Source organism: Lysobacter sp. ESA13C (assembly GCF_019970005.1).
GTDB classification, from domain to species: Bacteria; Pseudomonadota; Gammaproteobacteria; order Xanthomonadales; family Xanthomonadaceae; genus Lysobacter; species Lysobacter antibioticus_B.
In genome coordinates, this window is sequence record NZ_JAHXYK010000003.1 from 458,396 (window position 1) to 516,066 (window position 57,671).

The window sequence follows — 57,671 nt, forward strand, 5'->3', positions numbered from 1 at the left end:
GTGAAGCCCAGGCCGCCGTATTCCTTCGGGATGTTGAGGCCGAAGAACTTGTTCTTCTTGATGTAGCCCCACAGCTCCGGCGACAGATCGGCATCGATGTGGGTGATCTGCCAATCGTTGGTCATCTTGCACAGTTCTTCGACCGGGCCGTCGAGGAAGGCTTGTTCCTCGGCGCTCAGCACCGGCTTGGGCTGGGACAGCAGTTGCTGCCAGTCGGGCTTGCCCGAGAACAGTTCGCCTTCGAACCCGACCGTGCCGGCCTCGAGCGCGGTGCGCTCGGTTTCCGACAGCGGCGGCAGGATCTTGGTGTAGAAGCCGAGCAGCGGCTTGGTGATCAGCGGCAGGCGGATCGCCGGCACCAGCAGCGGCACCGCGATCAGCGCGACCAGGGCCGCGGCGACGATGGTCGCGACGGGGTTGGCGCCCAGCAGGTAACAGCCCACCAGCACCGTCGCGGTCAGCGCGGCCCAGACCGGCAGGCGCAGGCGGTGATAGGCGGCGATGGCGCCGACCAGAAGGAAGGCAAGGAAGGGGATCGCGATACTCATGGCGGCGCTCCGGAGGATGCGGCTAAGACTCAAGCTGAGATTCAAGCTAATGGGGCATGTGTGATGTCAGTGCGGATAGCGATGCTCCCTGGCCGGCAAGCCGATCGGCATTCAAACGCTGGCATCAAACACTTAACATACGGCCGAGTATGGAATCGCCGTTTCGAGCTGTCAACCGAGCAGCCGGGATTCGGGATTGGGGATACGGGATTCGATGTGCGGTCGGGCGAGGCGGCGGTTTTCTGAACGGGTGCGCAGGCTTTTGCTTTACCAATCCCCAATCACAAATCCCCAATCCCGTCGCTTTTGCTGCACTGCGTACTGTTCCCGACCGTGGCGTATGGTTAAACTTGTCATCCATGAACCAGCCTGCCTCGAACAAGCCCGAGCCGAAGCTCGACACCCCGCCCGCCGTCTCGGCCGCCGACGCCAAGCCGGAGGCCAAGCCTGAGCGCAGCGGCCGCCTCAGCGCCGACGACTGGGCCCAGGCCGCCCTCGACTTGATTGCCGAACAAGGCGTCGCTGCGGTAGCGGTCGAACCGCTCGCGCGCCGTCTCGGCGTCACCAAGGGCAGCTTCTACTGGCACTTCCCGTCGCGCGATGCGTTGCTCGTCGCCGCGCTGGAGCGCTGGGAAAAAGTCGAGCAGGAAACCGTGTTCGGCCAGCTCGAGCCGATTCCCGATCCGCGCCAGCGCCTGCGTTCGCTGTTCCACCTCGTCGCCCACGAGGTCAAGTCGCACATCATCTATTCCGAGTTGCTCAAGGCGCTGGACCATCCCGCCGTGCAGCCGGTGATCGGGCGCGTTTCCGAACGCCGCCTGGATTACCTCACCGCCTCCTTCCGCCAGGCCGGCCTCAGCCGCACCGATGCCCAGCATCGTGCGCGCCTGCTCTATGCCGCCTATGTCGGCTTCCTGCAACTGAACCTGCAGTTGCACCAGACCCGCATGCAACACGACGAATTCGAGGCCTATGTCGAGCACATGATGGCCACGCTGATTCCTTCGTCATGAACCTTGTTTCCACTTGATTCGCTTTTTTTCCCGTTCCCCCGGCTGGAGAGCAATGCCGTGAATGCCAATTTGAAAGACGCCGCCCCCGCGACTGCCGTGCCGGGGAGCGCGGGCAGTCTGCTGGTCGCACTCAACGAATGGGTCGCGCAAGTCGCCGCGCTGACCCGTCCCGACAAGATTCACTGGTGCGATGGCAGCGATGCCGAATACGACGCTCTGGTCGCCCGGATGCTGGCCGACGGCACCCTCGAAACGCTGAATCAGGACACGCACCCGGGCAGCTATCTGCACCGCTCGCATCCCGACGACGTGGCCCGGGTCGAACACCTGACCTTCGTCTGCACCGACGAGCGCGAAGACGCCGGTCCGAACAACCACTGGATGGCGCCGGCGCAGGCGCACGCCCAGATGGACGCCCTGTTCGACGGTTGCATGCGCGGCCGCACCCTGTACGTGATTCCGTACTGCATGGGCCCGATCGATTCGCCGCTGGCGCGTTGCGGCGTGGAAATCACCGACTCGCCGTACGTGGTCGCCAACATGCGCGTGATGACGCGCATGGGCGCGCAGGCGCTGGCCCGCATCGAGCGCGAAGGCAGCTTCGTGCGCGGCTTGCACTCGATCGGCGAGCTCGATCCCGAACGCCGTTTCATCATGCATTTCCCCGACGAACTGGCGATCAAGTCGTTCGGTTCGGGCTACGGCGGTAATGCCTTGCTCGGCAAGAAGTGCCACGCGCTGCGCATCGCCTCGCACCAGGCGCGCAACGAAGGCTGGCTCGCCGAGCACATGCTGATCGTCGGCATCGAGAACCCGCTCGGCGAGACCCATTACGTCGCCGCCGCGTTCCCGTCGGCCTGCGGCAAGACCAACCTGGCCATGCTGATTCCGCCGGAAGGCTATCGCCACGCCGGCTGGAAGGTGTGGACGGTCGGCGACGACATCTGCTGGATGCGTCCGGGCGCCGATGGCCGCCTGTACGCGATCAATCCCGAAGCCGGTTATTTCGGCGTCGCGCCCGGCACTTCGGCCAAGTCGAACCCGAATGCGCTCAAGTCGATCCAGAGCAACACCATCTTCACCAACGTCGGCGTGACCGCCGACGGCCAGCCGTGGTGGGAAGGCCTCGACAACGGACAGACGCCGGTCATCGATTGGCGCGGCAACCCGTATGACGCCGCCAAGGGCCCGGCCGCGCATCCGAACGCACGCTTCACCGTGTCGGCCAAGCAGTGCCCGAGCTACTCGCCGGAAGCGGAAAACCCGGCCGGCGTGCCGATCTCGGCGATCGTGTTCGGCGGCCGCCGCGCGTCGCTGGTGCCGCTGGTGTTCGAGGCCCGCGACTGGACCCACGGCGTGCTGGTCGGCGCCGCGATGGGCTCGGAAACCACCGCCGCCGCGACCGGCGCGGTCGGTGTGATGCGCCGCGACCCGATGGCGATGAAGCCGTTCTGCGGCTACAACTTCGCCGACTACTTCAACCACTGGCTGTCGTTCGACCGCGACGGCGCGCAGCTGCCGAAGGTGTTCCACGTCAACTGGTTCCGCAAGGGCGACGACGGCAAGTTCCTGTGGCCGGGCTTCGGCGACAACCTGCGCGTGATCGAGTGGATGATCGGCCGGGTCAAGGGCGAGGCCGGCGCCACCGAAACGCCGATCGGCCACCTGCCGGATGCGCAGGACCTCAACCTCGCCGGCGTCAGCCTCAGCGACGAGGCCTACGCCAAGCTGTTCGGCTTCGACCATGCCGGTTGGAGCGCCGAGTTCGACAGCATCGGCGACTACCTGCGCGAGTATGGCCCGCGCATGCCGCAGGCCCTGCACGACGAGCAGCAGCGGATCGCTGCAGTGCTGAAGGGCTGAGGCCGTAGCTTAGGAACGAGTGGAGAGGAACGAGTAACGAGTGGGCCGCAGTCGAGCCTGCTCGGGGCTCGTTCCTCTTTCGTTTCCGGCTCGGTGGGCGCATCGCTGGGCCAAGCACGGGCTGGCCACGGCGCCTGTCGTTGCTCGTTCCTGGTACCTCGGTCTCCCCCATTTCCGGCTTCCCGGCCGAGGACTTCCGCCGGGGCAGGGGAGGGAGCTGCCCGGCGACGCCCCTCGTTCCTCGTTCCTGATCTCTCGTTCCTGCCTTTAAACCCTGAGCCCCGACCCCGCATCGGACTCAGTATGCTGACCGCCGTGAACGACCACATGCCAGACACCGCAGCCTCGATCGAAGTCGACGACGACCGTGCCCTGGTTGCCGCCGCGGCGGCCGGCGGCGTCGCCGCCTTCGAAGCGCTCTACCGCCGCCACGCCGGCCGGGTCCAGGGTGTGATCGCCCGCCTCGTCGGTTACCACGGCGCCCGCGCCGAGGACCTGACCCAGGAAGCCTTCGTCCGCGCCTGGCAGGCCCTGCCGAACTTCCGCTTCGAATCGGCGTTCGGCACCTGGCTGCACCGGCTGGCGGTCAATACCGCCCTGATGGAGCTGCGCGGACGGCGCAGCCGGCCGTTCGAGGACAGCGACGAGGACGCTTTCGAGCTGATCGGCAGCGTCGACTCAGCCGGTCATGTGATGGCCTTGTCGATGGATCTGGAACGCGCCGTCGCTACGCTGCCGCCCCGCGCCCGTGCCGTGTTGGTGCTGTACGACGTCGAAGGCTGGAAGCATGAGGAGATCGCCGCCGAGCTCGGCATGGCGGTCGGCAGTTCCAAAGCACAGTTGCATCGCGCCCGCAGTCTGCTGCGGTCGCGACTTGGAGAGCAGGCATGAGCGACCACAACCGAACCCCAGAAGCGAACACCCCGGAAGGTGAGCTGCCCGACGCCTTGCGCTGGCAGTTGCGTGCGCTGCGCCGGGATGCCCCGCCGACGCGCGATCTGTGGCCCGGCATCGCCGCGCGCCTCGGCGAGCAGGCCCCGCCGGCCGCCGCGCAGACGCCGGCTGTTGCCGCCGAAGCGCAAGCCACCGCGCCGGTGACCGCCCTGCGACCGCGTGAAACCACCCGCAACCGTTGGATGGCGCCGTTCGCGTTGGCCGCCAGCGTCGCCGCATTGGCGATCGGCATCGCCGGGCAGTACCGCGCCCAGCCCGAAACGTCGGTGCCGGTCGCCGCTCAGGCCAAGGCACCTGCGAGCCTGGTCCAGCGCGAAGCCGACGGCATGACCCGCCAGTACCAGGCCGCGATCCGCGAGATCGCCCCGGCCACCGAACAAGCGAAAGTGATGCAGCCGGCCTTCGACGAGCTCGACCGCAACGCCGCGCTGATTCTCGATGCGCTCGCCCACGACCCCGATTCGCGACTGTTGCTCGAACAACTGCGCCGTACTTACGCCCGCCGCCTCGCGCTCGCACAGCGCGTGGTCTACACCTGATCCACGGAGGACGCCACGATGACCACCGCCAACCCCCGCAACCGCAGCGCTCTCCGCAATCGCCGCCATATCGCTCCCGTGCTCGGCCTGTTGGCATTGGCCCTGGTCGCGGCGATGCCGGCCTGCGCCGCGACGCCGATCAACGAGACCCGTCCGCTCGACCCGATGGGCAGCATCGACATCGACAACGTCAAAGGCCTGATCCAGGTCCGCGCCTGGGACCGACCCGAGGTCAGGATCGAGGGCAGCCTCGGCGAAGGCGTCGAGAAGCTCGAGATCGAAGGCGACCGCGAGCATCTGTCGATCAAGGTCCGCTACCCCAACCGCGGCAGCGGCATGGGCTTCCTGGTCGGCGGCGACAAGAGCGAGCCGACCGAGCTGCGCCTGACCGTGCCGCTGCAGGCCAAGCTGGAGATCGATGCGGTCTCGGCCACCGTCGACGTCAACGGCGTCGCGCCGCGCGACCTCAGCATCGACAGCGTCAGCGGCGATGTGATCGTCGCCGCGGCCCCGCGCGAGGCCGAAATCGAAAGCGTCAGCGGCGACCTGCGCCTGACCCTCAACAGCGCGAAAGTCTCGGCCCAGACCGTCAGCGGCGACCTCAGTCTGCGCGGCCGGCTCAACGGCGAGGTCGACATCGAGACCGTGTCCGGCAAGGTCGACGTGACCACCCGCGAATCGCGTCTGGCCAAGCTGTCGGGCAACTCGGTGTCGGGCGACCTGCGCGTGACCGGGGCCCTGGCCGACGGCGGCGAGATCTCGCTGGAAACGGTCAGCGGCGACGTCCGCCTGTCGCTGCCGCGCGCGCTGTCGGCGACCGTGCGCGGACAGAGCTTCAGCGGCGACCTGAGCGCGCCCGATGCGCAGATCGTCCGGCCCAAGCACGGCCCGGGTTCGAGCTTCGAGCACCGCTACGGCAACGGCAGCGGTTCGATCAAGATCGAGACCTTCTCCGGCGACGCGACGCTGGAGCTGAACTGAGCGCTGTGCACGCGCCGGGATTGCCGGAATCGCCTATTTCTCCGGCTCGCAGGCCGTAACCGCGGCCACTCTGTGCGGCGCAACGCCGCCGGTGTATGTTCCTCGCCTAGGCGCGTCAGCCGCGCCATCGATGCAGTGCCGATCGCGCCCCTGGGACGCGGTCGCAGTTCCGTCCGGCGAGGGAAGCGGTCTTGAACGAACAGGTCAATCAACTCGTCCAGGCCGCCGGCCTGGCCTCGCGCGCGGGCCGTTGGCAGGAAGCCGAAGCGCTCTGGAGCCAGGTGCGCAGCCTCGCGCCGCAGCACCCGCAGGCCCTCTACAGCCTCGGCATCCACGCCCTGCAGCGCGGCGACACCCGCGGCGCGGTCGAACTGCTGCAGGCCGCGCATCGCGCCGCGCCGAACGATCCGATGATCCTGCTCTCGATCGGCATGGTCGAACGCGAACGCGGCGACGCCACCGCCGAGTGGGAGGCGATCAGCGCCGCGCTCGTCGCCGATCCGTATTTCCTGGCCGGCCTGCTGGCCAAGGCCGCCTTCCTCGAACGCACCGGCAAGTCGCGGGCGGCGGCGCAGGCCTATCGCAACGCCTTGACGGTCGCGCCGCCGGAGCCGCATTGGCCGGACATGCTGAAGACCCAGTTGCTCCACGCCAAGAGCAAGGTCCAGCAGTATTCCGACGAGTTCAGCGAGTTTCTCGCCCATCGCGTCGGCGTTCCGCGCGCCGCGCTGGAGGCCGGCGTGCATGGTCGCTGGGACGAGGCCGCCTCGATCATGGTCGGGCGCAGCAAGCCGTATCACTCCGATTGCAACCAACTGTGCATACCGCGGCTGCCGGCGATTCCGTTCTACGACCGCGCCCAGTTCCCCTGGGTGCCCGAACTGGAAGCGCGCACCTACGACATCCAACGCGAGATGCGCGAGGTGCTGCGCAACGAGCAGGCCGAGTTCACGCCCTATATCGAGTACCAGCCCGGCGACCCGGTCAACCAGTGGCAGGAGCTCAACCACTCGCGGCGCTGGAGCACCTACAAACTGTGGAGCTACGCGCAGCCGGTGCACGAGCACCTGGCGCTGTGCCCGCAGACCCGCGCCGCGCTGGAAGCGGTGGAAATGGCCCAGATTGCCGACGTCTGCCCGAACGCGATGTTTTCGGCGTTGGCGCCGCACACCCACATCCCGCCGCACCACGGCGAGACCAATGCGCGCTTGGTCGTGCATCTGCCGCTGATCGTGCCCGAGCGTTGCCGCTACCGGGTCGGTTTCGAGCGGCGCGAGTGGAAGGTCGGCGAAGTGCTGATCTTCGACGACTCGATCGAGCACGAGGCGCACAACGACAGCGACGAGCTGCGCGTGGTGTTGATCTTCGACGTGTGGAACCCGCTGTTGTCGCTGGCCGAACGCGACATGGTCGACGCGATGATGCGGGCGCACCGGGATTTCCTGGCGGGCTGACGAGTGATCGCGATGGGGCGGGGCGCCGGGTTGGTGCTTGGCCCGGCTGGGTGCTGTTCCAGTTTCAGATTCGTTGCTAGCCCAGCCTAGCTCTAGCCTTGACCGTGGCCTCGGTATTTGCCGCAGCCGTTGCTGTTGCTGTTGCCGTAATGATTTTGCTGTTGCTGTGCGCCGATTCGCACTAGCGAAGGCAATCGAAGACCCGGAGGGCGGCGCGCAGGGATGCGCGCCGTTTTTCATCGGGACAGGGATGTCCCGTATGAAAAATCCCCGCGTTGGCATCGAACGTGCGGGCCTGTGATTCAAAGCAAAAGCATTTTTCTTTGGTGACTTTCTTTTGTTGCTTTAGACAAAAGAAAGTTACCCGCCGCTTTAGTGGCGGAAGCTCTTAGCGTTTGATCTTGTTTGTATGAAAGCTATAAGCAAGTGCAGAGCTTCCGCCCGCTACGCGGCCGGGTTACTTTCTTTTGCTAAGCCCAAAAGAAAGGTAACCAAAGAAAAGGGCTCTCCTTGCAAGGGCACAGGCCACGAGTGCAATGCGCGCGCCGGGATTTTTCGATAGGACATCCTTGTCCTATCGAAAAACGGCGCACGTCCTGTGCGCCGCCCTCCGGGTCTCCGGGTGTTCTCGCGAGTTTGGTACTGCGCCAAGCTCATCGGGCAACGGCAACGGCAACGGCAACGGCAGGGGCAACGGCAGGGGCAAGGGGCAAGGGGCAAGGAGCGAATCCCCGTCACTTTCCGACCACCCACAAAAAAAGGCGGGCCGAAGCCCGCCTCAATTCGACTCGGATGATGCTTTTTATTAGAAGCGCATCGTCAGGCCCAGGGTGTAGTAGCGACCCAGGGTGTCGTAGTACTGCGGGAACGTGTTGCCGCTGTTGAAGCCGGTGCTGCCGATGTTGCTGCCCACGACCGGCGGCTTCTTGTCGGCGACGTTGTTCACGGTGAAGTTGATGCGAGCGTTCCACGGCAGTTCATAGGCCATGGTCAGGTCGAAGTAGTCGTACGAATCGATCGAGGTGTAGTCCGGGAACCACTCGATCGGACCCGGTTCGACGTCGACCGAGCTCAGGTGACGCCAGTTGAAGCCGAGCTCGAAGTCCTTGATCGACCACACCGCGCGGAAGTTCGACTTGTAGTCGTACACGATGCCGGCGATGACGTTGCACGAGACGCCGTAGACGCCGACGCAGTCGTGCTTGCCGACCTGCGGGTCGCCCTGGTAGTCGTAGGTGTCGGTCTTGGTCAGATCGAGCGCGAAGTCCAGGCGGCCCCAATCGTTGCTCAGCGGGATGCCGTAGCGAACGCCCAGGTCCCAACCGTCGGTGGTGATGCGGCCCTTGTTCGAGCGGTTGAGGAACGGACCGCGCGCTTCGCCGTTGAGCGAACCGTCGGCCACTTCGCGCGCGCCGATCATCAGCTGGCACATCGGGTGGGTGATGCTGAGGGTCGGGTTGAACTGACGGTCGTAGCAGCCGAACAGCGCATCGCCGAGCACCGGACGGGTGATCGCGTCCTTGATGTCGATCTTCCAGTAATCCAGGGTGATCGACAGCTCTTCCATCGGCTGCCAGACCAGACCCAGGGTCTGGGTATCGGCCTTTTCCGGGCCCAGGATCGGGTTGCCGCCGACGAAGGCGTTGGCCTGACCCGCGCTCGGACCGTCGACGCCGCCCTGGCTGTCGAGGATCGCCTGAGGCACGCCGGTCGCGACGCACAGTGCAGCCACCGAGCCGGTCACGCCGCCGTTGAGCGCCAGCTGCGAAGCTTCGCAGGGATCGACCGCGGTGTTGTCCAGACCGGTGACGACCGGCTGGAACAGCTCGTTGATGTTCGGGGCGCGGGTCGCGCGCTGGAACATGCCGCGGAAGCGCAGCGTTTCGATCGGAGCCCATTCCAGGCCGTACTTGTAGCTGCCGTAGTCGGTGTCGGTCTGGCCCGACTTGAACTCGGTGTGGCGGTAGCCGGCTTCGAAGTTCAAGGCGTGCGCGCCGGTCTTGCCGCTGATCAGCGGCACGATCGTTTCGAAGTAGGCTTCACGCAACTTCAGGCTGCCCTCGACGTCGGGATTGGCGCCGCCCGAACCCTGCACTTCTTCCGGATCGCGCGAAGCCGCGTCGGCGCGGTTCAACGCCGTCATCTTGCGGCCTTCCAGACCGAACGCCATACCGATCGGGTAATCGGCCCACGGGCTCTTGAAGTTGTCGCCCAGGTCGCCGTTGACCGAACCGGACCAGACTTCCTGTTCGACGCGCTGGGTGGCGAAGGTCAGCACTTCGAGGAACTTCTTCGAGTTGGTGCCGATGGTGCCTTCCACGCCCCACAGGTTCAGCGGGATGCAGCCGTTGGTCGGGTCGACGCAGTTGATGCCGTCGGTCGACAACAGGGCCTGCTGCGTGCGGGCCTTGGACAGGAAGCCGGCCGACACGGTCAGCTGATCGGCTTCGCCGTGCGACCAGTAGGCGTCATAGCGCCAACGGTCGTTGATCTCGCCGCGCAGGCCCAGGGTGGCCTGGAAGACCTTGTTCTGGAAGTCGGTCGAGCGGGTGCCGAGCTCGGTCGTACGACGGTTCAAGGTGGTGTTGACGGTGGTCGGGCTGCCGACCACGCAGTTGGCCGCCGGCACGCCGAACTGGGTGCAGATCTGCTGACGGGCCGGTTCCGGAATCAGCGGGTTGCCGATGCCCAGATCGAAACGGCCGCCGAACAGGCCGCCCGGAGCGATCTGCGAGAACACGTTCGAACGCGTGTAGAGCAGCTGGGTGTAGGCCTCGGCGTGCTCGTTGATCTCGTAGCGGCCCAGTGCGGTGGCCTGCCAACGATCCAGCGCGGTCTGGTTGAAGTTGTAGGGGTTGTAGTTGAACGGCGTGACGATGCGGTCGAAACGGCCGGTGGCCGGATTGATCTGGCCGAGCGGACCGACGCGGGTCGGGATCGAGGTGCCCGAACCGCCGGCTTCGCCGTTGGTCGAGTCGAGGTTGAACTCGGAGAAGCCGCGCGAACCCTGCAGCAGCGGGTCGTTGTCGGTCTTGCCCAGGCTCAGCACGAAGTTGCCGCGGCCGTCGTCCAGGTTCATGCCCAGGGTGACGGTGGTGTTGCGGCGGTCGCCGTCCTGCTTGCTCGACTGGCCGTAGCTGGTGTTGACCTCGACGCCTTCGAAGTTGCGCTTGAGGACGAAGTTGACCACGCCCGAGACGGCGTCGGCGCCGTACACGGCCGATGCACCGCCGGTGACCAGGTCGACGCTGTCGATCAGCGCAACCGGGATGACGTTGGTGTCGACCACGCCGAACAGGTTGAACGGAACGACGCGGCGGCCGTCCATCAGCACCACGGTGCGGTTGTCGCCGAGGCCGCGCAGGTTGATCGTGGCGCCGCCGTTGGCGCCGTTGTTGGTGCCGGGGCCGATGGCCGGCACGGCGCCGGGCAGGACCTTGAGGAAGTCTTCGGCGGTGACCGGCTGGTTGCGGTCGATCTCTTCGCGATCGACGGTCATGACCGGGCTGTTGGTGGTCAGGCCGGGAATGGAAATGCGGCTACCGGTGACCTGGATGCGATCCAGGGTGGTGGCGTCTTCAGCGGGCGCTGCGGCGGGTGCCGCGGCGTCCTGGGCGGAGGCAAGGCCGGTGCCGGCCAGGCTGGTCGCGCCCACGCACAACGCGAATACGATCGCGTCGCGCAGTTTGGTGGTCTTCAGGGTCATCTCTCTCTCCAAGTCTGTCCTGAACGAACGGGTCCCAAGCAAAGGGGCTAGCCAAACGGCGCATACGTAAAGGCCTAAATTGGCAAAGCCGGCCCGATAGTAGACGCCTTGGCCGAGTAATTAAAGTGTTGTTAAGTGCTTTTTTGTCGCAAAAGCCCCTGCGACCCGGTTTTCGGGGGCGCAAAAGAAAACGGCCTCCCGAAGGAGGCCGTTCTCGTGTTGCGGCAACGCGTGGTGCTTAGAAGCGCTGCTGGTACTTCATGTACACGAAGCGACCGATGTCGAACTGGCCCTGGTAGGACACGTTCGCGCTCGGCTGGCTGTACACGGTCGGGCCGACGTGATCGAACACGTTGTTGGCGCCGAGCGCGACAGTCGCATTCCACGGGGTCGCGAAGCGGACTTCGAGGTCGTGGAAGGTGTTGGAACCGAGCTTGTTGGTCGGACGGGTCTGAGCCGGATTGGCGGCGCGGAAGGTCGGGTTGTCGCACTCGCTCGGGAAGAGCGTGGCCGACAAGCAGGTTTCCTTCATCGACGAGTAGTAACGCGCACCCCAGGTCGCGCTGACCGGGCCCTTCTCCCAGCTCAGGCTGGCGTTGGAGCGGACACGGAACGTTCCGACGAAGCCCGGCGACGTTGCGTAGCCGACCAGCTGCTGCGGCAGGGTCGTCGGGTTGGTGTCGGTCTTGATCTCGTCCTGAGTGGTGTAGGTCGTCTGCCAGTTCAGGTTGAAGTTGCCGTACTGCGTGGGCAGGCGGTAGTTCAACTCGAAGTCGTAGCCTTCGGTCTCGCGATAGCCGGCATTGATGCTGGTGAAGTTCAGGCTGTTGACATAGCCCAGGACCGGATCGCGGGTGAAGCCGGCGCAACGCGAGGCGTCGCCCTGCAGGTAGCAGTCGTTGAGCATCTGCGTCGGCGTGTCGGCGACGATGGTGTCTTCGATCTTGATCGTCCACCAGTCGAGGCTGACGTTCAGGCCTTCGACGAAGCCCGGGCTCCAGACCAGACCCAGCGTCTTCGATTCCGAGGTTTCCGGAATCAGGTTCGGGTTCGCACCGGAGAAGAACGCCACCGGCGTCTGCGCGTTGGTGCCGGTCGCCGGGACGAAGCCCTGCTGCAGCTGACGGAAGGTCGCTGCGTTGACGATATCGGCCGAGCAACGTGCGTTGCCGCGAGCGGCGCCGAAGGTCGTGTCGCAGGGATCGGTGAAGAACGAGAAGGTCTGCGAACCGCCACCGTACAGATCGTTGATGGTCGGAGCGCGGAAGCCTTCAGCCCAGGTGCCGCGGACCAGCAACGAGTCGATCGGCTTCCACTTGAAACCGAACTTGTTGTTGACCGTGTCGCCGAAGGTGTCGTAGTCCGAATAACGGCTGGCGACGCTGAAGCTCAGCTCCTTGGCGCCCGGCAGATCGGCGAGCAGCGGGATGGCGAGTTCGACGAAGAACTCATCGACCTTGTACGAACCTTGGGTCGGACCGCCGGCGAGGGTGGTCGAGTTGCCGGTCACGGCCTGCGCGTCGGGGATGAAGCGACCCTGTTCCTTGCGGTGTTCATAGCCGACCGCGAAGCCCAGGTCGCCGCCCGGCAGGGCGAACAACGAGCCGGCGAGGTTGGCGCTGTACACGCTGGTTTCGGTCTCGCCGCTCGAGTTCAAGCGCTGGAACAGGAAGTCCTGCAGTGCCTGGTTGCCGGTGAGGCCGCCGTCGCCGGTACGGCCGAACGGGATGAACGGATTCCACGGTACGCACTGGGTCAGCGGGATCGGGCTGGCGGCCGAGCCGCACTGGACGACGCCGTTGGCATTGAGGAACGACGGGCCCACCGCTTGCTTGGTGCGCTCGATGTTCAGGTTACCGTAGTTTTCCTGGGTGACCTTGTTGTTGTTGTACAGGTAGCCCACGTCCCAATCGAAGGTGCGCTCGCCGATATCGAAGTTGCCTTCGAGGCCGGCGGCGAAGCGCCAGGTGGTCGAGGTGGGCTTGTCGGTACGCGGGATTTCCCAGGTACGGCGCCAGAAGTTGACGTCCTGCGGAGTGGCGAAGCCGTGCTTGGTGCCGACCGGGTTGTAGTAGCTGTCGCGCGACATGCGGAAGCCGCCCGGGATCGGACCGGCCGAAGCGCTCTGGAACGGATAGCCGGCGACCTGACGCTCTGCATCGCGCGACGAGTACAGGATGTCGCTGCGGAAGCGCAGCTTGTCGTTGATGTCGAACACGCCGTTGACGAACAGCGAGCGGCTTTCCAACGGCGTACGCAGGTGCGTCTGCAGGTTGGTGTTGCTCTTGTCGATCGGCGAACCGTTCGGATCGGCAGCGGTGCCGCCGGTGTTCGAGTTCTGGGCGTGGTAGTTGGCGATGTTGCGGTAATCGGCGCCGGCGTTCAGCACGCGGTTGCCGCCGAGCGCGGTCGGCAGGTTGATCACGCCCCACTGGCTGACCGTGGTCCAGCCACGGGTCGGGTGCATGCCGCCCTGCGGATAAGCCGAGAATTCGCGGTCGCCCGAGAACACGGCTTCTTCCTTGCGGTATTCGACGGCGGCGGTCAGCGAACCGCGGTCACCGGTGAAACCGAGGACGAAATCGGCGCGCGTGGTTGCGCCGTCGCCCTGGCTGTACTGGCCGTAGTAGGCGTTGGCGGTGGCGCCTTCGAAGTTGGTGCGGGTGATGATGTTGACCACGCCGGCGATGGCGTCGGAGCCGTAGATCGACGAGGCGCCGTCCTTCAGCACTTCGATACGTTCGACCGCGGCGGTCGGGATCAGCGAGACGTCCTGGAGACCGCTGGTGCTGATGCCCAGGCGCTTGCCGTTGACGAGGATCAGGGTGCGGGTGGCACCGAGGTTACGCATGCTGATGAACTGGCCGCCGACGTTTTCGCCGGCCGACAGCGGCATAGCGCGGCTGATCGCCGGTGCGCCGACTGCAGAGATGTTCTGCAGGATTTCGGCGACCGACTGGAAGCCTTGCTTTTCGATATCCGCGCGGGTGATCGACAGAACCGGCTGTGCGGTTTCGAGATCGACCTGACGGATGCGCGAACCGGTGACCTCGATGCGGTCGAGGGTGGTCGCTTCCTTCTGGGCGGGGGCGCTCGCTTCCTGCGCGCCGGCGGCACCTGCGAGGGCCGTCGAACCCACTGCGAGCGCGAAGGTAATCGCGTCGCGGAGCTTGGTGGTTTTAAAAGTCATTCTCTCTCTCCGAATCGGTCTGGTGTACCCGTGTATCCCGCCGGAGGAGTCAAATCAGACGCCAAGGCCGGCAAGGTTCGCCGATCCTAACCGCGCCTTCGGAAAAATTAAAGTGTCGTTAAGCGTCTATTTGTGACGTATGCGGCGTGGGGGCTGTGAGCCAGTCTCCACCGTACTTTCGCGTACATTTTCTGGGAGCGACCATCACGTTCGGCTAATGTGCCTATTCAGCTAGCTGACGGGGTCGAGTGAAGCGGGCATGGCTAGGCGGCAGGCGCGAGGAGATATCCGCTGCGCCGTGGGTGGAGCGAAGTACGCTCGTCGTCGAAAACTCGTCCCTGGACGATCACTTCGCCGCCGCGAGCAGGCAGAACGGCTGGCGACGCCAGGCCGATGCGCATTTCTTCGCCGCCGCGGCCGTCATGGCCGAGGTCGCTCAGGAGATGTTTTGAAGGAGGCGTGCCGCCTCGGATCGACAGAACCGGTCGGGTCGGGACCCGATCAGAGATCCTGCTCGTAGCGGACGTAGGGCACGGTGCCTTCGTCCTTCTCGCCGTTGCCCGGGGCGAACGGGTTCTTGCCGCGCGTGACGACGTTTTCAGCGCCGACGGTGAGCTGGCCGCTCCACGGGGTGCGCCAGGTCAGGCCGACGCCGAGACCTTCCCACTGGCCGGGGCCGGGGGTGTCGACGACGCGGCCGATGATATTGGCGCCGAAATTGCCGATGCCGGCACCGAGGGTGAGGCTCTTGCTGCTCCAGCGATCGGCCAGGCCGGGCATCTCGCCGGCCGGGATCAGGCGCGCACGCGCCCAGGTGCCGCCGATCGAGACCAGGGCGTCGCCGCTACCGACGTTCTTCTGGCCGTAGACGGTGAGGGTGTTCTGGTCGACGCGGCTCGTGCGGCTGTTCGGGCTCAACCAGGCCGGCATGGTGTCGCGGCCGGTACCGACGGCGACGCCGACGCGGCCGCCGGGGCGGCTGATGCTGGCGCCGGCGGAGACCTGACGGCTGTCGTTGCGAGCGTCGTCCTCGTCGAGGGAGGCGAGCAGGCAGTGATTGGCGAGGTTGCCGACCACGCCGGCCAGGCCGGTCTTGCGATCGCAGACCAGGCCGAGGCCGTCGCCGCCATCGAGGCCGAGCGCCGCATCGAAGGTGTTGTTGCCGGATTTCCAGCGTATGCCGGCCGCCTGGTTGCTGGCGGGCTCCAACTGCAACAGGTATTCGAGCTTGCCGTTGTTCTGGTTCCAGACCGGCAGATAGGTGGTGTCCGCACGCTTGCCCGGCAGTGCCTGCGCATGCGCGCCCGCAGCCACGCCGAAGGCGAGCGACAGGACAAGCGGCAATTGGCGCAGGTGCTTGAGCATGGATTCTTTAGGAGTGCGGACCGTCGTTATGACCGGGTGAAGCCGGCCAAGTTCCCCATTTCTTGCCGGCCGACTATAGCCGGTTTATGTTTATTTAACAATCGGGACGATGTCTCAAATCCGACCGATTCGCCCTCACTGTAGCCGGTCCGGAGCCTCTATTTCATGGGCTGCGGCGGCAAACAGGCCGGCAATTTGGTTGCGGTCGAAACCATAGCGCTGGCCGCAGAACTCGCAGCGGATCTCGGCCTCGCCGTCGGCCGCGGCGGCCTCGGCTTCCTCCTGGCCGAGCGAGACCAGCATGGCCTCGACCCGCTCGCGCGAGCACGAGCAGGCGAAGCCCAGCGGCTTGCCGCCGAGCAACTGGATGCCGTCCTCGTGGAACAGCCGGGTCAGCAGGGTGTCGGTCGGCAGCTCGAGCAATTCCCCGGCGCTCAGGGTGTCGAACAGGGCGCCGACCCGGACCCAGCCGTCGTCGTCGCCCTCGTCGCCGGGCAGCTTCTGCAGCATCAGGCCGGCGGCCTGCCGTTCGTCGGCGGCCAGCAGCAAACGGGTCGGCAACTGCTCGGACTGGCGGAAATAGCCCTCGAAAGCGCCGGCGAGCGAGTCGGATTCGAGCCCGACCAGGCCTTGGTAACGGACCGGTTCGCGGCCGTGCAGGCCCGGGTTCTCGATGGTGATGGCGAGCATCGCGTCCGGCCCCATGCCGCGCAGGTCGCGCGATACCGTGCCGGCGTCCTCGTCGAGCTGGGCGATGCCGCGCAGGGTGCCTGCGGCCGTGCATTCGGCGAACAGGGTGCGCAGCGCGCCGTTGCCGCGCAACTGCACCGAAAGCCGGCCGTCGACCTTGGCATGGCCGGTGAACAATGCCGCCGCTGCGGCCGCCTCGCCGAGCAACTCGGCCGCGGCGGCCGGGTAATCCGAGCGTTCGCGGATCTGCTGCCAGGTATCGTGCAGGTGGACGCGCACGCCGCGGACGCCGGCGCCTTCGATCAGAAAGCGGGTCAGGCGGTCGCGGTCGTCGGTGTGGGCGGCGGGGCGGGCTTCGGTCATCGTCGTACTCTCGGTCGCGCGGATCGTGCGGTTATGCGAATGCGGGACGCGGCATCGCGGATAATGCGCGGGTTCCTGTGAAGGGGGGAGGTAAAGCATGCCGATGCGTTCGGAGCGAATTTCAGCCGTGCTGGCATATGGGCGCTCGCGCGGCCACCGGGCAAGAGTGGGGACGGAGGCGATGCGGTGCAAGGCTTGACCGAGCGTATGTCCGCACCTCCCGGAGGCGAGCCGGCCGTGTCGGCGCCGCGCCCGCGGCGTCTGCGGCGTTGGCTGCGCTGGCTGGTCGCGTTGCCGTTCCTGTTCGTGCTGGCCTCGGTGCTGCAGGTCGCGACCCTGCGCTTCGTCGATCCGCCGTTCTCGGCCTTCATGATGATCCGCCAGCTCGAAGCCTGGGGCTCGGGCGATTTCGGGTTTCGTCTCGCCCACGATTGGCGCGACCTCGAGGAGATGTCCTCGAACGTGCCGGTCGCGCTGGTGGCGTCGGAAGACCAGAATTTCGCCGAGCATTTCGGCTTCGACCTCAAGGCGATCGAGAAGGCGCGCAAGAACAATGCGCGCGGCCGCAAGGTCCGCGGCGGCAGCACTATCAGCCAGCAGACCGCGAAGAACCTGTTCCTGTGGAGCGGCCGCAGCTGGATCCGCAAGGGCGTGGAGGCCTGGTACACCTTGCTGATCGAGTCGATGTGGTCCAAGCACCGGATCATCGAGATGTACGCCAACTTCGCCGAGTTCGGCGACGGCGTATACGGCGCCCAAGCGGCGGCGCGCACCTATTACCGCAAGGACGCGCGCCAGCTCGGCGCGGCCGAAGCCGCGCGCATGGCCGCGGTGCTGCCGAACCCGAAGCGCTACAGCATTTCCCGGCCCGGCCCCTACGTGCAGCGCCGCGCCGGCGCGATCCAGCGGCAGATGCGTTCGATCGGCGGCAACGGCTATCTGAAGCAAATCGAGTGAGTCCGGATCGAATGCGTGCGGATTGAATGAGCAGGGTCGAGCCGGCCGCCGCCCGGCGGATCGGCCCGAGGTCGCGGCGTCTGCGCCGCCGCCGATCGGCGATCACATCGGCGCGGCCGGCGTCGCCGCTACTATGTCGGGCATGAATCGCGATCTAGTCACCGTCGTCCTGGCCGCCTTCGACGAGGCGCCCAGCCTGCCGTTGCTGCAGCCACGCATCGCCGCGGCCCTGGATGCGCTGGCCGCGCAGGGCGTCGACGGGCGGGTGCTGTATATCGACGACGGCAGCCGCGACCGCACCTGGGAGATCCTGCAGGGCATCGCCGCGGCCGATCCGCGGGTCGCGCTGCTGCGGTTGTCGCGCAATTTCGGCAAGGAAGCGGCCTTGACCGCGGGCCTGGACCGGGTCGAGCAGGGCGCCGCCCTGATCCTCGATGCCGACGGCCAGGACCCGCCGGAACTGATCCCGCAGTTCGTCGCCAAGTGGCGCGAAGGTTACGACGACGTCTACGGCACGCGCCTGGAGCGCGAGGGCGAGGGTTGGTTCAAGCGCGCCACCGCGCATGCCTTCTATCGCGTGATCGGGCGGCTCTCGCGCACGCCGATCCCCGCCGACACCGGCGACTTCCGCCTGCTGTCGCCGCGCGCGCTCGACGCGCTGCGGCAACTGCGCGAGCGCCACCGCTTCATGAAGGGCCTGTTCGGCTGGGTCGGCTACAACCGCATCGCCTTGCCGTATCACCGCGAAGCGCGCGTGGCCGGGGCCAGCAAGTTCAACCTGTGGCGGCTATGGAACCTGGCGCTGGAAGGCATCACCAGTTTCTCGACCGCGCCGCTGCGCCTGGCGACCTACCTGGGCCTGGCGACCGCGCTGGTGGCCTTCGCGTTCGGCGCCAAGGTGGTGTTGAAGGCGCTGCTGTTCGGCGACCAGGTCCAGGGCTGGCCGACGATGATGGCGGTGATCCTGTTCCTGGGCGGCGTGCAGCTGATCGCGCTGGGCCTGATCGGCGAATACCTGGGCCGGCTGTACGAAGAATCGAAACAGCGGCCGCTTTACCTCATCGACACCTGGCAGCCCGCGCCAGGAGTATCCTCGGACCAGACACGGTTTCCCCAGTTCGCGGAAGGAGACAGTCATGCGCACCGTAAGACAGTTGTTGGAGGCGAAAGCGCCTGAGATTCATGCGATCGGCCCCGACGCGCCGGTCATCGACGCGATCCGGCTGATGGCCGAAAAACGCATCGGCGCGGTGCTGGTGATGGACGGCGCGCGATTGGCCGGGATCCTGTCCGAGCGCGACTACGCCCGCAAGATCGTATTGCAGGGCCGGTCCTCGGCCGATACGCCGGTGCGCGCGATCATGACCGCCGAGGTCGTGGTGGTCGGGCTGGGCGACAGCGCCGACCATTGCATGCAACTGGTGACCGACCAGCGCATCCGCCACCTGCCGGTGGTCGACGGCGGCCGTGTCGTCGGCGTGGTATCGATCGGCGACCTGGTCAAGGCGGTGATCGAGGACCAGCAGGTCGAGCTGGATCAGCTGCAGCGTTACATCGCGAGTTAAGAACCGCGCCAGTCAAGAGCGGCGCCAGCTGAGGGGGCGGCAGGCGATGCCGCCGCGCCGCGATTCGCTGTCGGCGCCCGCCGGCGCACGCACGGCCGCGGCGGCGACGATCCATTCGCAGGAAACCTGCGCGCGATGGGATGATGTCCGTCCCGCGTCATTCCTGTGAAGGATCACCATGAGTCGATACCGTTTCGCCGCCATGCGCCTGCCCGTCGTCGTCCCCTTTGTCGTGGCCCTGATCGTCGCGGCTATGGCCGGATGCACCGCGTCGTCCAACCCGCCTGTCGAGGCGGACAAAGCATCTGCCAAGACGCCCGACAAGGCGGCCGCTGCGAAGCCGGCGAGCCCGCCGCAGCGCCCGGCGCAGGCGAGCGTCGCCGACGACGGCAAGCGCATCGACGTGGCGAGCGCGGTGCTCGATTTCCCGATCGAGGCGGCCGATGTGTTCGACGGCCGAGTGCTGCGGATCGATCGGGTCGCTATCCTGGGGCAGGAAGATCGCGGCGAGCGGTTCGACCTGTTGTTGCGCATCGAAGGGCCGAGCGATCCGAAGGCCGAGGGTGGGCGTTGCCGCGACGGGCGCGAGATCGTACTGCGGGAGATCTCCTTCGACGGTAACGACAACATGATCACCGGCTCGCAGGACTACCAGTCCTGCCTGAAGCGGATCCGCCCGGTCGCCGAACGCCGCTTTCCCGACGGGCGCGTCGAATACGACCTCAAGCATACCTATCCCGCCGGCGATACCTGGGACGTGTACCTGAAGTACGACCTCGCCCATCCGGGCGCCGGCGTGACGATGTAGGCGCCCAGCGAGATTCATCCCGATGTTGCGGATCCGTCCTGTGTAGGAGCGACGTGAGTCGCGACCGCGGGGCTCCGAATCGCCGTGGTCCTTTCGATGCTGTCGCTGTCGTGTCGCCGTTGCCGTTGCCGTTGTCTTGGCCTTGGCTGTTGCTGTGCGCCGATTCGCACTGGCGAAGGTAATGGAAGACCCGGAGGGCGGCCCGCATGGATGCGGGCCGTTTTTCATCGGGACAAGGATGTCCCGTATGAAAAATCCCTGCGGATGCACCGCTCGTGCGGGCCCTTGACTCAAAGAAAAGCATTTTTCTTTGGTTACCTTTCTTTTGTTGCTTATGACAAAAGAAAGTAACCCGCCGCTTTAGTGGCGGAAGCTCTTGGCGTTTGATCTTGATCTTGCTGATCGAGAAGCCACAAGAAAGAGCAGAGCTTCCGTCCGCTGACGCGGCCGGGTTACTTTCTTTTGCTAAGCCCAAAAGAAAGCTAACCAAAGAAAAGGGCTCTCCTTGCAAGGGCACAGGCCACGAGTGCGATGCTCGCGCCGGGATTTTCCGATAAGACGTCCCTGTCTTATCGGAAAACGCCGCACGTCCTGTGCGGCGCCCTCCGGGTCTCCATTTGACCGGCAAAACGGCAAGGCAAATCAAAATCACGGCAACGGCAACGGCAACGGCAACGGCAACGGCTAAAACCACAGCTAAAACCACAGCTAAAACCACAGCTAAAACCAAAGCCACGCGGTACCGGATGTTTGCGTCATGGTTTAAGCATCAAACAGCGACCGCTCAATTCACCACATGCCCCGCACAGCCCGCATCCTTGCCCGGGCCGAGTTCGATCGTGGCCAGCAATGCCGCCGGCGGCGCGATGCTGCCCAGCGCCACTGCGACGGCGCCGCGCAGGCCAAGGCGTTTGAAATCCGGACGGGCGTTGGGGTGCTTGAAGCTGCCGGTGACGGTCAGCGGCGTGCGCAATGCGAACAGGCTGCGGTCTTTCGGGCGCGGACGGATCAGCAGGTCGAGTTTTTCCTCGCCCAGGTCGATCGTGCCGCTGCCGACCAGGATGGTGTCGCTGGTGTCGAAGGCCAGCGCGCGCGCGGTCATGACGCCGTCGGCGACGGTGAAATCGCCGAAGGCGCAGCGGATCGGGATCTTGCGGTCCTGGGTCAGCTTGAACTTGAGGATCTCGGCCAGGTCGAGCCCGGCGAATTCCATCAGCAGGTTGCTGATCTGGCCTTGGCCCATGCCGACGGCGACGTTGCCGTCGCTGCTGGCGAGCATCGTCGCGATCGAATTGCCGTTGCCGGCCAGGGCGATGCGCCCGCCGACCTTGCCGACGGCGTCTTCGGCGAGTTTGACCTTGGGCAGCAGCTTGGCAAGGGTCAGCTTGCGCGCGGTGATGTCGGCGCGGGTGCGGATCGGGGTGCGGCGCGCGTCCATCGTGATGATCGAGCGGATGTCGCCGTCGGCGACGCCGAAGTTCAGCGGGTCGAGTTTGAGCAGGCCGTTCTCGAGCAGCAGATGCGCCTGCATGTCGTCGAGCGGCCAACCCGGCGCCTCGATGCGCGCGGCCTTGAGCTTTACGTCCGCATCCATCGCCCGCAACTTGTCGAGCCGATACGGCGTAGAGGGCAACAGCTTCGGGCTCGCGTCCAGGCGCGCATGTTCGGCGGCGAGTTCGGGGTTGGTGCTTTCGCCGCGCCCGGTCTGCGGGGGCGCTCCGACGAAGCCGGCGAGATCGTCGAGATCCAGGCGCTTGGATACCAGGTCGGCGCGCAGATAGGGGCGCGGGCCGCCGGTATCGACACTGGCGCTACCGGCCAGATCGCTGTCGCCGACCTTGCCGGTGAAGCGGTCGTAATTCCAGCGCACGCCATCGCGGCTCAGGCGGCCGTCGAGCGCATAAGGCGGCGTCGGCGGAATCGCGATGCCGATCAGAGGATACAGATCGGCGAGGTTCTTGCCGGCAAGGGCGAGTTGCAGATCGAAGTCGCGCAGATGGAAGGGGTCGACCAGTTCGCCGCGCGCATGCGCACGGGTGGCGCCGGCGGCGGCGCGCAGGTTCAGTCGATACGGGCGCTGCGTATCGCGCAGCGCCAGCGGCGATTCGGCGCGGCCTTCGAGGGTGAAGCGGTTGTTCTTCCAGCGTCCGCTGCCTTCGACCTCGACTGGCGGCGCGGCATCCTCGCGCTGGGCCGCACGGCTGGCGACGGCCAGGTCGATGTCGGTCTTGCCGGCGGCGTCGAGGAATTGCAGACGCCCGTCGTCGATCCAGACGCGTCGGAACACCGGCAATTCGCCGTTGCCGGCGCGATCGAACACCCAGTTGCCGCCGTGCTTGGGATCGGTCTGCAGATTCACTCGCGGCCGGATCAGGCGGATGTCGGGGATGCGGATGTCGCCCTTGAGCAAGGGCCAGAATTCCACCGCGATTTCCAGACGCTGCGCCGAAGCCATCAGCGGCTGCTTGGCCCACTCGGCATTGGCGAAGCTCAGGCCGTCGGCGCGGATGACCGGCACGCGTCCTAGATCGACATCGAGATTGCCGGCGATCTCGAAACGTCGGCCGGTGCGCACTTCGACCTGGCGTTCGATCGTGCCCTTGAACCAGTTCCAGTCCCACAGCAGGAGCAGCACAACGATGGCGAGCGCGAGCACGCCGAGCAGCGCGCGCCAGGGATGGCGGCGCAGACGGGTCTGCCACGACTGCTCGGCAGGCGCGGGCGCAGACGGGGGAGGCGGAGAGTCGCTCATGGCATGAAGCGCTTGGGCCGATCGTGCCGGCGATACCTACGCCATCGGCCCGCGCGGCGGGACCTGGTCGCTACGATGGCCTCACCATTGCGGCAGGGCGGTAAAGCGAAGGTGAATACGCCGTGGACGCGACGTGCGGTGTTCAGGCCGGCGAGGGGACGACCTGGGCGAACACCGAGATGTAATGGCAGACGCTGCCGGCGACCACGAACAAATGCCAGATCGCATGTGAATAGCGCAGCGAGGGACGGTGATAGAACACCGTGCCGAGCGTGTAGCAAAGGCCGCCGGCCAGCAGCCAGCTCAGGGTCCAGACGTCGAGCGCGTTGAGCAGGGGCTTGATCGCGACCAGCACCAGCCAGCCCATCGCGATGTAGATCATCGTCGACAGCAGCTTGAAGCGGCCGGTATAGAACAGCTTGAACACGATGCCGGCGAAGGCCAGGCCCCAGATCGCCGCGAACAGGCCCCAGCCCCAGGGGCCGCGTAGGCCGATCAGGGTGAACGGCGTGTAGGTGCCGGCGATCAGCAGATAGATCGCGCAATGGTCGAAGACCTTGAGCCGCCCCTTGAGCACGGGATGCTGGATCGCGTGGTACAGGGTCGAGGCCAGATACAGCAGCAACAGGCTGATCCCGAACACGATCGCGCTGCCGAGTTGCCAGGCGTCGCCGTAGATCGCGGTCAGGGTGATCATGACCGCGCCGCCGGCCAATGCGGCGGTGGCGCCGAGACCGTGGGTCAGTGCGTTGGCGATCTCTTCGCGGATCGAGTGGTCGCCGTGAGCGGGGGCATGGGCGATAGGCATGGTCCCAGCATCCTAGCGCGGTCTGGGGCCAATGCTCGCAGTCAGGATGAAAGGACAGGGACGGTAAGGTGCCCGCGGTCCGGTTTCGCGACCCGGATCACGGGCGCAGGCAGGCCGGAGCGTCTGGCCTGCCGGAAGCACGGCCCTCGCGCAGAGGACGTGGCGGGTCGATCCGGCCCGGAGCGGCGAGCCCCGGGCCGGATCGGACCGGAGACGCAGGTCAGGCGGCCGGGACCGCGGCCATGTGGCTCATCGACGGCATACCGACGATCAACAGGACGATGCCGACGATGTAGATGATCAGCGGAATCTTGTTCTGGGCGAAGTTCATGATCGCGAATACCACGGCCACGAACGGAATCAGCAGCGAACCCAGTCCCCACCAGATGTTCTTGCGAAACGCGTTGACGACGATCCACAGACCGCCGATCAGGCACAACACGATACCCAAGTAATACATACGTCCCCCTCCAGGTTGGATGCCGGCTCGACTGCCCGACGGGCCGATGCTAGTCGATGCTGCCGCGCAGCATCGGCGAAACGCGCGGCCTCGTCGCAAACACGCGGGGGACACCGGACCGCAGAGTGTGGCGGGCGGCGGCGACACGCCGTATCAGGGGGCGTAGACCACGTTGTCGGACAAGTACATCTGCGCGATGTTGATCGCAAAAAGCACGGACCCGGCGGCGTACAGCAGCAGCGGGGTCTTGCTCTTATGCCAATGGAGGATGCCGAAGACGAGCAGGACGGGCGAAACCAACAACGAACCCAGTCCCCACCAGATGTTTTCCTGGAAGGCCAACACCAACAGCCATAGACCGCCGATCGCGAGCAGGGCCAGGCTGAGAATCAGAAGCGCCAACATCATGTCGAACTCTCCTTGTGACCGGCGTCCTGCCGGCGCGGCCATGCTAGCGAATTTCGAGTGCGCAGGGAGCGCCCGGGAAGGTCGCAGCGCCCGAGCGACGGCCGCTTTCGCAGTGCCATGGCGCGCGGACTGGAGCGTCGGGACTGTCGGGCCGTGGCGACGGATCGTTCGGGTTCGATCAATCGAGCGTGTTCAAACGGCGGACCCGGCGCAGTCGTCGCAGAATCTTGTGCGGCCGGTCGAAGCGGTATTCCTCGACTTCGACCGTCAGCCCGCCGTCTTCGCCGAGCGCCTCGCGCATCGCATAGAGGCGGCCGTTGCCTTCGAAGGCGAGCCAGCGCTCGCCGTCGCGCACGACCTTGATTTGCGAGACCGAAGGGATGATTTCGTTCAAGGTCGCCAGGTCGAGCTGCCCGCGTGCAAGCAGTTCCTCGCGCCGCGCTCGCAAAGCCTGCGCCCGCGCATGGGTGGCTTGCAGCGCCGATTCGCGGTCGATGCGGTGGATCGGCTGCAGGGCGCGCAACGGCACCATCGCCTGGGCCTTGCCGCTGCGCAAGCGGTGGATGTCCATCACCACCTTGGCCATGTAGGCGTCTTTATAGTCGAGCGCGGCGACTTCGCTGCGCTTGCCCAACAAGTACAGCCACCATCGCCGCAGCGCCGACATCAGTCCAGCGCCACCGCGTGCGCGTGTTCGCGCGTGGCGAGGAATTCCACGCCCGGTGCGCGCTCCTGGGCCAGTTGCAGATTGACCCGGGTCGGCGCCAGATAGACCAGTTGCCCGGCCGCGTCGAGCGACAGGTTGAGCGCGTTCTTGTCGCGGAATTCCTCGAGCTTCTTGGCGTCGTTGCAGCGGATCCAGCGCGCGGTCGCCACGCCGACCTGCTCGAAGCTCGCATCCACGCCGTACTCGTCCTTGAGGCGGTAGGCGACGACGTCGAACTGCAGCACGCCGACCGCGCCGAGGATCAGGTCGTTGCTCATCAGCGGCCGGAAGAACTGGGTCGCGCCTTCTTCCGACAACTGCGCCAGGCCCTTCTGCAACTGCTTGAGCTTGAGCGGGTCGCGCAGGCGCGCGCGACGGAACAGTTCCGGGGCGAAGTTCGGGATGCCGGTGAAGGCGAGCGCCTCGCCTTCGCTGAAGCTGTCGCCGATCGAGATGGTGCCGTGGTTGTGGATGCCGATCACGTCGCCCGGGAACGCGCTTTCAGCGATCTCGCGGTCGCTGGCCATGAAGGTCAGGGCGTTGGCGAGCTTCACTTCCTTGCCGGTACGGGCATGGAAGGCCTTCATGCCGGCGCTGAACTTGCCCGAGCAGATGCGCATGAAGGCGACCCGGTCGCGGTGCTGCGGGTCCATGTTGGCCTGGATCTTGAACACGAAGCCGCTGAGCTTGTTTTCGGCGGGCTGCACTTCGCGGGTAGTGGTCTCGCGCGGCTTCGGCGACGGGGCGTGCTCGATGAAGAAATCCAGCAGCAGCTGCACGCCGAAGTTGTTGACCGCCGAGCCGAAGAACACCGGGGTCTGTTCGCCGGCCAGGTACTTGGCCTTGTCGAACGGATGCGAGGCGCCTTCGACCAGTTCCAGTTCCTCGCGCAGCTCGGCCAGCATCGCCGCGCCGATGCGCGCTTCGAACGCCGGATCGTCGATGGAGGCGTAGATGGTCGAGTCCTGGCGGGTGAAGTTGCGGCCCTGCTCGTACAGATGCACTTCGCCGCTGATCAGGTGGACCACGCCCTTGAGGCGCTGGCCCATGCCGATCGGCCAGGTGATCGGCGCGCACTGGATGCCGAGCACCGATTCGACCTCGTCGAGCAGATCGATGGGGTTCTTGCCTTCGCGGTCGAGCTTGTTGATGAAGCTCATGATCGGCGTGTCGCGCAGGCGGCAGACTTCCATGAGCTTGATCGTGCGTTCCTCGACGCCCTTGGCGACGTCGATGACCATCAGCGCCGAGTCGACCGCGGTCAGCACGCGGTAGGTGTCCTCGCCGAAGTCGGCGTGGCCGGGGGTGTCGAGCAGGTTGACGATGCGGCCCTCGTAGGGGAACTGCATCACCGAGGACGTGACCGAGATGCCGCGCTCCTTTTCCAGGGCCATCCAGTCCGAGGTGGCATGGCGCGCGGCCTTGCGGCCCTTGACCGAGCCGGCCATCTGGATGGCGCCGCCGAACAGCAACAGCTTTTCGGTCAACGTGGTCTTGCCGGCGTCGGGGTGCGAAATGATCGCGAACGTGCGGCGGCGGAGGGCTTCTTGGGAGACTTCGGACATGGGAACGGCGCGCCCGGGGCGCGTCGGGAGGCAAGAGGAAGGGCGGAAGTATACCCGGGCGGCGCGCCGGAGCCGGGCAGGGCGTCGACGATGGCCGGATCGCCGAGGGTGGGGCTCTCGGGGCAGGAGCGGCGCGAGCCGCGACCGCGGGGCTACGACGGTTTGCGTGGCGGCGGGCCTGGATCGCGGCTCGCCGCCGTTGCTACGGGAGGCAACCGAGCGGATGCCGGGGGTAAGAGCAGGGCTGCGGAGAGTTGCGTCGCGGCGAGGGGGGACGCGGTCGCGGCTTACGCCGCTCCTACATCGACCATCGCAGGCGGACAGCCTCAGCGCGTGCCGCCGCTCAGCCGCAGCGGGCCTTGCGGGCCGCTCATGCGGAAGGGGATCGATTCGAGCTTCATGCCGCGATTGATCTGTACGGCGAAATGCAGGTGCGGGCCGGTGCTGAAGCCGGTGTTGCCGGACAGGCCGATCTGCTGGCCGGCGCGCACGCGCTGGCCGGTGCGGACCAGCACGCCGCCGTCGGCCTTGAGGTGGGCGTACAGGGCCATGCTGCCGTCGTCGTGGAGAATGCGGACGAAGTTGGCGCGGTCGCTGAACTTTTCCAGATTGAGCCCGGCCTTGTCGAAATCGGACTCGACCTGCATCACCGAGCCGTCGCGCGCGGCCAGCACCGGGGTGCCGATGTCGGCGGCGAAATCGACGGCGTAGCGGTGTTCGGGTTCGGTGTGGCTGAAATGGCCGCCATAGCCCTGGTCGATGCGGAATTGCTGCTGTTGCAACGGCAGCAGGTAATCGACGTTCTGCGCGCGCGCTGCCGGGTCGCCCGGCGTGCTGCGCAGGCTCAATTCGAAGTCGCCGCCGCGGGTCGGGTCCTGGGCGCTGAGCACCGCCACCACGGCGCTGCCGCGCGCGGCCACGGTTGCGTAGGCGGGTAACGAGGGCGAGCCGGCGATGTTATTGCTGTGGGTGAAGTCGAGGCGGACTTCGATCGGCCCGGACAGGCTGTTGTCGGCCCAGGCCAGGTAGCGGTCGCCGTCCTGCTGCACGCGCAGGCGCGCGATCGCGCCGGGTTCGGCGCGGAACGGGATCACCTGGACTTCCGACGGCGGCGCCGCCCCCGGCGGACGATCGCCGTAATGGCTGACGCCGCTGCGGTCGGTCCAGCGGTAAAGCTTGGCCGCCTGCACCGCCGGTACGGCGAGCAGGCTGGCGCAAAGGCAGGTGGCGAGCAGGGCGGAAAGGCGCGGCATGGTCGGGTTCGAAGGACGGCGTCGGTGCGGCGTGGAATAGGTAGCTAGAGTGTCAGTTCAGGCAGCCGGACTGCAGTTGCAGAGAGCGGGCGACGTCGCCGAGGTCGAACGCGGTCACCGAACGGTCGTCGTGCACCGCATACAAGGCCCCGGTCGGGAACGCGATCGTGCCGGCGGCGTGCAGGGCGATGCCGTCGGTGTGGGCGGTGACCTCGCCGCTGAAGCTGCCTTGCGGCACCAGGGTGACGCGGTCGAACACATGGAAGATCGTACGCGGCATCAGCTGGTCCACGGCGATCCAGTATCCGGCGCCGTTCGGGCAGCTCCACAAGGCCACGCCTTCGGCCTGGGCGTCGAAGCTGCGGTCGGGCAGGCGACGGCCCGTGTAACGGCCGGCCAGGGTGTATTCGCGCAGGGTCGAGAGATGGCGGTCGTCTTCGTCGGCGATCAGCAGGCGGTCGTTGGCCGGGTCGCCGGCGATCGATTCGACCACGCGCAGGGCGGCGTCCTCGGTGGTGTCGCCGAAGGAACCGACGTACTCGCTGCGCATCGCATCGCCATCGTCGAAGTGGATCTTGTAGCGGCGCACGCGCTGATCGAGCTCGGTCAAGGCCGGCACCCGGTCGAACTTGTCGCCGTACATGAAGCTGTCGGTGATGTAGGCCTCGAGCTCGCCCGGGGCGATCTCGTTGAGCCACACGCCGTAGGGGCTGCGCAACTCGGCGTCGCCGAAGCTGCCGAGCGGGGCGAAGTCGGGCAGGCGCAACACCTGGACGCGGTGGTTGTCGCGCTCGACCACGAACAGGTGATCGCCGAACACGGTCAGCCCGTTCGGGCGCTTGAACTGGCCGAGCGCCTGGCCCTTCGCGCCGACCGTGCGCAGGCGTTGGCCGCTGTCGGCGTCGTAGACCGCCAGGCGATGAGTCGACTTGGCGCTGGCGATCAGCCAGGTGGCGCCGTTCTCGGTCGGCCAGGTCGCCAGCGAATCGAGTTCGTCCTCCGGGCTTTCGGCCGAAACGAAGCGTTCGGGGACGATCCGCACCCCGGCCGGGCCGGCGCTGGTGGTGCGGGTTTCCGATTCCAGGACGGGGCGGGTGGCGCAGGCCGACAGCAGGACGGTGGTCAGGACGGCGGCAACGAGGCGGCTATTCATCATTCCAAGTGTATGCGCGGGCGGTGGCAACGGGGCGGCGACCGTGAAGGTCGAGTGAGGCTACATGATAAATCGCTATATGCGGATGAAGCGATTGACACGCCTTCCGCCGGTCGGCAGACTGAGGCCATCCATCGAGACCGGCTGAGGGACAGGCCCTTAGAAGCCGGGGCAACCCAACGCAGCGCAAGCTGCGTGAAGGTGCCAATTCCTGCGGCCCGCCTCATGGCGTTGGTCGGAAGATGGTTGCGAAGTGCGCTTCCGGCGCACTTGCGACTTGCAAGCTCGGTGGGCCCGTTCACTTCGGATGACCGCCATGAGCTTCGCCAACAGCCCCGCCGCCACGTTCGAACGCAGCGACAGCTTCGTTTCCTATGCGTCGCCCGCAATCGTTTCCCCCGACGTGTTCGAGCGCACCGGCCGTGCCGCCGCCACCCGAGGCGAGATCGCCGTCGAACTGGATCTGCGCCATTCCGGCCGCCGCAGCCTGACCTTGCGCTACGAAACCCAGGGCGACCGCAGCCTGCCGGCCTTGTTCGTCGCCGGCGGCATTTCCGCCCATCGCCACCTCGCGCCGAGCCGCGAGTTCGGCGAGCAGGGCTGGTGGCAGAGCCAGGTCGGCCATGGCCGTTCGCTGGACCCGTCCCAGCATTACCTGATCTCGTTCGACTGGATCGGTGCCGACGGCACCCTCGACGTGGCGCTGGATCCGGCCGACCAGGCCGACGCCATCGCCGCGTTGCTCGACGCGCTGCGCATCGAGCGCCTGCAGGCTTTCATCGGTTATTCCTACGGCGCCATGGTCGGCCTGCAGTTCGCCTCGCGGCATGCTTCGCGCCTGGGCGAACTGGTCTCGATCAGCGGCACTCACCGCGCCCATCCCTATGCCGCCGCCTGGCGTGCGCTGCAACGCCGTGCGGTCGCGCTGGGCGCGCTGCAGTGCGACGAAAGCCAGGGCCTGGCGCTGGCGCGCGAACTGGCGGTGCTGAGCTATCGCACCCCGGAAGAATTCGCCGAGCGTTTCGGCAATGCCGAAGTCCGCGACGGCCGCGTCCGCGTCGCCGCCGAGGACTACCTCGACCATTGCGGCAACAAGTACGTCGCGCGCACTCCGACTACCGCCTTCCTGCGCCTGTCCGAATCGATCGACCTGCAGCAGATCGATCCCTCGACGATCCGGGTGCCGGTCACTGTGGTTGCGGTCAGCGAGGATCGTTTGATCCCGCTCAGCGAGTCCTACGACCTGATCGAACGTCTGCGCGGCGAAACCCGCCTGCGCGTATTGCGCTCCATCTACGGGCACGACGCGTGCCTGAAAGAAGAATCCGACATCAACACCATCCTGCGCGAAGCGCTGGCCGACTGTACGCAGGTGGCCGCATGAGCATTCAGAACAACGGAGCGGCACCAGTGACCACGACCCCCAGCACGACCCCCACCCGCAGCACCTGCACCGCCGCCGTGCGCGCCGGCATCGACCGCGACACCGCCTACGGTGCGGTGACGCCGCCGATCGTGCTGTCGTCGAACTTCAGCTTCGCCGGCTTCAACGACAAGCGCCAATACGACTACACCCGTAGCGGCAACCCCACCCGCGACCTGCTCGGCGAAGCGCTGGCCGAACTGGAAGGCGGCGCCGGCGGCGTCATCACCTCGACCGGCATGTCCGCGATCACCCTGGTGCTGCACGCCTTCCTCAAGCCCGGCGACCGCATCGTGGTGCCGCACGACGGCTACGGCGGCAGCTGGCGCCTGTTCAATGCGCTGGCGGCGAAGGGCGCGTTCGAGCTGATCACCGCCGACCTGACCGACCCGCGTTCGCTGACCGAAGCGCTGGCGACCAAGCCGGCCGTGGTCTGGATCGAAACCCCGTCGAACCCGCTGCTGCGCATCACCGACCTGCGCTTCGTGATCGAGGCCGCGCACGCCCAGGGCGCGCTGACCGTGGTCGATAACACCTTCCTGTCGCCGGCGCTGCAGCGCCCGATCGCGTTCGGCGCCGACCTGGTCGTGCATTCGACCACCAAGTACATCAACGGCCACAGCGACGTCGTCGGCGGTGCCGTGGTCGCCAAGAACGCCGAGCATCACCAGCAGCTGACCTGGTGGGCCAATGCGCTCGGCCTGACCGGCTCGCCGTTCGACGCCTTCCTGACCCTGCGCGGCCTGCGCACCCTCGATGCGCGCCTGCGCGTGCACCAGGAAAACACCCTGGCCATCGCGACCCTGCTCGACAACCATCCGGCCGTCCGCGTGGTGCATTACCCAGGCCTGGAATCGCATCCGGGGCATGCACTCGCCGCGCGCCAGCAGAAGGGCTTCGGCGCGATGCTCAGCGTCGAGATCGAAGGCGGCGAAGATGCAGTGCGGGCTTTCGTCGAAGGGCTGACCTGTTTCACTCTGGCCGAATCGCTGGGCGGCGTCGAAAGCCTGATCGCGCATCCGGCGACCATGACCCATGCCGCGATGTCGCTGGAAGCGCGCACCGCCGCCGGCATCAGCGACGGCCTGCTGCGGCTGTCGATCGGCATCGAGCACGTCGACGACCTGGTCGCCGATCTCGAAGCCGCGCTCGAACGTGCCGCCGCTGCGGTGGCCACGGCGGCGCGCGTCAAACGATGAGCGTCGCGGCCAGCGCCCTGCACGGGCAGGTTTCGCAGGCGCGGCCGCGCTCGACTGCCGCCGCGGCCCACGCCGCGCCGGCGCGGGTCGCCTTGCTCGGCACCGGCACGGTCGGCGGCGCGGTGATCGCGCGGCTGGCCTCGTGGCGCGGCACCGCGCTCGGCGAGCGCCTGTCGCTGGTGCATGTCGCCAACTCGCGCCGCGCCGCGGTCGGCCTCGACGGCATCGCGCCCGAGCGGGCGGTCGCCGCCCTGGCCGATTCGGCGCAGGCCAGTTCGCTGAGCGATATCGCCTTGGCGCTCGAAGGCGAGGGCGCGCGGGTGGTGATCGATGCGACCGCCAGCGAGGCCGTCGCCGAGCAGCATGCGCAGTGGCTGGCGCAAGGCATCCATGTGGTCACCGCTTGCAAGATCGGCCAGGGCACGTCCTTGACGCGTTGGCGCGCGATCCGCGAAGCCTGTGCGCAGGGCGGCAGCGGCTACGGCGACAGCGCCACCGTCGGCGCCGGGTTGCCGCTGCTGCGCAGCCTGCGCGAGTTGCAGGCTGGCGGCGACCGCATCCATGCCATCGCCGGCGTACTGTCGGGCTCGCTGGCCTGGCTGTTCAATCATTACGACGGCATGCGCCCGTTCTCGGCGCTGGTGCGCCAGGCGCGCGATGCCGGCTACACCGAGCCCGACCCGCGCGACGACCTGTCCGGCGAAGACGTGCGGCGCAAGCTGCTGATTCTCGCCCGCGCCGCCGGCGTGGCGTTGGACGCCGGCGACGTCGAAGTGTCCTCGCTGGTGCCGCCGGAGCTGGCGATTCTGTCGCGCGACGGCGTCGACGCGGCGCTGCCGGCGCTCGATGCGCCCTTGCGCGAGCGCTATGCCGAGGCCTACAAGAACGGCGAGAAGCTGCGCTTCATCGCCCGCCTCGAACGCGGCGAGGATGGCCGCGTTTCGGCGAGGGTCGGCTTGGAATCTTTGCCGGGCGACCATCCGCTGGCCGGTGGTGCGGGCACCGACAACAAGGTCGCCATCTGGTCGGATCGCTACAAGGTGCAGCCGCTGGTGATCCAGGGCCCGGGCGCGGGCGCGGAAGTGACTGCCGCCGGTTTGCTGGACGATGTGTTGCGTCTGGTGGGGTGAGTGGGGTGCCGTAGCCTGCCGCTTGCACGGGTAGGAGGGGCGTCCGACTGGATTCCCTTCGATCACAAGCCGCGAAGACGTCGTCGCGGATTTGTGTCGGTGCCGTCCGAGACCTCTGTAGGAGCGACGTGAGTCGCGACCGCGGGACGCGCAGAGAGCGCAATGCCGATGACGCCCATCGAAGCGACAAGCTTTCGCAGGGGTAGGAGCGGCGCGAGCCGCGACCGCAGTGTTTCGGTCTTGCGGCGCATCCATCAAGCAATACCAAGATTAAACGCCAAGAGCTTCCGCCACTAAAGCGGCGGGTTACTTTCTTTTGTCATAAGCAACAAAAGAAAGGTAACCAAAGAAAAATGCTTTTTTTTGAGTCAAGGGCCCGCGCGCTCGATGCCGACGCAGGGATTTTTCATACGGGACATCCCTGTCCCGATGAAAAACGGCGCGCGTCCCTGCGCGCCGCCCTTCGGGTCTTCTATGGCCTTCGCTAGTGCGATGCTGCGCACAGCAACAGCAACAGCAACAGCAACAGCAACAGCGCGACGGCTTGCTTGAGGCTTTTGGGTAGGAGCGGCGCGAGCCGCGACCGCGAATCCGCGGCTGCCGGCGCCGTGATCGTGGTTGCGCGGACGCGGCTTGTGACCGAAGGAAATCCAGTCGGGCGCCGCTCCTGCCCCTAGAGCGAGATTCGCCGTTGCCGTTGCCGGGATTTTGATTTGCTTTGCCGCTTTGCCGGTCAACTGGAGACCCGGAGGGCGGCGCACAGGATGTGCGCCGTTTTTCGATAGGACAAGGGTGTCCTATCGAAAAATCCCGGCGACAGCATCGCACTCGTGGCCTGTGCCCTTGCAAGGAGAGCCCTTTTCTTTGGTTACCTTTCTTTTGGGCTTAGCAAAAGAAAGTAACCCGGCCGCGTCAGCGGACGGAAGCTCTACTCTTGAAGTTGCTACATCGCTCTGCGGTAAGACACGCAGCAATCGCCGCGACGCGGTCGCGACTCGCGTCGCTCCTACCCTCGCGACAGTCTGCGGCCTCGATGAATAAGGGCAGCGGCGCAGCCTCTGCACATCCCGCGGTCGCGGCTCACGCCGCTCCTACAAGGGGGCGGTGGACTGCGCCCCCCAAAAACGAAATCGGAGCGCCGATCGGGGGGATGATCGGCGCTCCGTTGCATATCACCGCGACGTATCGCTCGCCGCGGCTTTGCAAAACTGTACCGAGGACGCGCCAAGCGGCGTGCCTTCGTAGAACGTGTCGCGTAGAACGGTTGCGGCATCCACCTGCGGTGGGAAGCGCGATTCGATGTCCTCATCCGCAAGCCCTCTCCCGCGAGGGGAGAGGGCATTGTCGGGTGCGGATTACCTCATGCCGTCTTACTTCAGGCCGCCTTACTTCAGACCGTCGCTGACCGCGGTGGCCAGGCTGCCCTGGGCGTCGTCGCCGCTGAACTCCCAGAAGAATGCGCCGCCGAGGTTCTGCGCCTTCACGTAGGTCATCTTCTGGCCGATCACGGCCGGGGTGTCGTAGCTCCAGAACGTGGTGCCGTTGTACTTCCAGCTCGCAGTGGCGTTGGCGTCGGTGTGGACGGTGCCGGCGAGGTTCTTGAGGACCTTGTAGTCCTCGATGCCGGCTTCGTAGGTGCCCGGTGCCGCGGTGCCGCTCTGGTACAGGCCGTTATTGACGTTGGGCACGTTGGTCCAGCCGCGGCCGTAGAAGCCGATGCCGAGGTTGAGCTTCGAGGCCGGCACGCCGCGCGACAGGAAGGCTTCGATGGCGTCGTTGGAGTTGTAGAACTTCTGGTCGCCGGTCGAAGGATCGTTCGGCGAGGCGAACAGGGCCGAGTGATGGTTGGTCTTCGGATCCCACGCGCCGTGGAAGTCGTAGGTCATCACGTTGATGAAGTCGAGGTACTGGTGATACGCGGCCGGGTCGGTGACGCGGATCTTGTCGATGCCGGCGCCCACGGCGACGGTCAGCAACAGGCCCGGACGCACCGCATCGAGCTGCTTGCGGAACTCGGCCATCAGAGCGTTGAAGTTGGCCTTGTCCTCCGGCGCGCCGCAGGAAATGCCGCAGGCGACCGGGTATTCCCAATCGATGTCGATGCCGTCGAACACGCCGGCCGCCGCACCCGGGCCGCCCGCGCTGTCGGTGACCGGTAGGTTGCCCTTGATGTAGGCGTCGACGCACGAAGCCACGAAGGCCTGGCGGTTCTCCGGACGCGCCGCGCTGGAGAAGCCGCGCGACCAGGTCCAGCCGCCGAGCGAAATCAGCACCTTGAGATTCGGGTGCTTGGCCTTGAGCTGCTTGAGCTGGTTCCAGTTGCCGCGCAGCTTCTGGTCCCAGGTGTCGCCGACACCGCTGACGCTTTCGCCGGCCGGGAAGGACTTGGTGTAGTCGGCGAAGGCGTCGCCGCCGACGCCGGTGTTCGGATCGGAAGGCACGGTCAGGCCGACTTCGCAGCGGTTGTTGCGGACGTTGCCGAAGGCGTAGTTGATGTGGGTCATCTTCGCCGCCGAACCGCTGGTGTCGATGTTCTTGACCCGGTAGCCGCGGCCGTAGATGCCCCACTGGACGAAGTAGCCGATCACCTTCTTGCTGCCGCCCGGACCGGTCGGCTTGGTGGTGGCGCTGAACGATGCGCTCTGCGCCGAGGCGTTGCTGGCGTTGTCGCGCGCACGCACGGTGAAGCTGTAGCTGGTGCTGGCCGCCAGGCCGCTGCTGACATAGCTGTTGCCGCTCGGCGAGCCGACCAGGCTGCCGTTGCGGTAAACGTCGTAGCCGGCCACGCCGCTGCCGCCGGCGTTGTCGGTCGATGCGTTCCAGGCCAGCGAGATGCTGCTGGAGGTCTGCGACGGCGAGGACAGCCCGCTCGGCACGCTCGGCGGCGTGGTGTCGGTGGGGCCGGCGCCGACGGTGATGCTGACCGCGGACGAAGTAGTGGTCGCGTTCTGGTTGTCCTTGGCCACTGCAGTGAAGCTGTGGTTGCCGGCGGTCGCGTTGTTCCAGCTCACGCCGTAGGGCGAGCTGGTATCGACGCCGAGCGAAGCGGTGCCGCGGAAGAACTCGACGCTGGCGATGCTGCCGTCGCTGTCGGCGGCGTTGGCGCTGACGGCGATGTTGGCGCCGGCGTTGTAGTTGGCGCCGTTGCTCGGCGCGGTCAGCGAAACGGTCGGCGACTGATTGCCGGGGCCGGTGCCGCAGACGCCCAGGTCGACGTACCAGCCGCAGCTCGGACAATGCGTCGGCGGCGTGTTCCAGATCTGCGTGGCGGCTTGATAGAGATGGTTCTGGTACGTCAGCTTGTCGCCGGCGTTGTAGATCGTGGATGGGTTCCAGGCAGGAACCCCGGTGCAGGACGCGCCCTGCGCATACGCCGTCGATAGCGACGACGCGGCGAACATGGCGGACAGCAACAGCAGGTTGGCGGACCGTGCGTGTCTCATGATGCTTCCTCTCTCCCGTGCATAGTCAAGACAGTGCCGGCCATGACCGGCCAGCGGCAGTTCCCCGCCGTGTTTGAAAAAAGGCCGTGGCCTTCCGTCCTGCATGGGAGGCTCGTGCCTCCTCGAGTGATCGGCGCTCGCGCCGTCGTGTGCTGTGCTGCGGTCCTGCGGCGTACTGCCGCCGTGGCGGCGCGACCGGTGCGATAGGCCGGTCGTACGCGGTGTCGCTGTGCGGCTGCGCCGCGATCCCTCGGCATCCTCCCTGCGATGACGCTGCGTTGGGTACGCCCGGACGGGCGCCTGCTCGCTGGTGGGCAAACTGGGCTCGTGTGACAACGTTGTCAACTCGTCATTCAAGCCTTTGCGCTCTGGTTCACAGAACGCCATGACAACGTTCGCCGAATGCAAAGGAATTTGCTGCGTCGCAGCGCGAAACGAAACTTGTTGATCTTGAAAAACAGTGACATAGAGGGATGTCTCAAAGACATTACTGCCCATCGCAGGTCATTGTCGGCGACAGTCGCGCGCTATGGCGCAGTGCAGCATCGGGAGTGCGCGAGATTGCGGCGGTGCCGCGGGCGTCGATGAGGGGCGGTGCCGGCGACGCGTGTTCGCGACTTGTCAATGTCGCGCCGATGGCGGTCGCAGCTTGTCGGGTAGGAGCGGCGCAAGCCGCGACCGCGTTGTTTCGGGTTTGCTGCGTTTCTCTCAAGCAAGACCAAGATCAAACGCCAAAAGCTTCCGCCGCTGAAGCGGCGGGTTACTTTCTTTTGTCATAAGCAACAAAAGAAAAGTAACCAAAGAAAAATGCTTTTCTTTGAATCACAGGCCCGCACGTTCGATGCCGACGCAGGGCTCTACATACGGGACGTCCCTGTCCCGATGAAAAACGGCCTGCATCCATGCAGGCCGCCCTCCGGGTCTTCGATTGCCTTCGCTAGTGCGAAGCTGCGCACAGCAACAGCAACAGCAACAGCAACAGCAACAGCGACGGCGACGGCGACGGTAATCGTACGGCTGCGACGGCTTGGGGGTAGGAGCGGGGTCCGATTGGATTTACTTCGGTCACAAGCTGCGACCACGAGGCGCGCCGAGCGCTTCGAGGCGGCGGCGATTGAAGCGCTCGGGCGCTTCGACTTGCGGCGAACGGTCGAGTTCGTCGAATTCGATCAAGGTCGAGTGTGCGATGTTTCGGCTTGAGTTCGGCCGAGGCGAGATCGCGATTGATCGCGGATAGCCGAAGCCTTCGGGTTTCAGGCCGAACGAGGGGCGCCGCCGGTTCGGCAGCGCCCGACGACAGCGCGAGCAGCGCCGGCAATGCGGCGAGGATGGGCTTGCGCACCGGCGCTTCTCCTTGAAGGGGAAAATCCAAGCCGCGTCCTCGCGGCGGTGATCGGCCAAGCCGACGCCCGGGCGACAGCATCGAGATCTGTTACAAATCGCCGCGCCGCTTGCCCCTATAGTCCGAGGCTTCCGGCGCACGGCCGGCCACCAGGGGACGAGCATGGATCTGCGAGTGTTGGGCGCTGTGGCGATATGCGGTTTGATGGGGGCGGTGCCGGCCTTGGCGACGCCGCCGGTGATCGTCGAAGCGCCGAGCTGCCCCCATCGAAAGCTGGATACGGTCGAGATCGAAGCCGGCAGCCGGGTCAGCGAGGGCACGATCGACCGTATGCCGACGCCGGTGAGTTACCGGCTGGCCTTCAACCGTCTCGCCGAGGTGGCGCAGGAAAAAGGCGCCAACGCGGTGGTGCTGCGCGGCCATCGCGCGACCTACTTCACCCGCGATGGCCGGCGTTCGAAGCAGGCCGTGCACGTGCAACTGCGGGGCGCCGCGATCCTGATCGAAGGCGATCCGGCGGACTGCGCGATGAAGCTGGTCAGCCCGCGCGACTACGCCACCCGCCCCGACGATCCGCGCATCGTGGAAACGCCATCGACCCAGGCCTACGACGACTGATGCCGGTGGGTTCGCGAGCGGCGAGGGCTTGAGCGCCCGCGGGACTCAGCGATGCCCCGACTCTGACGTTGCCGAGCGCAGTGCGCGCACCCGTTCGGCCGACACCGGCTCGGTGCGGCCGCCGTAACGGCTACGCAGCCAGTTCGCGAGTTCGGCGACCTGGGCGTCGTCGAGTTGCTCACCGAAGCCCGGTATGTCCTGCATGCGTTCCAAGCCCGGGAGGTCGTGCTCGGGCAAACCGTCGAGGATGGCGGCGATCAGGTTGTGCGGATTCGCATCGCGGAGGCTGCTGTTGCCGCGCAGGGCCGGTGGCCGCCGCGGCCGTGGCAACCGGCGCATAAGGCGAAATAACGATCCTCGCAGGCGAGGCGACGGCCGGATGCGCAAGCGTCGTGGCCGGGCGGGGCGAATCGCCGGTGAGATAGGTCGCGATGGCACCGAGGTCCTTGCCGTCGAGCCGGGTGGTCGACAGGTTCACGACCTTGAGCATTTCGTCCGAGGCCACCGCTGGCACTGCGGTGCCCGTGGCGAGATAAGCGCGCAGGCTCGCGCGGTCCCAGCCTCGCGCCGCCAGACCGGTTGGGGTGAGGTCGGGCGCGGCAAGGCGACCGAGCTCGTCGTTGCCGGTCAATGGGCGGTCGCGGTCGACCTGGCCGAGCCAACCGCGCGGGCTGTGGCATTCGCCGCAATGGCCGAGCGTTTCGACCAGGTACTCGCCGCGCTTCCACGCCGCCGAACTGCCTTGCGAGGCCGGCCGCGCCGTTGCGGGCCGGGGCTCAGTCGCCGCCTGCGCTCGCGAACTCGTCGCGCCAGGCGCGTATGGCTGCCGCCGCAGCGGGCGCGCGGGCCTGCAGCAGGAAATGCGGCGCGTCGATCTCGATGCAGCGCACGTCCGGCCGGGCCTCGGCGACGCGCCGCCAACTGTCGCGAGACACCAGGCGGTCGTGGCGGGCGCGCAGGAACAGCAGCGGGCAGGCGATCTCGGCCAGGGCCTCTGTGACGTCGGCCGCGCCGCCTTCGCGCAGGCGATGGCGCATCACTGCCGGATCGAGCGAAGCCAGCAGCGGGCCCAGGCGCGCGCGCCATTGCGGCGAGGACCAGCGGCCGAGCATGGTTGCGGCGACCCAGCGCGTCGGCATGCGGGCCAGCGGCAGCAGCCCGGCTAGCCGCGCCAGCGTTGCGGCGTTCAAGGGCGAGCCCGGCGGCCGCGGCGCGCGGGCGAACGATGCGCACAACACCAGGCCGGCGAGCCGCGGCGGCTTCGATGCGGCGAGGCGGATCGCGATGGGGCCGGAGAACGACTCGCCGATCAACAGATAGGGTTCGTCGGCCGGCAACCGCGGCTGCACCCGTTCGGCCAGTTCCTCGTAACCCAGGATGCGGTCGCGCGGGTAGGCGACGACCTCGGTGTCGAAGGCCGGCGCCATCGCCGCGACGAAATCCGACAGCAGTTCGCCAGTGCCGTCCATGCCGGGCAGCACGATGCAGCGCATCGCGCTCATCCCGGCCTCAGCACTCGATGACGTTGACCGCCAGGCCGCCGCGTGAGGTTTCCTTGTACTTGTCCTGCATGTCGCGGCCGGTGTCGCGCATGGTCTTGATGACCTTGTCGAGGCTGACCTTGTGCTTGCCGTCGCCGCGCATGGCCATGCGGTAGGCGTTGATCGCCTTGACCGCGCCCATCGCGTTGCGTTCGATGCAGGGAATCTGCACCAGGCCGCCGATCGGGTCGCAGGTCAGGCCGAGGTTGTGCTCCATGCCGATTTCGGCCGCGTTCTCGATCTGGCTCGGGGTGCCGCCGAGGGCGCCGACCAAACCCGCCGCGGCCATCGAACAAGCCACGCCGACCTCGCCCTGGCAGCCGACTTCGGCGCCGCTGATCGAGGCGTTTTCCTTGTACAGGATGCCGACCGCGGCCGCGGTCAGCAGGAAGTTGCGCACGCCCTGCAGGTTGGCCCCGGGGCAGAAGCGGTCGTAGTAGTGCAGCACCGAGGGAATGATGCCGGCGGCGCCGTTGGTCGGCGCGGTGACGACGCGCCCGCCGGCGGCGTTCTCTTCGTTGACCGCGAGTGCATACAGGTTGACCCAGTCGAGCACGGTCAGCGGATCGCGCATCGCCGCTTCGGGCTTGCTCGACAGTTCGTCGAACAAGGCCGGCGCGCGGCGCGAAACGTGCAGGCCGCCGGGCAGGGTGCCGGTTTCGCGGATGCCGCGCGCGACGCAGGACTGCATCGCGTTCCAGATTGCGTCGAGGCCGTCGTTGATTTCTTCGGTGCTGCGCCAGACCCGCTCGTTGGCCATCATCATCTCGGCGATGCTGAGGCCGCTGCGTTGCGCCTGCGCCAACAGCTCGTCGCCGGAATGGAAGGGATAGGGCTGATCGGTGGTGTCGGCGACGATGCGGTCTTCGGCCGCTTCGTCCTGGTTGACCACGAAGCCGCCGCCGACCGAGTAGTAGTCGCGCGTGGCGATGACTTCGCCGGCCGCGTCGTAGGCGGTGAAACGCATGCCGTTGGTGTGGAACGGCAGCTTCTGGCGCTTGTTCATGATCAGATCGTGCTTCTCGTCGAAGCCGATCTCGTGGCGGCCGAACAAACGGATGCGCTTGGTGCTGCGGATGCGTTCGAGCGCGGCCGGGATGATGTCGGGATCGATCAGGTTCGGCCAATGGCCTTCCAGCCCCATCAGCACGGCCTTGTCGGTGCCGTGGCCGCGGCCGGTCAGCGCGAGCGAGCCGAACACTTCGGCGCGCACGCGCGCGGTGCGGGCGAGGTCGGCGCCTTCGGCTTCGCTGTTGCAGCCTTCGATGAGCCAGCGCTCGATGAAGCGCGCGGCGGCGCGCATCGGGCCGACGGTGTGGGACGAGCTCGGGCCGATGCCGATCTTGAACAGGTCGAAACTGCTGACTGCCACGGGCTTGCTGCTCCAACGAAGGAAGAAGTCGGACGATGCTGGCGGACCGCGCGCCGCCGGCATCCGGACCGCGATGCCGCGGGAGGCGCGGAGCCGCTTATTCTACGCAGGTCGACCTGTTCCCGACGCCATACTGCGCCGCATTGCCGTGATCACGACCGCTCCCGCCCTGACCCTGTTCCAGCGCGACGACTGCCACTTGTGCGATCTCGCGCTGGAGGTGCTGGCGCAGGCCCGCGCGCCCGAGTTCGAGAGCGTCTTCATCGACGAGGACGAGGGCCTGGAGGCGCTGTACGGGATGCGGGTGCCGGTATTGCGGGATGAGGCGGGTGGGGTGGAGTTGGATTGGCCGTTCGATGCGGCGGCGGTGGCACTGTTGTTGGGGCGGACGGGTGAGGGGTGAGGGACCGAGTTGCGTCTACTGGCTCTCGGCTGTCGTATGTCGGGGGTTGAGCGACCATACGCTCCTCAGCGTGGACATTATTGAAATCCGGATTTGATGTTCTTCCACGGCCACGGCCAAGGCTGTTGCTGTGCGCAGCCGAGCACTAGCGAAGGCAATCGAAGACCCGGAGGGCGGCGCGCAGGGATGCGCGCCGTTTTTCATCGGGACATGGATGTCCCGTATGAAAAATCCCTGCGTCGGCATCGCTCGTGCGGGCCTGTGATTCAAAACAAAAGCATTTTTCTTTGGTGACTTTCTTTTGTTGCTTTAGACAAAAGAAAGTTACCCGCCGCTTTAGTGGCGGAAGCTTTTAGCGTTTGATCTTGTTTGTATGAACGCCATAAGCAAGTGCAGAGCTTCCGTCCGCTACGCGGCCGGGTTACTTTCTTTTGCTAAGCCCAAAAGTCCGTCTGGATTCCCTTCGGTCAAAGGTAACCAAAGAAAAGGGCTCTCCTTGCAAGGGCACAAGCCACGAGTGCGATGCGCGCGCCGGGATTTTTCGATAAGACGTCCTTGTCTTATCGAAAAACGCCGCACGTCCTGTGCGGCGCCCTCCGGGTCTCCGCTTGACCGGTAAAGCGGCAAAGCAGATCAAAATCACGGCAACGGCAACGGCAACGGCAACGGCAACGGCAACGGCTGGTGCCCGAGCACATGCTCGCTACGGCGCGCCATTGCGGCGCGCCGCCAAACTCACTTCGCCGGAGCGAAGATCACCTTGGTGCTGACCGCGACTTCGTTCGGGATGATCGAGGTGTCGGCCCAATCGCCGCCGCCCACGCCGAAATCCAGGCGCTTGACGGTGGCCTTGCCGGTCAACACCGGCTTGGCGCCGGCGGCCCAGGTGAAGGTCAGGGTCACCGGCTTGGTCGCGCCGCGCAGGTTGAGGCTGCCGTCGGCGGCGTAGTTGTTGCCGCCCAGGCTGCGGAACTTGGTTGCGGTGAAACGGGCCTGCGGAAACTTGGCGATGCTGAAGAAATCCACGCCCTTGAGGGTGTCGTCGCGCTCGCTGTTCTTGGTGTTGGCGCCGGCCAGCGGGATCACCACGTCGAGCTTGGAGGTGTTCAGCTGCGCCGGATCGAAGCTCAGGCGGGCGGTGAAGCCGGGGAAGTTGCCGGCGAAGACTTCGCCCTGGTACTTGGTGGCGAAGGTCAGGCTGGAACCGGTCTGCTGGACGTAGTCGGCGGCGAGCGCGGGCGCGGTGGCGGCGAACAGCAGGCCGGCCAGGGCGAGGGATTTAATCGGCATCGGGGTGCTCCGGAACTTGCGAGAGAGATGGGGAAGGCGAGGCGGCCAGGACCGGCTGCGGTTTGCGACGGCCCGGCAGCATCCGCGTCAGGGTGGCGTCGTTCTGGAACAGGTGGTGATAGAAGGCGGCGCCGGCATGCGCCAGGACCAGGACGAGCAGCAACCAGAAGCCGTATTCATGGATGTCGTGGCTCAGGCGCGACAGGTCTTCGCTGCGTTCGGCGATGCGCGGCAGGTTGAACCAGCCGAAATACTGCAGCGGGTAACCGGAAGAAGAGTTGAACACCCATCCGGAGATCGGCAGGGCGAACATCAGCGCGTACAAGGCCCAATGGGTCAGCGAGGCGATGCGCTCCTGCCAGTGCGGCGTGCCCGCGACCGGGCGCGGGGTGCCGGCATACAAGCGCCACAGCAGGCGCAGCACGACCAGGCTCAACAGGGTCAGGCCCAGCGACTTGTGCAGCGCGTAGATCTTGATCTTCGACGGGCCGTTGCTCATGTCGGTCATGGTCAGGCCGATGATGGCGATGGCGGCGATCAACAGCACGACCGCCCAGTGCAGCAACTGGCTGATCGGGCCCCAGCGGTCGGCGGTGTTCTTGAGAGTCATCGGCGGGGCTCCGGTTCGGGCGTGGCTGCGCTGGAAGAGGGGTCGGGCGGGGTGTCGGTCGGCGAAGGCGGCGGGCCTGGGTCGGGAATCGGTTCGCTGTCGGCCGGGGCGCCGGGCTCGGCATCGAGGTGTTGGTTGCGCACCGCTTCGGCTTCGATGCGCAGCTCGACCTCGTCGCCGATCACCGACTTCCAGGCGTCGATGCCGAACTCGGCGCGGCTCAGGCGCGCGGTCGCCGAGAAGCCGGCGGTGTGGCGGAACGGCGGCAACGGGTGGCGCTTATAGGCATTCAGACGCACGTCCATGCACAGCGGGCGGGTGATGCCGTGCAGGCTCAGGGCGCCACAGACCCGGGCCCGGTCGGACGGGTGTTCGCCCTCGCCCGGCAGCGGCTCGACGCTTTCGGAAACGAACCGGGCGAGCGGATGGCGCTTGCCGTCGAGCAGGTTGGCGGCGAGGGTGGCGGCGTTCCACTTGGCGTCGCCGAGGTCGAGCCGGGCCAACGGCACGCTGACCTCGAGCTTGGCGCTGCGCCAGTCGTCGCGGTTGAACAACAAGCTGCCGCTGGCGCCGGACACCGTGCCGATGGCCTGGGAGAAACCGGCATGCGAGACCGCGAACATCACCCGCGTGTGCACCGGGTCCAGGCCGTAGCGCTGCGGCTCGGCCGCGTGCGCTGCGGCCGCTGCCAGCGCGAGCGGCAGGACGGCGAGCGCGACGGGGACGACGGCGCAACGGCGGGTGAGAGGCATGACAGCTCCGGCAAGGTTCGGGAGGATTCTAGGCACAGCCGCGCAAAGTCGTGTCTAAGCACGCGCAACGATCCGTTTCGACCGCCTGCCCGCCCGGGAGTTCGGCCTCCGCGAGGCCTGCCTCTTGCTTCGTACAGGCGGTATCGCCGAGCCTAGTGCCCGACGGAACGAACAAGACGGGCGCTGGGACGCCGCGTTCCACCCGGGGAAGGAACCGAATGCTGCGAGCGCTGCTAACCGCCTGTCTGTGCCTGGGCGCCTCTTGGGCGGCCGGGGCGGCCGTGCCCGAAGTGCCGCGCGCGCGCATCATCGGCGTCGCCGACGGGCTGCCGTCGAGCAAGGTCAACGGCATGGCCTTCGACCACGCCGGCTACCTGTGGCTGGCCACGACCGACGGCCTGGCGCGTTACGACGGCATCGCCATGAAGGTCTGGCGGCATACGCCCGGCGACCCGGCTTCGCTGCCCGGCAACGACCTGACCCTGGTTTCGGTCGACGATCGCGACCGCATCTGGGTCGCGGCCGAGGGCCGCGGCCTGAGCATGATGGACAGCAAGCGCGAGGGCTTCGTCCATTACCGCCAGGCCGAGCGCCCCGAGATCGGCAGCGACGACACCTTCGCTGTCGCCAGCCGCAACGGCGAGGTCTGGTTCGGCACCTACGGCGGCGGCCTGCACCGGCTCGACCGCGACGGCCGCATCACCCGATTCGCGCCCAAGCCCGGCGACCTGCGCAGCCTGCCGGCGGAAACGGTGCTGTCGCTGGCCTACGACGGCCGCGGCGATCTGTGGGTCGGCACCTTCAAGGGGCTGGCGCGCTGGACCGGCAGCGATTTCGAACGCGTCGCCGTGCCCGGCGAAGAGCCGGCGCCGTGGATCTTCTCGGTCACCCCGGTCGGCGATCAACTCTGGGTCGGCACCAAGACCGGCCTGTACCGGCGCGAAGGCGACGGCCGCTGGACCGATCCCGACTATTCGGTGATGTTCGGCCATCTCAATGCGGTGCTGACCCTGGCGCCCGACCGCGGCGGCAACTTCTGGCTCGGCACCCAGCGCAGCATCTGGCGGGTTGCGCCGAACGCGGTGCCGGTGCCGGCGACGCTCGGTCCTGCGCGGCCGGCGCGTCCGGTGCAGCAGATCGTCGGCCAGGAAGACGGTTCGTTCTGGTTTCCGTTCGCGGGCACCGGCGTCGGCTATCTCCGTTCGGACTGGCGCCGCATCGCCCAGTACTCGCGCGAGCGCGGCACCTTGTCGAGCGAGCTCTATCCCTCGCTCGCCCCGTCGGCGAGCGGCGGGCTGTGGCTGCTCGGCGCGCGCGGCGAAATCGAACGCCTCGGCGCCGACGGCGTGGTCGAGCCGGTCAGCGACGGGCCGCACGATTCGATCGGCCACAGCGTGCCCAATGCCGCGGTCGAAGATCGCAAGGGCCGGCTGTGGGTCGCGACCAGCCGCAACAGCGTGGTGCGGATCGACCCTTCCGGCGTTTGGCGCGACTGGACCGTGGACACGCCCGAACCGGCGCTCAACGGCGAACCCGAGCGGATGCTGATCGCGCGCGACGGCACGCTGTGGATTTCGTTCCTGACCCAGGGCCTGCAGCAGCGCGACACCGACACCGGCAAGGTCTTGTCGACGATCCTGGTCGGGCCCGAGCAGGGCATCGGCGTCGGCGACCTGGGCTCGATGAAGCTCGCACCCGACGGTGTGCTGTGGGTCGCCTCGGGGCAGGGCATGTTGCGTCACGATGCCGCCGGCAAGCGCATGCAGGCGGAGCAAGGCCTGCCGCGCGAGCGCGTGTTCGGTTTCGTTTTCGACGCTGCCGACAGTCTGTGGCTGCAGACCCTCAAGGGACTCGAGCATTATCGCCGCGACGGCAAGCAGTGGCGCCTGCAAGCGCAGATCGGCGTCGCCGAAGGCATTCCCGCGGTCGAAGCCACCGATCTGTTCCGCGACCGCCTCGGCCGGATCTGGATGCCGACCTCGCGCGGTCTGTTCCGCTGGGACCCCAAGCACCGGCAGCTGCGTCACTTCGGTGTGCAGAACGGCATGAGCAGCCAGGAATTCATCCGCCGCGGTTCGACCATGACCCCCGGCGGCGTGCTCGCCTCGGCGCTGTCGGATGGCAGCGTGGTGTTGGTCGATACCGAACTGGCCGACCCGCCTCCGCGCCAGCCGCGGCTGCAGTGGCATCAGCTCGACGTGCGCCGGCACGGGCGCTGGGTGCCGTTGCCGTTGCAGGGCTCGTCGCTGCCGGCGGGGGCGACGCGCGCGGCGCGCTACGCGACGATTCCGTCGCTGGCGCCGGACGACCGCGAGATGCGCGTGCAATTGCGCTTGCTGTCGTTCGACGATCCGCAGGCCAATCGTTACTACACCCGCCTGGAAGGCTACGACAGCGATTGGGTGTCGGTCGGCAACAGCGGCGAGCGCGTGTTCGCCGGGCTGCCGTCGGGCAGCTACGTGCTGCATGCGCGCGCGGTCGACGCCAACGGCAATGCTGCGGTCGAGCGCACCCTCGAGTTCAACGTGCGCCCGCCGTGGTGGCGCACGCCGCCGGCGCTGGCTGCGTTGGCCGGGCTGGTCGCCTTGCTGGTGTGGTGGATCGCCGCCTCGTACCGGCGCCGCCTGCAACGTCGGCTGTCCTGGCAGGCCGCCGAGCACGAACGCGAAGTCGCCAAGCAGGCCTCGCTGGCGAAGACGCGTTTTCTCGCCACCCTCGGTCACGAGGTGCGCACGCCGATGACCGGCGTGCTCGGCATGAGCGAGTTGCTGCTGGATACGCCCTTGAACGAGCGCCAGCGCGGCTACACCGAATCGATCCTGCGTGCCGGCCAGCATTTGCTGCGCCTGGTCAACGACGCCCTGGACCTGGCCCGGATCGAATCGGGCAAGCTCGAACTCGCCGACGAGTCCTTCGATCTGCGCGCCCTGATCGAACAGGCCGCCGAACTGATGAGGCCGCTCGCGCAGCAGCGCGGGCTCGCCTTCGAAGTGCTGATCGCGCCGAGCGCGCCGCGCGGCCTGCGCGGCGACGCCAGCCGCGTCTGCCAGATTCTGTTGAACCTGCTCGGCAACGCGATCAAGTTCACCGAACAAGGCAAGGTCAGCCTGATCGTCGACGCGCTGGCGCCGCAGGGCGTGCGTTTCGAGGTCGCCGACACCGGCCCGGGCTTGAACGAAGAACAGAAGGCGCGCTTGTTCCGCCGCTTCGAGCAGGCCGACGGTGCGCGCACTGCGGCGCGCTACGGCGGCAGCGGCCTGGGCCTGGCGATTTGCCAGGAGTTGGCGGCGGCGATGGAAGGGCATATCGCCGTGCACAGCGAACCCGGCCAGGGTGCGCATTTCGTCTTCGAGCTGCCGTTGCCGAACGCCGAGCCGCCGGTGGGCACGAAATCGCCCGAGACCGCGACGCGTGGGCCGCAGATCGGTCCGCTGGCCTTGCTTCTCGTCGAAGACGACCCGACCGTGGCCGAAGTCATCGCCGGCCTGCTGCGCGCCCAGGGCCATCGGGTGACGCACGTGGCCAACGGCCTGGCGGCGCTCGCCGAAGTCAGTACGGCGCGTTTCGACCTGGCCTTGCTCGACCTCGACCTGCCCGGCATCACCGGCCTCGACCTCGCCCGCCAGTTGCGTGCGCAGGGGTTCGCGGCCCCCTTGGTGGCGGTGACCGCGCGCGCCGACGCCGATGCCGAGCCGCAGGCGAGCGAGGCCGGCTTCGATCGCTTCCTGCGCAAGCCGGTGACCGGCGCGATGCTCGCCGACACCGTGGCCGCGGTGCAGGCGGCGAAGCATTGATTTCGGCGGCGCCGGCACGGACGCAATCGTGACACGATGCGCAGTTGCGGCCCGCGCATACTGTTCCGGGAGTTTCGATGAACCGGACGGATGTCGCACAATGAGGCGCGCTTGCGCCTGCGGTAAGCCGTTGCGACGATAGCGCTCGACCGCACCGGGGGCTTCGCTCGCGGTCCAGGAGGAACCCGTGCTGGGACGTTGTCTGTGTCTGCTGATGTTGCTGTTCGCCATGCAGGCAGAGGCACGCCTTCCCGAAACGCCGCGTTTCCGCCGTTACGGCCAGGAACAGGGGCTGCCGAAGTCGGTCGTGAGCATGGACCTGGACCGCCAGGGCTATCTGTGGATCGCGACCGAAGACGGCCTGGCGCGCTACGACGGCGTCGAATTCACGGTCTGGCGCCACATCATCGGCCTGTCCGGTTCGCTGCCGGACAATATGATCGAAGACGTCTACGTCGATGGCCGCGACCGCGTCTGGGTCGCCAGCCGCGACGGCCTGAGCTGGCTCGGCAGCGATCGCAAGGAATTCGTCCGCGTCGTCTTCGAAGGCCAGGACGCTTCGTGCAGCGACGATGTCTCCTACATGACCGGCACCCCCGACGGCGCGATCTGGACCGCGACCTACGACGGCGAGATGTGCCGCATCGACGCCGATGGCCGCTTGTCGCGCTACACCCCCGGCGTCGGCGCCGGCGAACGCCTGCCGCCGGGACCGGTGACAGCGTTGCTCAGCGACGATCGCGGCCGCTTGCTGGTCGGCACCATGCATGGCCTGGTGCGCTTCGAGCGCGGCCGCTTCGGCCCGATCGGCCGCGACGAGACCGCCGGCGTGCGCATCGGCGAGCTGTCGCGCGAAACCGACGGTTCGATCTGGGTCGGCAGTCAGCGCGGCCTGTTCCGGTTAGGCACCGACGACCGCATGACCCCGGCGCCGTGGGCGCTCGGCGAACAGACCACCAATGCCATCGTCGTCGGCGATCAGTCCGGCGGACGCTGGATCGGCACCACCGCCGGCCTCTACCGCGTCGACCGCGACGGCGAGGCGCGTTTGTTGCAGGACGATGCCGGCGACGGCATCTGGGATCGCCGCAGCGGCCTGCAGCAGATGCTGCGCGACGGCGAAGGCGGGCTGTGGCTGGTGACCTATTCGCAGGGGCTGGTTTATTTGCCGCCGGACTGGAATCGTTTCGCTTCGATCACCTCGGTCGGCGGGATCCAGATCGACCGCCTCGACGTGCGCGACATCGCGCCCGACGGCGAAGGCGGTTTCTGGATGCTGTCGGCGACCGACTTGTATCGCCTGCGCCGCGATTCACGCGTGCTGGAAGCGGTCGCCGACAACCAACAGCTCGGCCTGAAGTGGATGCATACCCTGTATCTGCGGCCCGACGGCAAGCTGTGGATCGGCCATTCCAGCGGCTTGAGCCTGTTCGACCCGGCTACGCGCCAGGCGCGCAACTGGCCGTTCGGCGCCGGCGAACTCGGCACCACGGTGTGGTTCCTGCACGAACTGCCCGACGGCGGCCTGTGGCTGTGGTTCTCCGACGGCAGCGCGCGCCGCTACAGCGCCGCCGGCGAGCGCCTGCCGTCCGGCGAGATCGAGCGCGTGTTCTCCACCGCCGGTTTCACCACCAGCGCCGCGACCTTCGTGGTCGGCCCCGACGAGCAGCCCTGGTTCGCCGGTACCGCCGGTTTGCGGCGCTGGGACGGCAAGCGCTTCGTCGCCGTGCCCGGCGGCGCGTTCGGCGACGTCCAGGCGATGGCCTTCGCCGGCCCGCATCGGTTGTGGATCGCGCGCAACGGCGCGCTGGAATCGTATCGCTGGGCCGAAGGCCAGCTTGCGTTCGAGCAACGCATCGACAACAGCGCCGGCTATCCCGACACCAGCGTGTCCGGCTTGCTGGTCAGCGACGCCGGCATGGTCTGGGCGACCACCTCGCGCGGTTTGCTGCTGGTCTCGCCGAAGGACAAGCGCCTGCGTCTGTTCGGTCTCGGCGACGGCATTCCCAACGTCGAGTTGAACCGCACCGCGCCGCAGCGCGGCGCCAAGGGCATCGCCGCGACCCTGTCGCTCGACGGCCTGGTGCTGTTCGACCTCAATACGCCGTTCCCGCGTTCGCGGCCGCCGCGGCTGTCGCTGGAAAGCCTGAGTGTGCGCCGCGAAGAGGACGAGTGGTCGTTGCCGGTCCAGCGCGACACCGTGCAACTGGAATCCGACGATCGCGATTTCCGCGTGGTCGCGCGGCTGATGTCCTTCCTCGATCCGCGTTCGCACACCTACCGCTTCAAGCTCGGCGGCTATGACCCGGACTGGATCGAACAGCGCGCCAACGGCGAGCGCGTGTTCTCGCGTCTGGAGCCGGGCGAATACCGATTGCAGGTGAAGGCCGCCGGCGCCGACGGTATCTGGTCCGATCCGGTTGCCTTCACCCTGCACGTCAAGCCGCCGTGGTGGCGCGCGACTTGGGCCCAGGTAGGTTTCGTATTGATCGCCTTGCTGCTGCTCGGGATCGGCGCGCTGGTGTACCGGCGCCGCCTCGGCCGCCGCAGCGACTGGCAACTGGCCGTGCACAAACGCGAACTCGCCGAACAGGCGTCGTTGGCGAAGACCCGGTTCCTCGCCACTCTGGGACACGAGGTGCGCACGCCGATGACCGGCGTGCTCGGCATGAGCGAGTTGCTGCTGGACACGCCGCTCGATCCGCGCCAACGCAGTTACACCGAGGCGATCCGCCGCGCCGGCGAGCACTTGCTGCGGCTGGTCAACGACGCCCTTGACCTGGCCCGGATCGAATCGGGCAAGCTCGAACTCGAAGACCGGCCGTTCGACCTGCGCGGGCTGGTCGACGAAGTCACCGGGCTGATGCAGCCGCTCGCGCGTCAGCGCGGGCTGGCCTTCGATGTCGTCATCACTTCGAGCGCCCCGCAGGGCCTGCGAGGCGATCCGAGCCGTGTCTGCCAGATCCTGTTGAACCTGCTTGGCAACGCGATCAAGTTCACCGAACACGGCAAGGTCAGCCTGATCGTCGACGCGCTGGCGCCGCAGGGCGTGCGTTTCGAAGTCGTCGACACCGGCCCGGGCTTGAACGAAGAACAGAAGACGCGGCTGTTCCGCCGCTTCGAACAGGCCGAAGGCGCGCGCACCGCCGCGCGTTACGGCGGCAGCGGTCTGGGCCTGGCGATCTGCCAGGAGCTGGCCGCGGCGATGGAAGGGCATATCGCGGTGCAGAGCGAACCCGGACAGGGCGCGCGCTTCATCTTCGACGTGCCGCTGCTGCCGGTGGCGCCGCCGCCGCCGAGCACCGATTCGGAGGCCGCGCCGACGGTGACGCGCCGTTCGCAACCGCGCGCGATCCTGCTCGTCGAAGACGACGCCACCGTGGCCGAAGTCATCGCCGGCCTGCTGCGCGCGCAAGGCCATCGCGTGACCCATGTCGCCAACGGGCTGGCCGCCCTGGCCGAAGTGGCGACGGGGCATTTCGATCTGGCCTTGCTCGATCTCGACCTGCCCGGGCTCAACGGCCTGGACCTGGCGCGGCAGTTGCGCACGCAGGGTTTCGAGCGGCCGCTGATCGCGGTGACCGCACGCACCGATCCGGATGCCGAGCCGCAGACGCGCGAGGCCGGCATCGACCGCTTCCTGCGCAAACCGGTGACCGGCGCGATGCTGGCCGAGGCGGTCGCCGCGGCGATGGGGCACGCGCCGCCCGAGTAAACGCCGCGGCCGCGGGCGGATGGGCGACGGAGTTGACTGCGGCCGCGCTTGCGCGAGAACACACACATTGCGACGATCCCGGATCGCCGCGCGTTGTGGCGAGGGAGTTCGGATGCGGCGCACTATTCGATGGCTGTTCGCGCTGACCGTGGCGGCGCTGTCCTGCGTGGCGTTGTCGCCCGGCCTGATCTCGACCGCCATGGCCGGCCTGCCCGAGACGCCGCGTCCGCGCCAGCTCACGGTGGCCGACGGCCTGCCGTCCAACACCGTCAACCGTATCGCCGAAGATCGCCAAGGCTATCTGTGGCTGGCCACCAGCGAAGGCCTCGCCCGTTACGACGGCAGCGGCTACCGGGTCTGGCGGCGCGAGCAAGGCCTGCGCGACAACTTCCTGTGGGCAGTGCACGTCGATGCGCGCAACCGGGTCTGGATCGGCACCAGCCAGTCCGGCCTGGCCATGCTCGACGCCGACCGCAAGCAGTTCCGCTACTACGACCGCGCCAATACGCCGGCGCTGGGCGACAACAACATCTGGTCGATCGCCTCCACGCCCGACGGCGCGCTGTGGTTCGGCACTGCCCACGGCGGCCTGCACCGGATGGCGGCCGACGGCGGCATCACCCGTTACGTGGCCCGCGAAGGCGATCCGCGCAGCCTGCCCAGCGACGGCATCGCCAATCTCAGCGTCGCCCCCGACGGCACGCTGTGGGTGAGTACGCTGGCCGGCGCGGCGCGTTGGACCGGGCGCGATTTCGAGCGCGTACCCGACAAGGCGCTGACCTCGGTCATCGTTAACACCATCACCTTCGAGAGCGACGGCACCGCCTGGTTCGGCACGCCGCACGGCGTCGGCGTGCGCCGTCCGAACGGCCGTTACGAAGCGCAACCGTGGGCGCGTTTCGCCCCCGGCAAGACCATCATCGACGTGCTGCGCCGCGATCGCAGCGGCCAGTACTGGTTCGATCTGCCCGAAGGCCTGGGCATCGGCAACGCCGAAGGGGTCGCGGTCGTGCCCTTGTTCAGCAGCACCAGCCAGGGCTTGGTGCGGCCGAACTGGTCGGGTGCCTACGAGGATCGCGAGGGCGGCCTGTGGTTCGCCAGCAACGGCCACGGCCTGTGGTATCTGCCGCCGAACTGGCGCCAGTTCTCGGTGCTGACGCGGCGCATCGACGACCCCGCGACCCTCGGCAACGCCAGCGTGCGCGGCATCGCCCCGGCGCAGGGCGGCGACATGTGGCTGGTCGGCAGCGGCGGCGTGCTCGACCGCCTCGATCCGGAGACCGGGCATGTCGTGCATGTCGCCAAAGGATTCAGCGGCAACCTCGGCCTGGACCGGGTGCTGCAGGATCGCGCCGGCCAGGTCTGGGTGACTTATTACGGCGGCCTGGCGCGCATCGATCCGGCCACCGGCGCGTACCGGAACTGGAGCCTGGACAGCGTCCGCGATCCGACGATCGGCGGCACCACCGCCGAGTTGGTGGAAAGCCAAGGTCTGATCTGGCTGCTCGGCAGCGACGGCGATCTGCAGGCGCGCGATCTCGACGGTCGCGTGCGCGAGTCGTTCGCCTTTGGCGAGCGCGGGCTGCCGAAGGACGCGGTCCTCGAACAAAGTGGTAACGGCCCCGATGGCGCTTTGTGGGTTTCCAGTTCGCAGGGATTGTGGCGCTGGGACGCCGCCGCGCGCCGCTTCGAAGCGGTGTCGGGTTCGCCGAGGCAGCCGGTGCATGCCTTCGCCTTCGAAGGGCGCACGCGGGTGTGGGCGGCCGGTTTCGGCACGCTGGAGGCCTATCGCTGGGACGGCGTGCGCCTGCAACGCGAGTCGAGTCTTGGCGCTCGCGCCGGTCTGCCGTTGACCGAAGCGCGCGGCCTGATCGTCGATAGCGCCGGCTTGGTCTGGATGACCACCACGCGCGGCCTGGTGCGGGTCGACCCGCAACAGCGTTCGGTACGCGTGTACGGGGTCAAGGACGGTTTGCCGAGCCAGGAATTTCTGGAACGGCCGCGGGCGCGTCCGAGCGACGGCCGCATCCTGGTCGGCAGCCCGGAAGGCCTGATCCTGTTCGATCCGGCGGTGGTGCGGCCGATCGACCGCGCACCGCCGCTGATCATCGAGACCATCGAAGTGCGGCGGCGCAACGAGCGCATCGCGTTTCCGGTGGCGAATGCGGCGGCCGCGGTCGCTGCTGTCGAGCGCGCACCGATCGCGTTCGAAGGGATTTGGTCCGATGGCGTTCCTCCCGTAGCGACGGTCGACGGCATCCATCCGATTACGATCGCCGACGGCATCGCGCCCATTACGATCGCCGACGGCGATCGCGACCTGCGCATCGTGGCGCGGCTGTTGTCGTTCAACAATGCACAAACCAACCGTTACCGGTTCCGGCTCAGCAACTACGATCCCGGTTGGGTCGATGTAGGCGCCAGCGGCGAACGCAGCTTCTCGCAACTCGCGCCCGGCGACTACCGCCTGGAAGTGAAGGCCAAGAGTGCCGACAACGTGTGGACGCCGGTGCAGGTCATCGCTTTCCATGTCGATTCGCCGTGGTGGTGGAGCCCCTGGGCGATCACCGGCTTCATCGCCCTGGTGCTGTCGCTGCTCGGCCTGCTCTGGTTCGCCTACCGGCGGCGTGCGCGCCGCCGCCTGGCCTGGCAACGCGCCGAACACGAACGCGAAGTCGCCAAGCAGGCTTCGCTCGCCAAGACTCGCTTCCTCGCCACCCTCGGCCATGAAGTGCGCACGCCGATGACCGGCGTGCTCGGCATGAGCGAACTCCTGCTCGACACCCCGCTCGACGACCGCCAGCGCAGCTACACCCTGGCGGTGCGTCGCGCCGGCGAGCACTTGCTGCGCCTGGTCAACGACGCGTTGGACCTGGCGCGGATCGAATCGGGCAAGCTCGAACTCGCCGACGAAGCCTTCGACCTGCGTGCGCTGGTCGAGGAAGCCAGCAATCTGATGGCGCCGCTGGCGCGCCAACGCCGCCTCGCGTTCGAGATCGACATCTCATCGGGCGCGCCGGCGGGTTTGCGCGGCGACGTCAGCCGGGTCTGTCAGATCCTGCTCAACCTGCTCGGCAACGCGATCAAGTTCACCGACGAAGGCAAGGTCAGTCTGCGCGTGGAAGCGTTGCAGCCGCAGGGCGTGCGCTTCGAGATCGCCGACACCGGCCCCGGCCTCAACGAAGAACAGAAGAACCGATTGTTCCGCCGCTTCGAACAAGGCGACGGCGCCCGCACCGCGGCGCGCTACGGCGGCAGCGGCCTGGGGTTGGCGATCTGCCAGGAACTGGCGGCGGCGATGGACGGCCACATCACCGTCTACAGCGAACCGGGGCAGGGCGCGCGTTTCGTCTTCGACCTGCCGTTGCAGAACGTCGCGCCGCCGCTGCGCAGGCACGACGAATCCGCGTCGATCGCCTATGCCGCGCCGCTGTCGCTGTTGCTCGTCGAAGACGATGCGACCGTCGCCGAAGTCATCGCCGGCCTGTTGCGCGCGCAGGGGCATCGCGTCGCCCATGTCGGCAACGGTCTGGCGGCGTTGACGGAAGTGGCGACCGGGCATTTCGACCTGGCCTTGCTCGATCTCGACCTGCCCGGCATCAACGGCCTCGATCTGGCCCGCCAGCTGCGCTCGCAGGGTTTCGCGCAGCCCTTGATCGCGGTGACCGCACGCGCCGATGCCGACGCCGAACCGCAGGCCACTGCGGCCGGTTTCGATCGTTTCCTGCGCAAGCCGGTGACCGGCACCCTGCTGCGCGAAGCCATGGACGCGGTGCTGTCGCGCAAGACGGGCGGCTGAGTTCAGCCTGGACGACTGCGCTTAGCCCCTCTCCCGTTCACGGGAGAGAGGTTGGGGTGAGGGCACCAGGTCGGCGCGAACCCTCACCGATCGAACGAGCCTCAGCGCGCGCTCAGCTCGTGCACCGCCGCTACCATCGCCGCGACGTGCTCGGGCTGCATGTCCGGCGACATGCCGTGGCCGAGATTGAAGACGTGGCCCTCGCGCGAGCCGCCGTTGCCGTCGCGGTAATCGTCGAGCGCGCGGCCGACTTCGCCGCGGATCGTTTCCGGCGTGGCGTACAAGGTGACCGGATCCAGGTTGCCCTGGATCGCGACCTGGCCGCCGATGCGGCGCGCGGTGTCGCCCAGGCCGATGGTCCAGTCCACACCCACCGCTTCCGCGCCGCTGGCGGCGAGGTCTTCGATATACGGATCGTTGCCCTTGCCGAACAGGATCAGCGGCGCGCGTTCGTCGCCTTCGCCGCGCGGCAGTTCGGCGGCGATGCGTTGCAGATAGCGCAACGAGAACTCGCGGTACATCGACGGCGACAACACGCCGCCCCAGGTGTCGAACACTTGCAGCGCCTGCGCGCCGCTGGCGTGCTGGGCCTTGAGGTACTCGATCACCGCGTCGGTGACCACGCTCAGCAGACGGTGCATCGCCGCCGGATCGTTGAGGGCGAGCGACTTCACCTTCGAGTAGTTGTCGCTGCCGCCGCCTTCGACCATGTAGCAGGCCAGCGTCCACGGGCTGCCGGAGAAACCGATCAACGGTACCGAGCCGTTCAATTCGCGGCGGATCGTGCCGACCGCATCCATCACGTAGCGCAGTTCCTTGCCCATGTCGGGCACGGCAAGGCGGTCGATGTCGGCGGTGGAGCGGATCGGGCGCTCGAACTTCGGGCCTTCGCCGTCGGCGAAATACAGGCCCAGGCCCATCGCATCGGGCACGGTCAGGATGTCGGAGAACAGGATCGCCGCATCGAGCGGAAACCGGCGCAGCGGCTGCAGGGTGACCTCGCAGGCCAGCTCCGGGTTCTTGGCCAGGTTGAGGAAGCTGCCGGCCTGGGCGCGGGTGGCGCGGTATTCCGGCAGATAGCGGCCGGCCTGGCGCATCAGCCAGACCGGCGTGCGGTCGACGGGTTGGCGACGCAATGCGCGCAGGAAGCGGTCGTTGACGGGAGAGGGATTGGACATGAGAGAACCGTGGCGAAGTACGCCGTCAATGGGAGGGAAAGATGGAATGCGGCGAGCCGGCGGGGCTGCGCGGGAGATTAGGGGCGTGGAGGGACGGCCGCGGCTGCCTGGAGCAAATCCCCCTCAATCCCCCTTTTGCAAAGGGGGAAGAGATCAAGGGAGGGAGTTTGATCTCGTCGCAACCACACGCCGTTCCCCCCTTGGTAAAAGGGGGGCAGGGGGGATTTGCTGTTCCCGCCCGATCGGACCGAACCACGGAAAGCCTCATCGCGGCGCTTCGGCGCCCTGCGAGAACATCAGGTGGAAGCCGCGCTTGAGCTGTTGGTCGCGGGCCTGTTCCAGCGCCGCCAGGGCGCTGTCGTGGTCCATGAACTGCTCGCGCCGGACCGTGCTGCGGCCGCCGATCTGGCCGGTTTCGCGCACCAGCGTCCAGCCGCCGAGCAAGTCGGGCTGCAGCATCAGCTGTACGAAGCGGGGGGCTTCGCGGCCTTCCGGCCGTTGTTGGAGAAGGAGGCGCACCCGGCGATTGTAGCGGTTGCGGGGCCCGCGCCGAGCGGGCCGGTTGTCGCGGTCCGCACGCCGGAGCGTTGCGTCGGCGGTACTTTCAGGCGCCGCGGAAACCGCGTCGGTAGGCCGAGGGCGAGGTGCCGAGCTGGGCGGCGAAGTGTTGGCGCAGAGAGGCCGGGGTGCCGAAGCCGGTCTCGGCGGCGATCGTGTCCAGGCTGGCATCGCTGGTTTCCAGCAGGCGTTGCGCGCGCGCCAGGCGTTGGCCGGTCAGCCATTGCCCGACCGTGGTGCCGGTGCTGTCGCGGAAGCGGCGGGTGAAGGTGCGCCGGCTCATCAGCGCGCGTTCGGCCAGGGCGTCCAGGCTGTGCGGCCGGTCCAGGTGGGCCAGCACCCAGGCCAGCACCGCGGCCAGCCGGTCGTCCTGAGCGGAGGCCGGCAAGGGTTGTTCGATGTA

Annotated in this window: 44 protein-coding genes and 1 riboswitch (2 of these 45 running past the window's edge); of the genes, 19 read left to right on the forward strand and 25 right to left on the reverse strand. The window is 67.2% G+C overall.

Features of this window, described 5'->3' with window-relative positions; all coding sequences use genetic code 11:
- Positions 1-548: the beginning of an acyl-CoA dehydrogenase gene (locus tag LC490_RS08130; protein WP_223619845.1), read on the reverse strand. Its footprint begins 1,933 nt before the window's first position; only the first 548 of its 2,481 coding nucleotides appear in the window; it begins with the start codon at positions 546-548; the stop codon falls past the left edge of the window.
- Positions 549-907: 359 nt separating this feature from the next.
- Between LC490_RS08130 and LC490_RS08135 the strand changes: the two genes are divergently transcribed.
- The 6 genes from LC490_RS08135 (at position 908) to LC490_RS08160 (ending at position 7,352) form a co-directional block, all read left to right on the forward strand.
- Positions 908-1,561, forward strand: coding sequence for a TetR/AcrR family transcriptional regulator (locus LC490_RS08135; RefSeq protein ID WP_051885191.1), 654 nt, complete (start codon positions 908-910; stop codon positions 1,559-1,561).
- 96 nt (positions 1,562-1,657) lie between these two features.
- On the forward strand, positions 1,658-3,424 hold the full coding sequence (locus LC490_RS08140) for a phosphoenolpyruvate carboxykinase (GTP) (RefSeq protein ID WP_343223010.1): 1,767 nt from the start codon (positions 1,658-1,660) through the stop codon (positions 3,422-3,424).
- A 327-nt stretch (positions 3,425-3,751) separates the two neighbouring features.
- Positions 3,752-4,315, forward strand: a complete 564-nt coding sequence (locus tag LC490_RS08145; protein WP_036149175.1) for a sigma-70 family RNA polymerase sigma factor — start codon at positions 3,752-3,754, stop codon at positions 4,313-4,315.
- Positions 4,312-4,917 (forward strand): hypothetical protein, encoded by a 606-nt coding sequence (locus LC490_RS08150; protein WP_223619847.1) that lies wholly within the window; start codon positions 4,312-4,314, stop codon positions 4,915-4,917. The genes LC490_RS08145 and LC490_RS08150 overlap by 4 nt, the downstream gene beginning before the upstream one ends.
- A gap of 18 nt (positions 4,918-4,935) precedes the next feature.
- Positions 4,936-5,898: a DUF4097 family beta strand repeat-containing protein gene (locus LC490_RS08155; RefSeq protein ID WP_223619848.1), complete on the forward strand. Its 963-nt coding sequence runs from the start codon at positions 4,936-4,938 to the stop codon at positions 5,896-5,898.
- A gap of 191 nt (positions 5,899-6,089) precedes the next feature.
- Positions 6,090-7,352, forward strand: a complete 1,263-nt coding sequence (locus LC490_RS08160; protein WP_223619849.1) for an aspartyl/asparaginyl beta-hydroxylase domain-containing protein — start codon at positions 6,090-6,092, stop codon at positions 7,350-7,352.
- An 805-nt stretch (positions 7,353-8,157) separates the two neighbouring features.
- On the opposite strand, the gene LC490_RS08165 is transcribed toward LC490_RS08160, so the two are convergent.
- Both LC490_RS08165 and LC490_RS08170 read right to left on the reverse strand, forming a co-directional pair.
- On the reverse strand, positions 8,158-11,058 hold the full coding sequence (locus LC490_RS08165) for a TonB-dependent receptor (RefSeq protein WP_223619850.1): 2,901 nt from the start codon (positions 11,056-11,058) through the stop codon (positions 8,158-8,160).
- 238 nt (positions 11,059-11,296) lie between these two features.
- Entirely contained in the window at positions 11,297-14,248 is a 2,952-nt protein-coding gene (locus LC490_RS08170) for a TonB-dependent receptor (protein ID WP_031374005.1), read from the reverse strand.
- A 248-nt stretch (positions 14,249-14,496) separates the two neighbouring features.
- Here LC490_RS08170 and LC490_RS08175 point away from each other — a divergent pair, with 248 nt between their 5' ends.
- Positions 14,497-14,700, forward strand: a complete 204-nt coding sequence (locus tag LC490_RS08175; RefSeq protein WP_031374004.1) for a hypothetical protein — start codon at positions 14,497-14,499, stop codon at positions 14,698-14,700.
- Between the two features lie 49 nt (positions 14,701-14,749).
- Here the strand turns inward: LC490_RS08175 and LC490_RS08180 are convergent, their stop codons facing one another.
- Both LC490_RS08180 and LC490_RS08185 read right to left on the reverse strand, forming a co-directional pair.
- On the reverse strand, positions 14,750-15,613 hold the full coding sequence (locus LC490_RS08180) for a hypothetical protein (protein WP_223619851.1): 864 nt from the start codon (positions 15,611-15,613) through the stop codon (positions 14,750-14,752).
- A gap of 135 nt (positions 15,614-15,748) precedes the next feature.
- Positions 15,749-16,666: an Hsp33 family molecular chaperone HslO gene (locus LC490_RS08185; RefSeq protein ID WP_223619852.1), complete on the reverse strand. Its 918-nt coding sequence runs from the start codon at positions 16,664-16,666 to the stop codon at positions 15,749-15,751.
- Positions 16,667-16,873: 207 nt separating this feature from the next.
- Here LC490_RS08185 and mtgA point away from each other — a divergent pair, with 207 nt between their 5' ends.
- The 4 genes from mtgA (at position 16,874) to LC490_RS08205 (ending at position 19,996) form a co-directional block, all read left to right on the forward strand.
- A complete protein-coding gene (gene mtgA / locus LC490_RS08190) occupies positions 16,874-17,623 on the forward strand; it encodes a monofunctional biosynthetic peptidoglycan transglycosylase (RefSeq protein WP_223619853.1) in 750 nt (249 codons plus the stop codon).
- 142 nt (positions 17,624-17,765) lie between these two features.
- Positions 17,766-18,800 carry a glycosyltransferase family 2 protein gene (locus tag LC490_RS08195; RefSeq protein WP_031374000.1) on the forward strand — a complete coding sequence of 345 codons (1,035 nt, stop codon included), beginning with the start codon at positions 17,766-17,768 and terminating at the stop codon, positions 18,798-18,800.
- The gene (locus tag LC490_RS08200; RefSeq protein WP_031373999.1) at positions 18,760-19,188 is read left to right on the forward strand and encodes a CBS domain-containing protein; all 429 of its coding nucleotides are present in this window, start codon (positions 18,760-18,762) and stop codon (positions 19,186-19,188) included. Before LC490_RS08195 ends, LC490_RS08200 begins: the two co-directional genes overlap by 41 nt.
- Positions 19,189-19,390: 202 nt before the next feature.
- Positions 19,391-19,996, forward strand: a complete 606-nt coding sequence (locus tag LC490_RS08205) for a hypothetical protein (RefSeq protein ID WP_223619854.1) — start codon at positions 19,391-19,393, stop codon at positions 19,994-19,996.
- 784 nt (positions 19,997-20,780) lie between these two features.
- Here the strand turns inward: LC490_RS08205 and LC490_RS08210 are convergent.
- The 8 genes from LC490_RS08210 to LC490_RS08245 all read right to left on the reverse strand — a co-directional run bounded on the left by LC490_RS08210 (position 20,781) and on the right by LC490_RS08245 (position 29,101).
- On the reverse strand, positions 20,781-22,748 hold the full coding sequence (locus LC490_RS08210) for an AsmA family protein (protein ID WP_223619855.1): 1,968 nt from the start codon (positions 22,746-22,748) through the stop codon (positions 20,781-20,783).
- Between the two features lie 142 nt (positions 22,749-22,890).
- A complete protein-coding gene (locus LC490_RS08215) occupies positions 22,891-23,556 on the reverse strand; it encodes a hemolysin III family protein (protein ID WP_051885392.1) in 666 nt (221 codons plus the stop codon).
- 220 nt (positions 23,557-23,776) lie between these two features.
- On the reverse strand, positions 23,777-24,016 hold the full coding sequence (locus LC490_RS08220; RefSeq protein ID WP_223619856.1) for a hypothetical protein: 240 nt from the start codon (positions 24,014-24,016) through the stop codon (positions 23,777-23,779).
- A 153-nt stretch (positions 24,017-24,169) separates the two neighbouring features.
- Complete coding sequence (locus tag LC490_RS08225; protein WP_036149748.1) at positions 24,170-24,424, reverse strand: hypothetical protein; 255 nt, start codon at positions 24,422-24,424, stop codon at positions 24,170-24,172.
- A 178-nt stretch (positions 24,425-24,602) separates the two neighbouring features.
- A complete protein-coding gene (locus LC490_RS08230) occupies positions 24,603-25,091 on the reverse strand; it encodes a hypothetical protein (protein WP_031373991.1) in 489 nt (162 codons plus the stop codon).
- Positions 25,091-26,695, reverse strand: a complete 1,605-nt coding sequence (locus tag LC490_RS08235; protein WP_031373992.1) for a peptide chain release factor 3 — start codon at positions 26,693-26,695, stop codon at positions 25,091-25,093. The genes LC490_RS08230 and LC490_RS08235 overlap by 1 nt, the downstream gene beginning before the upstream one ends.
- Before the next feature lie 326 nt (positions 26,696-27,021).
- Positions 27,022-27,948 (reverse strand): M23 family metallopeptidase, encoded by a 927-nt coding sequence (locus LC490_RS08240; RefSeq protein ID WP_223619857.1) that lies wholly within the window; start codon positions 27,946-27,948, stop codon positions 27,022-27,024.
- A 52-nt stretch (positions 27,949-28,000) separates the two neighbouring features.
- The gene (locus LC490_RS08245) at positions 28,001-29,101 is read right to left on the reverse strand and encodes a phytase (protein WP_223619858.1); all 1,101 of its coding nucleotides are present in this window, start codon (positions 29,099-29,101) and stop codon (positions 28,001-28,003) included.
- A gap of 128 nt (positions 29,102-29,229) precedes the next feature.
- Positions 29,230-29,350: riboswitch (SAM riboswitch) on the forward strand.
- A 67-nt stretch (positions 29,351-29,417) separates the two neighbouring features.
- On the opposite strand from LC490_RS08245, the gene LC490_RS08250 reads away from it, so the two are divergent.
- The 3 genes from LC490_RS08250 to LC490_RS08260 are packed head-to-tail and all read left to right on the forward strand — an operon-like array spanning position 29,418 to position 32,853.
- Positions 29,418-30,485 carry a homoserine O-succinyltransferase gene (locus tag LC490_RS08250; protein WP_223619859.1) on the forward strand — a complete coding sequence of 356 codons (1,068 nt, stop codon included), beginning with the start codon at positions 29,418-29,420 and terminating at the stop codon, positions 30,483-30,485.
- A 26-nt stretch (positions 30,486-30,511) separates the two neighbouring features.
- Positions 30,512-31,723 (forward strand): O-succinylhomoserine (thiol)-lyase, encoded by a 1,212-nt coding sequence (locus tag LC490_RS08255; protein WP_223619860.1) that lies wholly within the window; start codon positions 30,512-30,514, stop codon positions 31,721-31,723.
- Positions 31,720-32,853 (forward strand): homoserine dehydrogenase, encoded by a 1,134-nt coding sequence (locus LC490_RS08260; protein ID WP_343223006.1) that lies wholly within the window; start codon positions 31,720-31,722, stop codon positions 32,851-32,853. The genes LC490_RS08255 and LC490_RS08260 overlap by 4 nt, the downstream gene beginning before the upstream one ends.
- Positions 32,854-33,221: 368 nt before the next feature.
- On the opposite strand, the gene LC490_RS08265 is transcribed toward LC490_RS08260, so the two are convergent.
- The 3 genes from LC490_RS08265 to LC490_RS08280 all read right to left on the reverse strand — a co-directional run bounded on the left by LC490_RS08265 (position 33,222) and on the right by LC490_RS08280 (position 37,697).
- A complete protein-coding gene (locus tag LC490_RS08265) occupies positions 33,222-33,590 on the reverse strand; it encodes a hypothetical protein (protein ID WP_223619861.1) in 369 nt (122 codons plus the stop codon).
- A 648-nt stretch (positions 33,591-34,238) separates the two neighbouring features.
- On the reverse strand, positions 34,239-36,254 hold the full coding sequence (locus LC490_RS24580; protein WP_343223011.1) for a glycosyl hydrolase family 18 protein: 2,016 nt from the start codon (positions 36,252-36,254) through the stop codon (positions 34,239-34,241).
- 1,107 nt (positions 36,255-37,361) lie between these two features.
- On the reverse strand, positions 37,362-37,697 hold the full coding sequence (locus LC490_RS08280) for a hypothetical protein (RefSeq protein WP_223619862.1): 336 nt from the start codon (positions 37,695-37,697) through the stop codon (positions 37,362-37,364).
- A gap of 103 nt (positions 37,698-37,800) precedes the next feature.
- On the opposite strand from LC490_RS08280, the gene LC490_RS08285 reads away from it, so the two are divergent.
- Positions 37,801-38,256, forward strand: a complete 456-nt coding sequence (locus LC490_RS08285) for a hypothetical protein (RefSeq protein ID WP_223619863.1) — start codon at positions 37,801-37,803, stop codon at positions 38,254-38,256.
- 45 nt (positions 38,257-38,301) lie between these two features.
- Here the strand turns inward: LC490_RS08285 and LC490_RS08290 are convergent, their stop codons facing one another.
- The 3 genes from LC490_RS08290 to LC490_RS08300 all read right to left on the reverse strand — a co-directional run bounded on the left by LC490_RS08290 (position 38,302) and on the right by LC490_RS08300 (position 41,169).
- Positions 38,302-38,595 carry a cytochrome c gene (locus LC490_RS08290; RefSeq protein WP_223619864.1) on the reverse strand — a complete coding sequence of 98 codons (294 nt, stop codon included), beginning with the start codon at positions 38,593-38,595 and terminating at the stop codon, positions 38,302-38,304.
- A 437-nt stretch (positions 38,596-39,032) separates the two neighbouring features.
- On the reverse strand, positions 39,033-39,758 hold the full coding sequence (locus LC490_RS08295; protein ID WP_223619865.1) for an alpha/beta hydrolase: 726 nt from the start codon (positions 39,756-39,758) through the stop codon (positions 39,033-39,035).
- Positions 39,759-39,765: 7 nt separating this feature from the next.
- Complete coding sequence (locus tag LC490_RS08300; protein ID WP_057970771.1) at positions 39,766-41,169, reverse strand: L-serine ammonia-lyase; 1,404 nt, start codon at positions 41,167-41,169, stop codon at positions 39,766-39,768.
- A 169-nt stretch (positions 41,170-41,338) separates the two neighbouring features.
- Here LC490_RS08300 and LC490_RS08305 point away from each other — a divergent pair, with 169 nt between their 5' ends.
- The gene (locus LC490_RS08305) at positions 41,339-41,572 is read left to right on the forward strand and encodes a glutaredoxin family protein (protein WP_223619971.1); all 234 of its coding nucleotides are present in this window, start codon (positions 41,339-41,341) and stop codon (positions 41,570-41,572) included.
- Between the two features lie 735 nt (positions 41,573-42,307).
- Here the strand turns inward: LC490_RS08305 and LC490_RS08310 are convergent.
- From LC490_RS08310 to LC490_RS08320, 3 genes are read right to left on the reverse strand one after another with little or no spacing between them, the layout of a single operon-like run.
- Positions 42,308-42,862 carry a YceI family protein gene (locus LC490_RS08310; protein ID WP_031370983.1) on the reverse strand — a complete coding sequence of 185 codons (555 nt, stop codon included), beginning with the start codon at positions 42,860-42,862 and terminating at the stop codon, positions 42,308-42,310.
- Entirely contained in the window at positions 42,852-43,472 is a 621-nt protein-coding gene (locus LC490_RS08315; protein ID WP_081930640.1) for a cytochrome b, read from the reverse strand. Before LC490_RS08315 ends, LC490_RS08310 begins: the two co-directional genes overlap by 11 nt.
- The gene (locus LC490_RS08320) at positions 43,469-44,224 is read right to left on the reverse strand and encodes a YceI family protein (RefSeq protein WP_223619866.1); all 756 of its coding nucleotides are present in this window, start codon (positions 44,222-44,224) and stop codon (positions 43,469-43,471) included. The genes LC490_RS08315 and LC490_RS08320 overlap by 4 nt, the downstream gene beginning before the upstream one ends.
- Positions 44,225-44,442: 218 nt before the next feature.
- Here LC490_RS08320 and LC490_RS08325 point away from each other — a divergent pair, with 218 nt between their 5' ends.
- The 3 genes from LC490_RS08325 to LC490_RS08335 all read left to right on the forward strand — a co-directional run bounded on the left by LC490_RS08325 (position 44,443) and on the right by LC490_RS08335 (position 55,532).
- Positions 44,443-48,018, forward strand: coding sequence for a hybrid sensor histidine kinase/response regulator (locus tag LC490_RS08325; RefSeq protein ID WP_223619867.1), 3,576 nt, complete (start codon positions 44,443-44,445; stop codon positions 48,016-48,018).
- 187 nt (positions 48,019-48,205) lie between these two features.
- Positions 48,206-51,733 carry an ATP-binding protein gene (locus LC490_RS08330; protein ID WP_223619868.1) on the forward strand — a complete coding sequence of 1,176 codons (3,528 nt, stop codon included), beginning with the start codon at positions 48,206-48,208 and terminating at the stop codon, positions 51,731-51,733.
- A 112-nt stretch (positions 51,734-51,845) separates the two neighbouring features.
- On the forward strand, positions 51,846-55,532 hold the full coding sequence (locus tag LC490_RS08335; RefSeq protein WP_223619869.1) for an ATP-binding protein: 3,687 nt from the start codon (positions 51,846-51,848) through the stop codon (positions 55,530-55,532).
- Between the two features lie 101 nt (positions 55,533-55,633).
- Here LC490_RS08335 and hemE read toward each other — a convergent pair whose 3' ends face one another.
- The 3 genes from hemE to LC490_RS08350 all read right to left on the reverse strand — a co-directional run.
- Positions 55,634-56,710 carry a uroporphyrinogen decarboxylase gene (gene hemE, locus LC490_RS08340; protein ID WP_031370977.1) on the reverse strand — a complete coding sequence of 359 codons (1,077 nt, stop codon included), beginning with the start codon at positions 56,708-56,710 and terminating at the stop codon, positions 55,634-55,636.
- A 264-nt stretch (positions 56,711-56,974) separates the two neighbouring features.
- Positions 56,975-57,229, reverse strand: a complete 255-nt coding sequence (locus LC490_RS08345) for a WGR domain-containing protein (RefSeq protein WP_031370976.1) — start codon at positions 57,227-57,229, stop codon at positions 56,975-56,977.
- Positions 57,230-57,314: 85 nt separating this feature from the next.
- Positions 57,315-57,671 carry the 3' end of a helix-turn-helix domain-containing protein gene (locus LC490_RS08350; RefSeq protein ID WP_223619870.1) on the reverse strand. It continues 618 nt past the right edge of the window, so 357 of the gene's 975 nt are visible here — the last part of the coding sequence; the start codon falls outside the window, past its right edge; it ends in the stop codon at positions 57,315-57,317.

Bases quoted from the DNA above. Each gene is read 5' to 3' on its own strand.
- LC490_RS08180 (WP_223619851.1), bottom strand. From the start codon at position 15,613: ATGCTCAAGCACCTGCGCCAATTGCCGCTTGTCCTGTCGCTCGCCTTC.
- LC490_RS08200 (WP_031373999.1), top strand. From the start codon at position 18,760: ATGCGCACCGTAAGACAGTTGTTGGAGGCGAAAGCGCCTGAGATTCAT.
- LC490_RS08185 (WP_223619852.1), bottom strand. From the start codon at position 16,666: ATGACCGAAGCCCGCCCCGCCGCCCACACCGACGACCGCGACCGCCTG.
- LC490_RS08295 (WP_223619865.1), bottom strand. From the start codon at position 39,758: ATGAGCGCGATGCGCTGCATCGTGCTGCCCGGCATGGACGGCACTGGC.
- LC490_RS08230 (WP_031373991.1), bottom strand. From the start codon at position 25,091: ATGTCGGCGCTGCGGCGATGGTGGCTGTACTTGTTGGGCAAGCGCAGC.
- LC490_RS08165 (WP_223619850.1), bottom strand. From the start codon at position 11,058: ATGACCCTGAAGACCACCAAACTGCGCGACGCGATCGTATTCGCGTTG.
- LC490_RS08150 (WP_223619847.1), top strand. From the start codon at position 4,312: ATGAGCGACCACAACCGAACCCCAGAAGCGAACACCCCGGAAGGTGAG.
- LC490_RS08135 (WP_051885191.1), top strand. From the start codon at position 908: ATGAACCAGCCTGCCTCGAACAAGCCCGAGCCGAAGCTCGACACCCCG.
- LC490_RS08235 (WP_031373992.1), bottom strand. From the start codon at position 26,695: ATGTCCGAAGTCTCCCAAGAAGCCCTCCGCCGCCGCACGTTCGCGATC.
- LC490_RS08220 (WP_223619856.1), bottom strand. From the start codon at position 24,016: ATGTATTACTTGGGTATCGTGTTGTGCCTGATCGGCGGTCTGTGGATC.
- LC490_RS08170 (WP_031374005.1), bottom strand. From the start codon at position 14,248: ATGACTTTTAAAACCACCAAGCTCCGCGACGCGATTACCTTCGCGCTC.
- LC490_RS08245 (WP_223619858.1), bottom strand. From the start codon at position 29,101: ATGAATAGCCGCCTCGTTGCCGCCGTCCTGACCACCGTCCTGCTGTCG.
- LC490_RS08215 (WP_051885392.1), bottom strand. From the start codon at position 23,556: ATGCCTATCGCCCATGCCCCCGCTCACGGCGACCACTCGATCCGCGAA.
- LC490_RS08155 (WP_223619848.1), top strand. From the start codon at position 4,936: ATGACCACCGCCAACCCCCGCAACCGCAGCGCTCTCCGCAATCGCCGC.
- LC490_RS08320 (WP_223619866.1), bottom strand. From the start codon at position 44,224: ATGCCTCTCACCCGCCGTTGCGCCGTCGTCCCCGTCGCGCTCGCCGTC.
- LC490_RS08260 (WP_343223006.1), top strand. From the start codon at position 31,720: ATGAGCGTCGCGGCCAGCGCCCTGCACGGGCAGGTTTCGCAGGCGCGG.
- LC490_RS08195 (WP_031374000.1), top strand. From the start codon at position 17,766: ATGAATCGCGATCTAGTCACCGTCGTCCTGGCCGCCTTCGACGAGGCG.
- LC490_RS08335 (WP_223619869.1), top strand. From the start codon at position 51,846: ATGCGGCGCACTATTCGATGGCTGTTCGCGCTGACCGTGGCGGCGCTG.
- LC490_RS08290 (WP_223619864.1), bottom strand. From the start codon at position 38,595: ATGCGCCGGTTGCCACGGCCGCGGCGGCCACCGGCCCTGCGCGGCAAC.
- LC490_RS08145 (WP_036149175.1), top strand. From the start codon at position 3,752: ATGCCAGACACCGCAGCCTCGATCGAAGTCGACGACGACCGTGCCCTG.
- LC490_RS24580 (WP_343223011.1), bottom strand. From the start codon at position 36,254: ATGTTCGCCGCGTCGTCGCTATCGACGGCGTATGCGCAGGGCGCGTCC.
- LC490_RS08315 (WP_081930640.1), bottom strand. From the start codon at position 43,472: ATGACTCTCAAGAACACCGCCGACCGCTGGGGCCCGATCAGCCAGTTG.
- LC490_RS08210 (WP_223619855.1), bottom strand. From the start codon at position 22,748: ATGAGCGACTCTCCGCCTCCCCCGTCTGCGCCCGCGCCTGCCGAGCAG.
- hemE (WP_031370977.1), bottom strand. From the start codon at position 56,710: ATGTCCAATCCCTCTCCCGTCAACGACCGCTTCCTGCGCGCATTGCGT.
- LC490_RS08250 (WP_223619859.1), top strand. From the start codon at position 29,418: ATGAGCTTCGCCAACAGCCCCGCCGCCACGTTCGAACGCAGCGACAGC.
- LC490_RS08285 (WP_223619863.1), top strand. From the start codon at position 37,801: ATGGATCTGCGAGTGTTGGGCGCTGTGGCGATATGCGGTTTGATGGGG.
- LC490_RS08225 (WP_036149748.1), bottom strand. From the start codon at position 24,424: ATGATGTTGGCGCTTCTGATTCTCAGCCTGGCCCTGCTCGCGATCGGC.
- LC490_RS08240 (WP_223619857.1), bottom strand. From the start codon at position 27,948: ATGCCGCGCCTTTCCGCCCTGCTCGCCACCTGCCTTTGCGCCAGCCTG.
- LC490_RS08310 (WP_031370983.1), bottom strand. From the start codon at position 42,862: ATGCCGATTAAATCCCTCGCCCTGGCCGGCCTGCTGTTCGCCGCCACC.
- LC490_RS08325 (WP_223619867.1), top strand. From the start codon at position 44,443: ATGCTGCGAGCGCTGCTAACCGCCTGTCTGTGCCTGGGCGCCTCTTGG.
- LC490_RS08205 (WP_223619854.1), top strand. From the start codon at position 19,391: ATGCGCCTGCCCGTCGTCGTCCCCTTTGTCGTGGCCCTGATCGTCGCG.
- mtgA (WP_223619853.1), top strand. From the start codon at position 16,874: ATGTCCGCACCTCCCGGAGGCGAGCCGGCCGTGTCGGCGCCGCGCCCG.